This window comes from Acetomicrobium sp. (assembly GCF_059026225.1).
Genome location: NZ_JBWQOQ010000008.1, coordinates 282,844 through 340,514, shown reverse-complemented (window position 1 = coordinate 340,514; position 57,671 = coordinate 282,844). Strand labels below are relative to the sequence as shown.

Annotated in this window: 52 protein-coding genes, 1 tRNA gene and 1 riboswitch (2 of these 54 only partly in view); of the genes, 6 read left to right on the top strand and 47 right to left on the bottom strand. The window is 44.2% G+C overall.

The window, feature by feature from the left end; all coding sequences use genetic code 11:
- Positions 1-780 carry the 3' portion of an L-cysteine desulfidase family protein gene (locus AC5SXE_RS11380; protein ID WP_303883239.1) on the top strand. 522 nt of this gene lie to the left of the window's left edge, so only the last 780 of its 1,302 coding nucleotides appear in the window; the start codon falls outside the window, past its left edge; it ends in the stop codon at positions 778-780.
- A 95-nt stretch (positions 781-875) separates the two neighbouring features.
- On the opposite strand, the gene AC5SXE_RS11375 is transcribed toward AC5SXE_RS11380, so the two are convergent.
- From AC5SXE_RS11375 to AC5SXE_RS11225, 31 genes are all read right to left on the bottom strand, one after another.
- Positions 876-1,319, bottom strand: a complete 444-nt coding sequence (locus tag AC5SXE_RS11375) for a hypothetical protein (RefSeq protein ID WP_303883240.1) — start codon at positions 1,317-1,319, stop codon at positions 876-878.
- Between the two features lie 418 nt (positions 1,320-1,737).
- Positions 1,738-2,115 carry a Rid family detoxifying hydrolase gene (locus AC5SXE_RS11370; RefSeq protein WP_303883241.1) on the bottom strand — a complete coding sequence of 126 codons (378 nt, stop codon included), beginning with the start codon at positions 2,113-2,115 and terminating at the stop codon, positions 1,738-1,740.
- 163 nt (positions 2,116-2,278) lie between these two features.
- Positions 2,279-2,731: a hypothetical protein gene (locus tag AC5SXE_RS11365; protein WP_303883242.1), complete on the bottom strand. Its 453-nt coding sequence runs from the start codon at positions 2,729-2,731 to the stop codon at positions 2,279-2,281.
- 21 nt (positions 2,732-2,752) lie between these two features.
- Positions 2,753-4,264 (bottom strand): Na+/H+ antiporter NhaC, encoded by a 1,512-nt coding sequence (gene nhaC, locus AC5SXE_RS11360; protein ID WP_493917377.1) that lies wholly within the window; start codon positions 4,262-4,264, stop codon positions 2,753-2,755.
- A 347-nt stretch (positions 4,265-4,611) separates the two neighbouring features.
- Complete coding sequence (locus AC5SXE_RS11355) at positions 4,612-5,448, bottom strand: SDH family Clp fold serine proteinase (RefSeq protein ID WP_303883244.1); 837 nt, start codon at positions 5,446-5,448, stop codon at positions 4,612-4,614.
- 119 nt (positions 5,449-5,567) lie between these two features.
- Entirely contained in the window at positions 5,568-8,057 is a 2,490-nt protein-coding gene (locus tag AC5SXE_RS11350) for an ATP-dependent Clp protease ATP-binding subunit (protein ID WP_303883245.1), read from the bottom strand.
- A gap of 20 nt (positions 8,058-8,077) precedes the next feature.
- Entirely contained in the window at positions 8,078-9,136 is a 1,059-nt protein-coding gene (locus AC5SXE_RS11345) for a protein arginine kinase (RefSeq protein WP_493917376.1), read from the bottom strand.
- A complete protein-coding gene (locus AC5SXE_RS11340) occupies positions 9,123-9,662 on the bottom strand; it encodes a UvrB/UvrC motif-containing protein (protein WP_310846992.1) in 540 nt (179 codons plus the stop codon). Before AC5SXE_RS11340 ends, AC5SXE_RS11345 begins: the two co-directional genes overlap by 14 nt.
- A 21-nt stretch (positions 9,663-9,683) precedes the next feature.
- A complete protein-coding gene (locus tag AC5SXE_RS11335) occupies positions 9,684-10,163 on the bottom strand; it encodes a CtsR family transcriptional regulator (protein ID WP_303883248.1) in 480 nt (159 codons plus the stop codon).
- Positions 10,164-10,388: 225 nt separating this feature from the next.
- On the bottom strand, positions 10,389-10,934 hold the full coding sequence (locus tag AC5SXE_RS11330) for a manganese efflux pump MntP (protein ID WP_310846996.1): 546 nt from the start codon (positions 10,932-10,934) through the stop codon (positions 10,389-10,391).
- 138 nt (positions 10,935-11,072) lie between these two features.
- Positions 11,073-11,666 carry a glycerol-3-phosphate 1-O-acyltransferase PlsY gene (gene plsY, locus AC5SXE_RS11325; protein WP_303884581.1) on the bottom strand — a complete coding sequence of 198 codons (594 nt, stop codon included), beginning with the start codon at positions 11,664-11,666 and terminating at the stop codon, positions 11,073-11,075.
- Positions 11,667-11,672: 6 nt separating this feature from the next.
- Complete coding sequence (locus AC5SXE_RS11320) at positions 11,673-13,775, bottom strand: acetate--CoA ligase family protein (RefSeq protein WP_493917375.1); 2,103 nt, start codon at positions 13,773-13,775, stop codon at positions 11,673-11,675.
- A gap of 280 nt (positions 13,776-14,055) precedes the next feature.
- Positions 14,056-14,140 (bottom strand) — tRNA-Leu (locus tag AC5SXE_RS11315).
- 87 nt (positions 14,141-14,227) lie between these two features.
- Complete coding sequence (locus AC5SXE_RS11310; protein WP_493917374.1) at positions 14,228-15,853, bottom strand: HAD-IC family P-type ATPase; 1,626 nt, start codon at positions 15,851-15,853, stop codon at positions 14,228-14,230.
- Between the two features lie 62 nt (positions 15,854-15,915).
- Positions 15,916-16,779, bottom strand: coding sequence for a P-type ATPase actuator domain-containing protein (locus AC5SXE_RS11305; protein WP_493917373.1), 864 nt, complete (start codon positions 16,777-16,779; stop codon positions 15,916-15,918).
- A gap of 140 nt (positions 16,780-16,919) precedes the next feature.
- Positions 16,920-17,204 carry a hypothetical protein gene (locus AC5SXE_RS11300; RefSeq protein WP_310847008.1) on the bottom strand — a complete coding sequence of 95 codons (285 nt, stop codon included), beginning with the start codon at positions 17,202-17,204 and terminating at the stop codon, positions 16,920-16,922.
- Between the two features lie 22 nt (positions 17,205-17,226).
- Positions 17,227-17,775, bottom strand: a complete 549-nt coding sequence (locus AC5SXE_RS11295) for an L-2-amino-thiazoline-4-carboxylic acid hydrolase (protein WP_493917372.1) — start codon at positions 17,773-17,775, stop codon at positions 17,227-17,229.
- Positions 17,776-18,318: 543 nt separating this feature from the next.
- Complete coding sequence (locus AC5SXE_RS11290) at positions 18,319-19,281, bottom strand: L-threonine 3-dehydrogenase (RefSeq protein ID WP_303882165.1); 963 nt, start codon at positions 19,279-19,281, stop codon at positions 18,319-18,321.
- A gap of 314 nt (positions 19,282-19,595) precedes the next feature.
- Positions 19,596-19,943 (bottom strand): 50S ribosomal protein L19, encoded by a 348-nt coding sequence (gene rplS / locus AC5SXE_RS11285; RefSeq protein ID WP_303882166.1) that lies wholly within the window; start codon positions 19,941-19,943, stop codon positions 19,596-19,598.
- 27 nt (positions 19,944-19,970) lie between these two features.
- Entirely contained in the window at positions 19,971-21,230 is a 1,260-nt protein-coding gene (gene trmD / locus AC5SXE_RS11280) for a tRNA (guanosine(37)-N1)-methyltransferase TrmD (RefSeq protein ID WP_310847022.1), read from the bottom strand.
- Complete coding sequence (gene rimM, locus AC5SXE_RS11275; RefSeq protein WP_303882168.1) at positions 21,221-21,751, bottom strand: ribosome maturation factor RimM; 531 nt, start codon at positions 21,749-21,751, stop codon at positions 21,221-21,223. The genes trmD and rimM overlap by 10 nt, the downstream gene beginning before the upstream one ends.
- A 26-nt stretch (positions 21,752-21,777) precedes the next feature.
- Positions 21,778-22,023, bottom strand: a complete 246-nt coding sequence (locus AC5SXE_RS11270) for a KH domain-containing protein (protein WP_310847175.1) — start codon at positions 22,021-22,023, stop codon at positions 21,778-21,780.
- The gene (rpsP, locus tag AC5SXE_RS11265) at positions 22,023-22,292 is read right to left on the bottom strand and encodes a 30S ribosomal protein S16 (protein ID WP_303882169.1); all 270 of its coding nucleotides are present in this window, start codon (positions 22,290-22,292) and stop codon (positions 22,023-22,025) included. Before rpsP ends, AC5SXE_RS11270 begins: the two co-directional genes overlap by 1 nt.
- Before the next feature lie 14 nt (positions 22,293-22,306).
- Complete coding sequence (ffh, locus tag AC5SXE_RS11260) at positions 22,307-23,644, bottom strand: signal recognition particle protein (protein ID WP_310847029.1); 1,338 nt, start codon at positions 23,642-23,644, stop codon at positions 22,307-22,309.
- A complete protein-coding gene (locus AC5SXE_RS11255; RefSeq protein ID WP_303882172.1) occupies positions 23,637-24,017 on the bottom strand; it encodes a sigma factor-like helix-turn-helix DNA-binding protein in 381 nt (126 codons plus the stop codon). Before AC5SXE_RS11255 ends, ffh begins: the two co-directional genes overlap by 8 nt.
- 188 nt (positions 24,018-24,205) lie before the next feature.
- On the bottom strand, positions 24,206-25,198 hold the full coding sequence (gene gyaR / locus AC5SXE_RS11250) for a glyoxylate reductase (protein WP_310847035.1): 993 nt from the start codon (positions 25,196-25,198) through the stop codon (positions 24,206-24,208).
- A 3-nt stretch (positions 25,199-25,201) separates the two neighbouring features.
- Complete coding sequence (locus AC5SXE_RS11245) at positions 25,202-26,404, bottom strand: M20 metallopeptidase family protein (protein WP_493917371.1); 1,203 nt, start codon at positions 26,402-26,404, stop codon at positions 25,202-25,204.
- Between the two features lie 14 nt (positions 26,405-26,418).
- Positions 26,419-27,606 carry a hypothetical protein gene (locus AC5SXE_RS11240; RefSeq protein WP_310847043.1) on the bottom strand — a complete coding sequence of 396 codons (1,188 nt, stop codon included), beginning with the start codon at positions 27,604-27,606 and terminating at the stop codon, positions 26,419-26,421.
- A 340-nt stretch (positions 27,607-27,946) separates the two neighbouring features.
- The gene (locus AC5SXE_RS11235; RefSeq protein WP_310847045.1) at positions 27,947-29,044 is read right to left on the bottom strand and encodes a M24 family metallopeptidase; all 1,098 of its coding nucleotides are present in this window, start codon (positions 29,042-29,044) and stop codon (positions 27,947-27,949) included.
- A gap of 181 nt (positions 29,045-29,225) precedes the next feature.
- Positions 29,226-30,101: a GGDEF domain-containing protein gene (locus tag AC5SXE_RS11230; RefSeq protein WP_310847046.1), complete on the bottom strand. Its 876-nt coding sequence runs from the start codon at positions 30,099-30,101 to the stop codon at positions 29,226-29,228.
- On the bottom strand, positions 30,092-31,642 hold the full coding sequence (locus AC5SXE_RS11225) for a PAS domain S-box protein (RefSeq protein WP_332635596.1): 1,551 nt from the start codon (positions 31,640-31,642) through the stop codon (positions 30,092-30,094). The genes AC5SXE_RS11230 and AC5SXE_RS11225 overlap by 10 nt, the downstream gene beginning before the upstream one ends.
- Positions 31,643-32,081: 439 nt before the next feature.
- On the opposite strand from AC5SXE_RS11225, the gene AC5SXE_RS11220 reads away from it, so the two are divergent.
- Positions 32,082-34,130, top strand: a complete 2,049-nt coding sequence (locus tag AC5SXE_RS11220) for a methyl-accepting chemotaxis protein (RefSeq protein WP_310847053.1) — start codon at positions 32,082-32,084, stop codon at positions 34,128-34,130.
- A gap of 253 nt (positions 34,131-34,383) precedes the next feature.
- Here the strand turns inward: AC5SXE_RS11220 and AC5SXE_RS11215 are convergent, their stop codons facing one another.
- From AC5SXE_RS11215 to AC5SXE_RS11155, 13 genes are all read right to left on the bottom strand, one after another.
- A complete protein-coding gene (locus AC5SXE_RS11215) occupies positions 34,384-36,147 on the bottom strand; it encodes an ATP-binding protein (protein ID WP_310847056.1) in 1,764 nt (587 codons plus the stop codon).
- Positions 36,134-36,841 (bottom strand): response regulator transcription factor, encoded by a 708-nt coding sequence (locus AC5SXE_RS11210; RefSeq protein ID WP_303883707.1) that lies wholly within the window; start codon positions 36,839-36,841, stop codon positions 36,134-36,136. The genes AC5SXE_RS11215 and AC5SXE_RS11210 overlap by 14 nt, the downstream gene beginning before the upstream one ends.
- Positions 36,838-37,530 carry a phosphate signaling complex protein PhoU gene (phoU, locus tag AC5SXE_RS11205; RefSeq protein WP_310847058.1) on the bottom strand — a complete coding sequence of 231 codons (693 nt, stop codon included), beginning with the start codon at positions 37,528-37,530 and terminating at the stop codon, positions 36,838-36,840. The genes AC5SXE_RS11210 and phoU overlap by 4 nt, the downstream gene beginning before the upstream one ends.
- A 59-nt stretch (positions 37,531-37,589) precedes the next feature.
- Positions 37,590-38,363, bottom strand: a complete 774-nt coding sequence (gene pstB / locus AC5SXE_RS11200; protein WP_303883710.1) for a phosphate ABC transporter ATP-binding protein PstB — start codon at positions 38,361-38,363, stop codon at positions 37,590-37,592.
- Positions 38,364-38,390: 27 nt separating this feature from the next.
- Complete coding sequence (pstA, locus tag AC5SXE_RS11195; protein WP_310847062.1) at positions 38,391-39,254, bottom strand: phosphate ABC transporter permease PstA; 864 nt, start codon at positions 39,252-39,254, stop codon at positions 38,391-38,393.
- Positions 39,245-40,069, bottom strand: coding sequence for a phosphate ABC transporter permease subunit PstC (gene pstC, locus AC5SXE_RS11190; RefSeq protein WP_433913181.1), 825 nt, complete (start codon positions 40,067-40,069; stop codon positions 39,245-39,247). Before pstC ends, pstA begins: the two co-directional genes overlap by 10 nt.
- Positions 40,070-40,254: 185 nt before the next feature.
- Complete coding sequence (locus AC5SXE_RS11185) at positions 40,255-41,070, bottom strand: phosphate ABC transporter substrate-binding protein (RefSeq protein ID WP_416358717.1); 816 nt, start codon at positions 41,068-41,070, stop codon at positions 40,255-40,257.
- Positions 41,071-41,405: 335 nt separating this feature from the next.
- Positions 41,406-42,221, bottom strand: a complete 816-nt coding sequence (locus AC5SXE_RS11180; RefSeq protein WP_332635592.1) for a phosphate ABC transporter substrate-binding protein — start codon at positions 42,219-42,221, stop codon at positions 41,406-41,408.
- A gap of 197 nt (positions 42,222-42,418) precedes the next feature.
- Positions 42,419-43,774 (bottom strand): YjiH family protein, encoded by a 1,356-nt coding sequence (locus AC5SXE_RS11175; protein WP_303883715.1) that lies wholly within the window; start codon positions 43,772-43,774, stop codon positions 42,419-42,421.
- A 179-nt stretch (positions 43,775-43,953) separates the two neighbouring features.
- Positions 43,954-44,238 carry a hypothetical protein gene (locus tag AC5SXE_RS11170; protein ID WP_310847070.1) on the bottom strand — a complete coding sequence of 95 codons (285 nt, stop codon included), beginning with the start codon at positions 44,236-44,238 and terminating at the stop codon, positions 43,954-43,956.
- 79 nt (positions 44,239-44,317) lie between these two features.
- A complete protein-coding gene (locus AC5SXE_RS11165) occupies positions 44,318-46,162 on the bottom strand; it encodes a gamma-glutamyltransferase family protein (protein ID WP_303883717.1) in 1,845 nt (614 codons plus the stop codon).
- Positions 46,163-46,192: 30 nt separating this feature from the next.
- Positions 46,193-48,040: an aldehyde ferredoxin oxidoreductase family protein gene (locus tag AC5SXE_RS11160; RefSeq protein ID WP_310847072.1), complete on the bottom strand. Its 1,848-nt coding sequence runs from the start codon at positions 48,038-48,040 to the stop codon at positions 46,193-46,195.
- Between the two features lie 21 nt (positions 48,041-48,061).
- A riboswitch (molybdenum cofactor riboswitch) is annotated at positions 48,062-48,185 on the bottom strand.
- A gap of 223 nt (positions 48,186-48,408) precedes the next feature.
- The gene (locus tag AC5SXE_RS11155) at positions 48,409-49,980 is read right to left on the bottom strand and encodes an MBL fold metallo-hydrolase (protein ID WP_323721185.1); all 1,572 of its coding nucleotides are present in this window, start codon (positions 49,978-49,980) and stop codon (positions 48,409-48,411) included.
- A 221-nt stretch (positions 49,981-50,201) separates the two neighbouring features.
- Here AC5SXE_RS11155 and AC5SXE_RS11150 point away from each other — a divergent pair, with 221 nt between their 5' ends.
- Positions 50,202-50,921, top strand: a complete 720-nt coding sequence (locus tag AC5SXE_RS11150) for an SIR2 family NAD-dependent protein deacylase (protein WP_332635587.1) — start codon at positions 50,202-50,204, stop codon at positions 50,919-50,921.
- Between the two features lie 35 nt (positions 50,922-50,956).
- Here the strand turns inward: AC5SXE_RS11150 and AC5SXE_RS11145 are convergent, their stop codons facing one another.
- From AC5SXE_RS11145 to AC5SXE_RS11135, 3 genes are read right to left on the bottom strand one after another with little or no spacing between them, the layout of a single operon-like run.
- Positions 50,957-52,195: a glycosyltransferase gene (locus AC5SXE_RS11145; protein WP_303883723.1), complete on the bottom strand. Its 1,239-nt coding sequence runs from the start codon at positions 52,193-52,195 to the stop codon at positions 50,957-50,959.
- A 1-nt stretch (position 52,196) separates the two neighbouring features.
- The gene (locus AC5SXE_RS11140) at positions 52,197-52,835 is read right to left on the bottom strand and encodes a DUF5752 family protein (RefSeq protein WP_310847078.1); all 639 of its coding nucleotides are present in this window, start codon (positions 52,833-52,835) and stop codon (positions 52,197-52,199) included.
- Positions 52,835-55,066: a bifunctional alpha,alpha-trehalose-phosphate synthase (UDP-forming)/trehalose-phosphatase gene (locus AC5SXE_RS11135; RefSeq protein WP_493917370.1), complete on the bottom strand. Its 2,232-nt coding sequence runs from the start codon at positions 55,064-55,066 to the stop codon at positions 52,835-52,837. Before AC5SXE_RS11135 ends, AC5SXE_RS11140 begins: the two co-directional genes overlap by 1 nt.
- Positions 55,067-55,396: 330 nt before the next feature.
- Here AC5SXE_RS11135 and AC5SXE_RS11130 point away from each other — a divergent pair, with 330 nt between their 5' ends.
- From AC5SXE_RS11130 to AC5SXE_RS11120, 3 genes are all read left to right on the top strand, one after another.
- A complete protein-coding gene (locus tag AC5SXE_RS11130) occupies positions 55,397-56,572 on the top strand; it encodes a putative DNA modification/repair radical SAM protein (protein WP_323721180.1) in 1,176 nt (391 codons plus the stop codon).
- 38 nt (positions 56,573-56,610) lie between these two features.
- The gene (locus AC5SXE_RS11125; RefSeq protein WP_323721179.1) at positions 56,611-57,156 is read left to right on the top strand and encodes a nucleoside-triphosphatase; all 546 of its coding nucleotides are present in this window, start codon (positions 56,611-56,613) and stop codon (positions 57,154-57,156) included.
- Positions 57,157-57,319: 163 nt separating this feature from the next.
- Positions 57,320-57,671, top strand: partial view of an MBL fold metallo-hydrolase gene (locus AC5SXE_RS11120; RefSeq protein ID WP_323721178.1) — the start only. 527 nt of this gene lie beyond the right edge of the window; only the first 352 of its 879 coding nucleotides appear in the window; the start codon lies at positions 57,320-57,322; its stop codon lies beyond the right edge, outside the window.

The window sequence follows — 57,671 nt, the reverse complement described above, 5'->3', positions numbered from 1 at the left end:
CAAATAAAAAATATGACATTCAAGGAACTGACCTACCTGATAGACGAAATAGATGAAGCAGACACGAACTTTATCTTTGAAGGAGTAAAAATGAACATGGCTATGTCTCAAGCAGGTTTAGATCCTAAAAGCAAGTTTGGCTTAGGAGTCGGAAGAACTATCATGAAATTAGTAAATGCCAACACCCCCTCAACTTTACCCCAAAAAATAAAAGCCTACACTGCGGCTGCTGTAGATGCAAGGATGGCGGGGATTTCTATGCCCGTCATGAGCAGCGCAGGAAGTGGAAACCATGGCATAACAGCAATACTTCCCGTTTACCTGGTGGCAGAATTTTATAATAAAACGAGAGAAGAAACTGCCAAAGCTATAGTCTTAAGTCATTTAACCACTAGCTTTTTGAAAAGCAGAACAGGGCGATTAAGCCCAATTTGCGGATGTACCGTAGCAGCTGGCGCTGGAGCGGCTGCCGGCATCACTTATCTTTTTTCTGATGATATACATAAAATTGAGAAAGCCATTGAAATCCACGTTAGCAACCTAATCGGGATGATATGCGATGGTGCAAAAGATACTTGCGCTTTAAAGGTTGGTACAGGAGCCTGCGAGGCTTTTGTAGCCGCCATGATGGCATTAGAAGAAAACAGACCTGAAATACCACAGGGCATTTTGGGGATAACGCTGGAAGAAACGGCAGAAAATCTGGCATCATTGAGTAATAGAGGCATGAAAGATGTTGATTCTATCATAATAGAATTGCTTTCGAAAAATAATCCATAAAATTATTTTTTAAAAATTGCCAAGATCAAATACAAACACGAGTTCTTTTAGAACCAAACTAAAGGAACTCGTGTTTATTTTTGCCTTATCCAAGGCTACATGATCAATTTGCCACCCGACTTGCCGCCTTTAGTGATTTTGTCAAGCTCGGATAAAACCGCCGGTGAGGCAACATCAAGGCGTGGCTTTTTCATCTCCTGAGAAGCAAGCTCGCGAAGTCTTTGCTCATACTCTTCCATGCTCTTTGTTATAGTTGCAGCATCGCCTTTGAGCCATACAATAATATTATCTGCTATTGCCCTAACTTCTTCATCTGAAAGTTCGGCTTGCGTAACCCCGATGGCTTTCATCAGCTTTCCTTGCTCTCTTACCGATTCGACGATATCATCATCAGTTATTATCCCTTTTTTATAAAGGACACGTCCCAAAACGTCGAACTTTGTTTTCAGACTTTCTTCAGACATGGCGATGCTGTCTATGCGAGCCATCAAGAAAGAAAGCATATCCTCCAAAGTCATTTGCATCATCCTGGGTTGCATTATATATTCCCCCCCTTATGGTAAATTTCCCCTTAACCTTTTTAGCCTCCTATGAGCCGTGAAGCACGTGTATTTTAACAGAAAAGTAGCGAAATTTAAATAAAAGTTAATAAAAAAGGGACCCACGCGGGCCCCTTTTTTTGAGGAGGAGATAGGGTTTAGGTACGGATTACCGGATTTTGCCTTCATAACCGCACCCAGCAAAAAAGTTTAATCATTTAAGACGGCTCTGTCAATAAGGAAAATTATATTCTATATATTCGCAACATTTTTAACTTTCCAAAATGCTTTCGGTGGAAAACCAAATACAGAAACGTCAAGTAACAGCCAAAATTTTCTGCAATGATAAAGAGCAATGACGGTAAATTTGCTACACTAAAGCCAAATTGAAATGGCATTCCGAATTTCTTGCAATGACCTAGGCTACAGCTATTGCCTCTATTTCTAGCATCGCTTCCTTCTTCGGCAAAGCACTTACCTCTATTAGGGACCTGGCGGGTTTATGTTCTCCAAAAAATTGCGAGTATATCTTATTGATCGCTTGAAAGTTTGCCATATCTGTCACGAAAACTGTAGTTTTTACCACCTTAGAAATATCAGAACCCGCAGCTTCTAAAATAGCAGCGATATTTTCTAAAACTTTCAGAGTCTGATCTTCCACAGACCCGCTAACCACTTGGCCGCTTTCCAACTCCAAAGGCAGCTGCCCCGATAGAAAAATAAACCCGCTCGACTTAATCGCCTGTGAGTAAGGCCCTATGGCCTTAGGAACTTTATCGCTGGACACATAATGCATTACAGTCGCCTCCCATACGTTTTTAATAATAAGACTAAAGTATATTATCACATTCGCAGGGTATATAAAGTTGAAAGTTCTAAAACACCCCGCCATTGCTGGCGGGGTGTAAATCGTAAATCGTCAATCATTATAGATGGGAAACGATCGAGGACGTACCGCATCACCCGCCTTTATTCTTTTTTTCCCGTGAATTTGAACTAAAATCGCTCATCGAATCGATCCCAACCTCTGGAGCATATTTGCTTAGCAACTCTTTAAGCAACGCTTCTTCTTCCCGCTTAAATAGAATTTTCCAACCTGTAATTCCTCTTTCAAAAAAGACCATCATCGCATCGCCTTTAAATGAAAAAGTGACGGCTTTCACCTCTTGCCAGGGAAAAAATTCAACAGAAGTCCCTAATATCCCTTTTACTTCTTTAACCAGCCCCTCAGGGGAAACATAGACCCTTTTTTTGTAAATAATCCCATAAAAGGCAGCAATGGCCAATATCAATTTATGAAGCGCAAACTCGCAAAAGGCAGAATAAACACAATAAAGCCCAAAAAGAAGTAGAAATATTTTCATCCATTTGGAGGTTGAATAACTCGATCGCGATTCAATGATGGTCTCCATTTGTACACCTCTTCCTGGAAATTACACTTTTATGATATCTTCGTCAGTCTCCTTGCGCCAGTAAATGTATTTGCCCATTGCCGTTAGCACGATTGCCACAATAGGGTTAAGATAATTTAAGAATGCATAGGGCAAATATTGAACCGTCGGCACACCCAGGACGCCAGCATGATAGGCACCACAAGTATTCCACGGAATTAAAACCGACGTCATCGTACCGCTATCCTCCAAAGTCCTGGAAAGCATCCTGGGATGCAGTCCCCTTTCATCAAAAGCCGGCTTAAACATCCTCCCTGGCAAAACAATTGCGACATACTGGTCTGCCAAAAGCACATTGGTAACTATGCAGGCAACTATCACCGACGTGACTAAGCCGGTAACGCCTTTGACACGACGTAATATTGCAGCTAGCAGCACCTCTAAGAAACCGCAACACTCCATAACTCCACCGAAAGAAAGGGCGCAAAATATCAACGAAATGGTCCACATCATCGAGTCAAGTCCACCTCTTTCCAGCAAATCGCTAAGCAATGCACCTACCTCTTGCGCAAGCTCTGGCGCGATGTCTACCACGTTATGTGTGGCAAGGAGGTCTGCGACTACATTCAGGCTTTCAGCTCCAGCTATTTCGGCGCTGAACGCAGGAACGTAACCATAATGAATCGCTTCAACCATTGTGCCTAGGCCATGACCTTGAGAAAGGATCATAATGCTTCCTAAAACAACTCCTGCGAACAAGCTGGGTATGGCGGGAAATTTGAGAGCCGCCAAAAGTATGACTACTATTGGTGGAATAAATCCCAAAAAACTAATATTGAACTCGGCGGCTAACAACTTCTGGAAAGCTTCTATCCTAGAAACGTCCAAAATACCTCCAGCGAATCTAAATCCTAAAACTACGGTTATTACCGCAACTATGGCGTAAGTGATCATAGTAGTGGATATCATGGCGCGAATATGACTGAAAAGAGTTGTTCCAGCCACCGCGGGAGCAAGGTTCGTTGTGTCAGATAAAGGTGATATTTTATCTCCAAAATAAGCCCCCGAAATAACAACACCTGCCGCCAAAGGCACGGGAACCCCAAGGCCTGCTGCTATACCTATCAATGCTAAACCTACAGTCCCAGACGTACCCCAAGACGTTCCCGTCGCAAGCGATACAATGGAACATATAAGCAAGGTGGCAAGTAAAAAGATGTTTGGTGACAATATGCTCAATCCATAATAAATCAGAGTAGGAACTATGCCGCCCTGGATCCAGGAGCCAATGATCATCCCTACTATCGTTAAAATCAATATAGCCTGAAGCCCAGCGAGAATGCCACGAAAAATGCCATCCTCCATTTCCTTCCATTCAATATGTAGTAAATAACGACCCATCAAACAGGCAAAGGCAACGGAAAAAACTAACGGTACATGAACGTCCACTTCCAAAACTAAAACTCCCACCCCTATACATATAACCGCAACGACAATCACAATCACTGCCTCTAAAAGTGTAGGCTTTCTTGGAGAACCCCTTAATCCACCCATTTTTCCCTACCTCCTCTCACTCTTATAATAAAGTGTCATAGAATCACTTGAGCTTCTGCTGTTTGAGCCGCGAAGGTTTTACACTCATATTCTCATATTACTATTTTCTCATACTATCATCTCCTTCACCTGACGTCTTCATATATAAAATGTACATCACGATACTTATGTACCTTCATGTTTTTATCATGACGTGTTCTATTATAATGAGAAAGAATCACACGATGCAACATGCCCCTAACTCTTTGTAATTCTTTGGAGTTCTTCCAGTTTTTTAAGCAAGAAAAATTACTATCTAGCCTAAACGTCCCTCGATTTTAAAAGATTTTCCAACCTTTCGCTCATTTTCACTCTTTTCCGTTAGATGTGGGACGTTGATAAGGAAGAGGCACGTATTGAACGGATGGACGCCTTTGGGCTGCTTGTGGATATAGATGCATAAGTGCCGCTACCTCTTCGGGTATCCCAAAAGTCACATTAAGGCCTAACTGCTTTGCTTCATCGGGCATAATTGGGTAATCATGGGTCCATCTTCCATCAGTTAGAGTAACCGCAATTTCTTGGGCTTTATCCTCGGGAAATTCGTTTCTTACTAGTAAATCGTAAACACACCGTCGCGTCTGCGCAATTGCCTTCTTGGACATATCGGCTAAAATAACAGTGTTGTCGTCTATTTCGGATATGGGTTTCTGCTCCAAAACCTTTAAGATTGATACAGCTGGAAACTGGCCAATCTGAGGATCTACAGGACCTAATACTGCGTTTTCATCCATGACTATTTCATCCGCAGCAAGGGCAATAAGCGTACCCCCGGACATGGCATAGTGGGGAACGAAAACGCTTACCTTTGCTTCGTGTTTTGACAGGGCGCTTGCGATTTGTTCAGCAGCTAAAAGTAACCCTCCAGGAGTATGAACTATGAGGTCAATGGGCATATCCTTGGGCGTAAGTTTTATGGCTCTTAAGACTTCTTCGGAATCTTCGATGCTTATGAAATTCCTAGAAAACATTCCAAGAAAGCCAACAGATTCCTGCCTATGGATCAAAGTAACTACCCGACTCTTACGTTGTTGTTCAAGCTTTTTTATTAACCCATGCCTCGTACGTTGCAAATTCCACTGCTTAAGGGAAGGCTGGATCAGCAAAAAGAAAAACAACAACCAAAAAAATGGAAACCCGTACATATTTATAGCACCACCTTAACAAATGGATTTGATTAAAATATTATACATTATAATATAACAATAAAAGGTCACGGAAAAGAAACTTTTCCGTGACCTTTTATTGCCCTTAGATGTTAAGCCTATACAATTTGTTTACTACTGGCCTTTTCTAGGCCCTTGTCTTCGTCCCCTGACACTGGAATGAAGATTATGTCATCGTCTCTTACATCAACTTTGATGACACTATCAGGTTTAATTTTTCCTTCAAGCAGAATGTCCGCCAATCTATCTTCGAGGTACCGCTGTATCGCCCTTCTCAGTGGCCGTGCTCCAAACTTAGGTTCATATCCTTTTTTGAGCAAGAATTCTTTTGCAGCATCGGTGACCTCTACGAATAATCCTTTTTCCGCTAGTCGTTTCGCCACATCTTTGATCATGAGATCCACGATCTGCAATAGTTCCTTTTCACCTAATGGCTTAAAGACAACTATCTCGTCAATCCTGTTTATAAACTCCGGCCTGAATGTCCTCTTCACGGCATCCAAGATGCTCTTCTTGGCCTCCTCGAAGTCAATGCCATTTTCAGAGCTAGCGGCAAAGCCTATGGTCGGTCCCTTCATTAAATCTTGAGCACCTAGGTTGCTAGTCATTATGACCACAGTGTTTTTAAAGTCCACTACGCGACCTTGTCCGTCCGTTAGCCTTCCATCCTCTAAAATTTGCAAAAGTATGTTAAATACATCGGGATGAGCCTTTTCTATTTCGTCCAAAAGTATGACTGCGTAAGGACGCCTTCTGACGGCTTCAGTTAATTTGCCTCCTTCTTCATAACCGACATAACCTGGAGGTGCTCCAATGAGTTTTGATACTTCGTGGCGCTCCATGAATTCGCTCATGTCAAGTCTTACCATGGAATCTTCATCGCCGAACATAAATTCTGCCAAAGCCTTGCTTAGTTCAGTCTTTCCAACCCCAGTAGGCCCCAAAAAGAGGAAGCTTCCTATGGGACGCTTTGGATCCTTCAGGCCACTTCTTGCTCTTCTTATTGCCTTAGCCACTACAGTAACAGCCTCTTCTTGGTTAATTATACGCTTGTGAATTTCTTCCTCCATGCGGAGTAACCGCCGGCTTTCTTCTTCAGTCAGTTGCGTTAGGGGAATGCCAGTCCACTCTGAAACGATTAGTGCTATATCCTCTTCATCGACGATTGGCTCCTCTTGCGAGTTCTTGGCTTGCCAAGCTTTTCGCTTCTCCTCAAGCTCTTCAGACAGTTTTCGCTCCTCATCTCTCAAAGCAGCAGCCTTTTCGAACTCTTGAGAAGCAACAGCCGCTTCTTTCTCTTTCCTGACTGTTTCTAGCTTTTTTTCCAGCTCTTTTATGAACTCGGGAGGATTCATGGCGGAAAGACGTACTCTTGCCCCTGCTTCATCGATGAGATCTATAGCTTTATCGGGCAAATACCTATCGCTTATATAACGAGCAGACAATCTGGCTGCTGCCTCTAACGCTGCATCAGTAATCTTAACCCTATGATGCGCCTCGTATTTATCCCGCAAACCTTTTAGGATTTCTATAGTATCCTCAATCGTTGGTTCACCCACGTAAACTGGCTGGAACCTGCGCTCCAAAGCAGCGTCCTTTTCTATATATTTCCTATACTCGTCTAGCGTTGTAGCTCCTATGACCTGGAATTCTCCTTTGGCAAGGCTTGGTTTTAAAATATTTGCTGCATCCACAGCTCCTTCTGCTCCTCCGGCTCCAACTAAGGTGTGAATTTCATCGATGAAAACGATGACATCTTTTGAGTCACGAACTTCCTTCACCAACTTCCTCATTCTTTCCTCAAATTCGCCCCTGTACTTAGTGCCCGCAACGAGGTTGCCAATGTTAAGTTGCACAATTCGTTTGTTCTTGAGAACCTCGGGCACCTCGCCACTGGCAATCATTTGAGCTAACCCCTCAACTATAGCGGTCTTACCCACACCAGGATCGCCTATAAGGCACGGGTTGTTTTTGGTCCTTCGCGACAAAATTTGAATCACTCGTTGTATCTCGCGCTCTCTGCCTATGACAGGATCAAGCTCTCCTTGACGAGCCATTTCTACTAAATCAATGCCCAGTTGATCGAGTGTAGGAGTTTTGGTGCGAGTTCTTTTCTTCGACAACCCTGGTTGATTCATCTGATCCACATCTCCCCCGGAAAGATAGCGCACTACCTCTTGATACACTTTTTGCATATCCAGGCCCATGCTCATGAGCACTTGAGCTGCAATGCCCTCTCCTTCCGCAAGCAACCCTAGAAGTATATGCTCCGTCCCGACATAGTTAACGCCCATATTTCGGGCTTCTCTCATGGCTAAATCTAGCACTCGTTTGGCTCTAGGACTTAAGGGAAGATCCACCGGTTTTTCCTTGGGTTGCCCTTTACCGACAAGTTGCTCTACTCTCCTTCGAACCTCGTCCAGGTCGATGCCCAAAGATGTCAATACGTGAGCTGCCACCCCATCTCCCTCGACTAGTAAACCAAGTAATATATGTTCGGTCCCGATAATGTCGTGACCTAGTCTTAAAGCCTCACGATGGGCTAATTGAATCACTCTTCTTGCTCGTTCCGTAAAAAATTGCCACATACTTTTTCACCTCTTATGATCTATCTGTTTTCGATCGCTTTGATACGTTCTCGCAAAAACGTTGCCCTAAAAACGTCTCGCTCCTCTGGCGATAATTCTTTACCTGCATACATTTGCACGTGATTGGGCTGCACGCCCAGTACAAGGTTGTTCCATTCTTCAACTGAAATCTCGGGAGTTATCCCCATATCGCTGCCCATTTTAATTAACGAAATTAACTCAAGCGCCTCTCTGCTGGCAATGCTCCTGGAGTAACGCAATATCCCAAAAGCCCGCCATACTCTATCATCCAGCGATATGCCCAGCTTGCGCTTCATGACGGTCCTGGCGCGCTCTTCTTCCGCAACCACTTGACTTACCGCAGAAGATACCTTATCTACTAACTCTTCCTCGCTTAAGCCCAGGGTAATTTGATTTGAAATCTGATACAAAGACCCCAGCACATCACTTCCTTCGCCATAACTTCCCCTTACCGTAAGCCCAATGCGGTTGCTTTCATTCACAAGCTTGACTACCTGCTTTGACATTTCGAGTGCAGGGATGTGAACCATTACCGATGCGCGCATTCCAGTTCCTACATTTGTCGGACAAGCAGTGAGGTAGCCGAAATCAGGATCAAAAGCATATTCTAATTCCTCGAAGACCTTTTCGACCTTTTTTGCGATGCGCCATACTTCATTAAGTTCCAGGCCGGCCAAGATCACCTGAATCCGCAAGTGGTCTTCTTCGTTCACCATTATGGAAACCACACCCTTTGGATCTATGATCACAACTCGCCCAAGACCGCCATTAGCAAAAGGAGGACTAATCAAATGTCTTTCAACCAAAATCCACCTGGATAAGGGATCGAGCACATCCATTTCCACAACGTCGCTATTTTTTAAAATATCTGATTCAGATATAACGTGTTTTACTTCTTCGGCTATAGCCAATAACTTTTCTTTGCTACATCGATGTGTAAAGGGATATTTACTTAAATTTCTAGCCAATCTGATGCGACTAGAAACGGCAATGTTAGAGCTGCTGCCCCTTCCTTTGATCCATTCAATAGGATGCGCTAACAAGTCATGCCTTGCCATCACTACCATCACCTTTCGATGTCAATTCACGAATGCGATCGCGGATCTTGGCTGCGCGTTCATACTCCTCTCTTTCTACAGCCTCTTTTAGTTCTCCTTGCAATCGTTCAAGCTCACTCTTAACCGCTTCTCCTCTAAAAGCACTGACATCTGGTCTGTCTCCCCTATGTCGGTCAGATCCATGGATCTTGCGAAGTAGTGGTTTGATGTATTCCCTAAACGTTTTGTAACAGGTAGGGCAGCCAAATTTGCCGCTTTTTTGAAACGTCGTGAAATCCAATCCACAATCTTGACATTTGACCTCCGTCTGAGTTGTCCTGCGCGCACTCTTGGATGCTAAAGGCTCAAACAACGATCCCAACAAATTCTCCCAAGATAAATCGAAGCTTAAATGGGGAAACACGTCAATTTCAAGGCTCATAGCCTCAGCGCACTCCCTGCAAAGGTGATACTCCCTTACTTCCCCATTAATCATTTGTTTTATGTGTACCTCCGCCTCCCGATCTTGACAACGTTCGCACAACATAGCTATTCCCCCTAATAATGCCTATATAATAGCGAGGCTCTTCAGTATCCTCCTTACAAGTTCTGTGTTAAGTTCATCTCTTCGGTACACAGGAAGATCGAAGAGCGATGTCAGCATTTCGTCCATAAACCTCAACATCACCTCTAAAATGGCTCGTTCCCTTAGCGTTAGTATCTCTCGCTCTTCTAAATTCTTCAAAAGACGCCTCATGTCCTGCAGTGACATAACATCATCCAAAATATCCTCTAGGTGATTCAATCGATCTTCCACATCCGATAAGGACACTCTTATGATTCGAATGTAGCCGTGCCCCCCTCGTTGACTTTCAACGATAAAGCCTCTTTCAGGCGTAAACCTGCTTTGCAACACGTAGTTAATCTGACTGGGCACGCATCCAAAAAAGCTAGCTAGCTCCTTTCGCCGCAAGATAATTTCATCATCGGTATTCGCTTCAAGTTGATTACGAATATATTTTTCTATTTTCTCAGTAAGACTTCCCATACCACAGCACCCCTATCTTGCAACTATTACCATGACCAAAAAACATTATATGCATAATGGTCAAGATATGTCAAGGATTATGTTAGGAATGCCGAACATAATATTAAGGCCTCTGTGTCTTGGAAAAACAGGCCAAGGGCTGGTTGTATGTTGACACGAGCGATCCTCATCCTAACGTGAGTTAAAATCTTAGACATGCTTCATCAATAAAGAACATTTACAAATTCATATAAACAACATTTTCAAACCTATGGCACATATGACCAACCCGCCCAACATACAGGCAGATGGTCCTAAAAGAAACCCCAAAATTCGGCCAAAATATACGCCTAATAAACACATGCCTGAGGTAATAATACCCGCTACTGAAGATAAAAAAATTATAGAGACATTCGTAACGGCCATTCCAATACCAACGGACAAGGCATCTATCGAAGTGGCTATTGCGAGCATTAATAAAGTAATCCCGCTAGTGGGATCTTTCGCATTGCACTTTCGATCCTTTCGGGAGTCAATGATCATTTTTACGCCAACAAATATGAGGATTAAGGCGGCCATCCATTGATCATAGGGCGAAAACTTGCGCAACACACAACATCCCGAAAAATAGCCCAAAATAGGCATGGCGAACTGGAAAAAACCAAAAACACTGCCCATCCTTATGGCAGATGCAAAATAATTACCTCCTCGACAAGCCCCAACGCTCAAGCATACCGAAAAAGCATCCATAGATAGGGACAAGGCAATCAAAAGAACGTAAAGAATTGGCAAGCACAAAAACCCCCTTTAACAATGACACTAATACTTAAAATACAAGCATTTAAAAATTTCCTTGCTTTAAAAAGACTTGTCCTTCACATTCCCAAGGGTCCTATCGGATTCAACTTTTAATTTCGAATTAAGACGACTTTAAGCGACGCGCTCACCAACTTTGTGCTCGGTCCCAGTAAGAAGTCTTTTTATGTTGGCGTGGTGCCTTATTATGGTAAGAATCGCCAAGAAAGACGATGCCATAATATAAGCCCTGTTTGAACCAAGAAGCACTAGCCATAAAGGCGTGGAAACTAGGGAAACCATTGATGCTAAAGAAACGTAGCGACCTATCTTCATTATGCAATACCACAATATTCCCCCAATGATCGAAGCAAGAGGATGAAACATGAATATAACTCCAAAGGTAGTGGCCACTCCCTTTCCTCCTTTGAACTTTAACCATACTGGAAAGTTGTGTCCCAATACCGCCACCACGCCCATGATGGACAAAACTTGAGGAGAAGTTACCCCGAGCATTTTAGCGATCAATAGGGCCAATCCTCCCTTTACGATATCGAAGATCCCGACCACAATGGCCCACCTTTTTCCCATGACCCTTCCTACGTTTGTCGCACCAATGTTGCCGGATCCATAATTTCTGATGTCCTCGCCCCTTACAATTTTGACGACCAAATAACCCATTGGCGCTGAACCCAGAAGATAAGCCAAAATCACTAACAATACTACCATTGGCTATCACTCCTTCGCTTTGCGTAACACCAGGGCATCGGCAACGATGACTCCTTTATTTTCGTCCAACACAAAGATGGGATTTGCATCCAGCTCAAGAAGATCAGACTCGATACACGCAATTTTTGACACCAAGCTGACCACCCTGGCTAAGGCATCAATATCCTTTTTCTTCCTGCCCCTGGCCCCCACAAGAAGCGGGAATCCCTTTAGTTCTCTGATCATTTCATAAGCCGTTGTTTCATCAATAGGTGCATGGCGCAGGGACACATCCCCTAACACCTCGACATATATTCCTCCAAGCCCAACGACTACTATGGGACCAAATATCGGATCTCTTTTGATCCCAACCATACACTCTAATCCATCATCTACCAATTCCTGAACTAAAACTCCCTGTATTCGCGCGTCGTGACGATATTTATTGGCATTTTCCAATATTCTGCCGTAAGCATTTCGTATTTGCTCTTCACTGCTCAGCCCCAAAGCTATGACGCCTGCTTCCGTCTTATGCAAGATATCTGGGGACATTACCTTCAAAACGACAGGATACCCTATCTCCTCAGAGGCTGACAATACTTCTTCCAACGAGAGGCATAACCGTTCTCGAGTAACGGGAACCCCCCAATGCTCCAAAAGCCTTTTAGCATCATATTCAGTCATCATCAATGGAAGTTTCGGCAGGTAAGGCTCACCTTTTACGGTAATTTCCACCGTAGATTTGGATAATATTTCATTCCACTTTCCAAGGGCGCTCAAAGCAAAGGCACTTCTTCTAAGGCTCTGAAATAGGGGAACACCAGCTGCCTTAAGTTGCTGCAAGAACTCCTCTCCATGTTTTCGGTCGATCAACCAACTACAGTTTATAGGCTTATAAGTGCGATCATTTGCCGCTATGAGGTCTTTCGTCATCTGCCTTCCCGACTCCCCGGTTATCATAGATATTATGACCGTCACCATGTCTATATCCGAACATTCCAGTACGGCATCCAAGCAACCAGGAGACCCCTTAGGATCGTTGATGACTTGGGCAGTCATATCTACGGGGTTTAAAGACGAACCGAAGGAAGGAATATAGGGTTTTATCTTTTCTTGTGTTTCAGGCTTCAAAATGGGAACTTTCAAGCCATATTCGTCAAGCAAATCTGTCATGATTATGCCCGCTCCACCTGAAGTGGTCAGAATGGCGACGTTTTTACCCTTAGCCCTTTTGGGAGATGAAAAGACATGTCCGAGATCTATGATGTCTTCTACATCCGAAATGCCAATCACGCCGTACTGTTTAAATACAGCATCCCAAACGACCTTATCTCCAGTCAAAGCAGCGGTATGACTTTTTGCCGCTTCCTTTGCAACATCGCTTTTACCTACTTTTAAAACTGCCACAGGAATTTCTTTCTCACGAGCCCTTTTGACGAGCTCGAGAAACCTGGGTCCGTCCTGCAAGCCCTCTAAGTAAAGTATGAGTAGCTTTACTTCTTCATCTTGGATGATATACTGCCCAAAATCTACCGCATCAAGATCTACTTGATTTCCTGTCGTCACAACATATCGAAATTTAACGCCGCTGTCTACACTCAAGGCAAAAGATGCAAACCCGAAGGCACCGCTTTGAGAAATGTAGGCAATATTTCCCGGTTCTAACGGTTCGTCATCGAGGGAAGCGGTAAAACTTAAAGGGATTCCATCCACGAAGTTAACAAGGCCTTGACAATTCGGTCCTACTAGGCGTATGCCTCCTTCTTTAGCTATTGAAACGATCCTCTCCTGCAAGTAGGGATCATCCGCTTCTGCAAATCCTGAGGAGAATATAACCGCAAAGGGAACCTTCTTTTCAGCACATTGCTCTAAAATTCCAGGGACCAAACTTGCCCTTACTCCTACAATCACCACGTCAGGAGACACTGGGAGCGAACGTACGTCGGGGTAACAAGTAAAACCGTGAAGGGAATCATATTTAGGATTGACCGGGAAAATGCCACCTTTGTATTTATATCGCATTAACAACTTTAAAGGCCTGCCCGATATGCTATCCAGGTTAGACGAGGCGCCAACTATTGCGATGTTTCGTGGCTTAAAAAGACGATCTAAACCCACATTAAGCGACACATAAACCTCCCCCCCTCTGCTCACTCAAAAACTCCGTCGATCATGACTGATAATATAGTATCACATGCTATAAACTCGGTGGAGGCCACGAGAGTTTTTAAGACAGAGAAAATGCTTGACCCGGTGACTTGCCTCATTCTGATGAGTAAAAAGGTAGGAGTAAAGGAGAGTAATGACAGGGATGTCTTATCAAACATTCCATCAATATGCAATTATAAGTAATCTACAATACAAAGAGGAGCTTGCTCAAGCTCCTCTTTGTTGCTTTATTTTCAATTCATGGTGCCGAGGGGGGGATTTGAACCCCCACGGGAAACCCCACACGCCCCTCAAACGTGCGTGTCTACCTATTCCACCACCTCGGCGTTGCAATCGCATTATACGCAACATATTTTTATTCGTCAAGACGGGTTACCTCACTTAAAACCAAAGGGAAACTTCTATCTCTCTACTCAATCCTTCCTATGGCTATAGAAAATACGTTTCATAAGCTCAGCGGAAGAGAAATAAGCCATCACTATAACGCAAATGGCCACAATGAGATAAAGCGGAAGAGGGCCAAAACCCATAATTGGCCCCACAGATGAATAGGGGAGCCAAAGGACAAAAACCATAACGCAAATAGAGACCAACAGTAGGGATTTTGCCGGGGAATTACGATAGAAGGGTAAACGAGTACGAAGGGCAAATATCACTGTCGCAGCAGAAAGTACAGACTCCACGAACCAACCTGTTCGAAATAAAACCTGATTAGCTTTAGTTAAAAGGAGCAAGCCAAATGTAGCAAAATCGAAGATCGAGCTCAACGGGCCAAAGGTAACCATGAAGCGACGAATGAAACCTATATCCCAACGGTGAGGAGCTTTGATATATGTTTGGTCTACCCGGTCATAAGCGATGGTCATCTCCGGAAGGTCGGTCAGCAAATTGATAAGCAAAATTTGTTTGGGCAATAGGGGAAGGAAGGGGAGAAAAATGGACGCTACAGCCATACTGAACATGTTGCCAAAGTTTGCACTGGTAGCCATGAAGACGTATTTCAGCGTGTTGGCAAAAATATGTCTTCCCTGGATTACCCCATCTTTGAGCACCTTAAGGTCTTTCTCAAGGAGGACGAAATCGGCAGCATCCTTGGCGACATCGGCCGCACTGTCCACAGAGATCCCAACATCTGCGCTGTGAAGTGCAAGGGCATCATTTACACCATCGCCCATAAAACCCACTACGTTGCCCATTCTTTTCAGGGTAATGACGATACGCTGTTTTTGGCGAGGATCTACCTCAGCAAATATTTCAGCCGCTTCAGCCATCCGAAGAAGAGCTTCATCGCTCAAGGCATCCAAATCTTTTCCGCTCAAGATCTTCGTCACCTTTAAACCAACGGAAGAGGCGACATGGGCAGCGACGAATCTGTTGTCCCCAGTAATGATCTTGAGGTTTACACCTAATTCTTTAAGTTCCAATAAGACGTCTTCTATGCCCTCCTTTGGCGGATCAAAAAAACGCAGAAAACCGATGAAGATCATATCTTTTTCGCATTCCTTCGAACATGTGATATCGGGGGCCAAATCTTTTCGTGCCACTCCGATAACTCGGAAGCCTTGCTCGCTCCAGGTGCGATACAAGGCAAGAATGCCATCAAGCTTAGCCTGATCAAGGGGAAGAATTTTTCCGTCTTTATGAATGGAAGATGAGATTTCGAGGACATTTTCGAGTGCACCTTTCGTGATTATATATGAAGTTTTTGTAGTAGCAGAGTTTTCCTGAACAGCTATCGTGAGGCGCTTGCGCTCAAAATCATATGGAACCTCGCCGATCTTCTGAAAATCACTTATATCTAGCTGTCGTGCTGAGGCAATGGCCTCATCCAGGGGATTGACAAAGCCAGCCTGCAACTTCGCATTGGTATAGGCTTCCTTGAAAACCAAATCAGAAGGTTTTCCGTCAGCGTCGTAGGCACCTTCTAACTCCACAGTCCCCTTGGTAATTGTCCCCGTCTTATCCATACAAAGGACATTCATGCTTCCGAAATTCTCTATGGCCGCAAGGCGACGTACAACAACCCCCGCCTTACCCATGAGCTTTGAACCCTTGGACAAGTTCGTGACAATTATCGCGGGTAGAAGTTGAGGTGTGAGTCCTACGGCCAATGCGACCGAAAAAGGAGCGAATCCAAAACAGATCTCTTGAAAACCACGTTTAGGATAAAAATTCCGAGGACTAAAATGAGCATTATTTCCGAGAGAAAATACCCTAAATGCTGAATACCGCGTTCAAACTCCGTAGTCAAAGGGCGAATCCTGAGCCGATGTGCAATTTGCCCAAGAATAGTGTCCCGCCCTGTCGCAATGACTAACATCTTACCACTGCCGTTTGCAACGCTCGTTCCCATGAACACCGTGTTCTTGCGTTCGGAAAGGCTGCTCTGGGCATTAGTCGTTTCCGGTTTTTTCTCTGCAGGGAAGTCTTCACCCGTTATTATAGCCTGGTTGACAAAAAGGCCGTTTGATTCAATGACTATGCCATCTCCAGGAATAAGGCTGCCCACAGAAAGGAGAACGACATCTCCTGGAACGATTTCTTCCATAGGGATGGATTGTTCCCGTCCTTCCCGTATCACTTTACATTGCACGGAAACCCTTCTTTGCAACTTTTCAACGGCGTTATTAGCACTATATTCCTCGAAAAAACCCAAAACTGCGCTAAGGAAGACGATGGTCAATATTATCGCAGAATCCGCAAAACTCTGCACCACGGCGGAAACAACGGTTGCAAAGAGGAGGATTATGATAATTGGGCTTTTAAACTGAGAAAGAAAAATGGAAAAGGCCGAAAAACGTTTTTTAGCATCCAGCCGGTTAAGGCCAACCAATTTCAGACGTTCAAGGGCCTCGGATTCAGACAGTCCTCTCGCTATATTGGCACCTAATACATTTGCCAGTGCTTCGACAGGCATTGTCCAATACTCAGCAAGCTCTTCTTTCCAAGATCCTTCAGTCTTCATTTACGTCAACCTTCCCAGCTTTGGAATCGTCTAATGCCTCAAAAATTCATCCACACATTATTGCAGTAAACTTACATTGTCAAGCCGTAGAACCACTTCATTTAAAATTAAAGTAAAATGGTATCTATGTCTTGCGATCCTCAAAATATCCTTGACAAGAATCTAAAGAGAAAGAACATGTATAGTAGTGGACAAGCTGGACACAAAACCTTATATGGGCCAAGACTGCAACTAAAAGTATAGAAAACATCTTTCCAGGAGGAACTTACCGAAAACTCCTTGAAGCACAGGGCATAGAGTAAAGGCGCCTTGTTCCTTTTATTGTAGACACCTGCAGCAATACACTTAAATGCGGCTGCAGTTCCAACAATTTTTTTGCCCTCTTCTCTTTTTGCAAAAGAGGTCCTTTCGTATGCAACATTCAATTCCTTCTTAATTGCTTATCATTCATCTATCTATGTATCTCCAATCTTTATCTTCATCGAAGAAGTCCTTTTTTTCCTGTTCGGTAGTAAGCCTAATGGCAAATTCGCAATATTCATCACCATCAGGCAGTGCTTTTAAGTGTACCAATTTATAATCCGGATTAAAGGCCATGTATTTTGCAACATCGACGAAGCAGTATAGCCTTCCAAGCTCACCCATGCCCATTTCATTCCAATACTTCCCCATGACACAACCACGGGCTATGATCCTTGGTTCACCGTCGATCTCTAGTTTTTCCATGCTCTCGTGCATTCCATAATGTGGGAGATCCTCAACGTAATTTTCGGGTTCTAAGCTTAATCCCAAAGCATTCGCCTTTGCTTTAACTTCCTTGCCAATGCTAATTCCATATTGCTTTATGGCTTTAAGGACTATTTGTTTGCCTTTTTCCTCGCCAAATTCCGCTACCAATGTCTTGGCAAAGGCAAGATGAAGCATTGCCAATCTTCTGCAAACTCTTGCAACCTGCTCTGCAGCTTCTTTCAAAGGCACCTTTTCTTCTTTAAGCATTTGCCATATCCCTCCTAAAAATAAAGCAATATTTTTGCGAACTCAATGAAAAGGTTTCCTCAAAAAGCATTTTTCATTATGTTCATTTTTGCATGTGCCTTTAAAAACTGCGATCAAAAGATATGCAAGCTCAAGGACATACGCCACAAGGCTACTCCCTAGGGTTGTGGTGGAGATACTTATTTTCTTGCGACTGGCATTTTTTAAGTCATCTTCAGAAGTTTAGCTGACTGGCACCAGTATTCCAATGGTATCACATTTTTTAAAACCCGGATGCACCTCATTCTTTCTTTCCCTTTAAACAAAATTTCATTAACCTTCTTCTGGTCTTTGTGTGTAGTTTGTTATAAAATATGTTTCAGGAAAAGCCCTTCCTCGAAAAGACGCACACACATAAGCGCCACTTTCCCTCCTGCTTATGTGGGTGCGTCTTTATTTATGACATCAATGTAACCGCCTTTCGAACGTAAAGTTGCCTGGAAAACATTGCCCGCAGCTTTGTAATACTTTAATAGTACGGGTTTACTTAATAAATGCACATTGTCACTTGTAGCTTACGCCAAGTTTTTCCGATAGCTTCTCTAACATGTCCTCTACCATTATGGGTAAATCGTACTCGGGATTCCAACTCCATTCTTGCCTGGCGCAACTATCATCGAGCATATCGGGCCAAGAATCTGCTATCTTTTGTTTTACGGGGTCTATGTGATAAGTCATTTTAAAATCCGGAATGTGTTTTTTGATTTCCTCTGCCAGTTCCTTAGGCGTGAAAGCCATGGCTGTAATGTTAAAGGCATTTCGATGAACCAAATGGTTTGGGTCAGCTTCCATTAGCTCCATGGCAGCCTTTAAGGCATCGGGCATATACATCATATCCAGTCGAGTATCTTCCTTCAAGTAACAGGTATATCTTTTATTTTTCAATGCCTCGTAGAATATTTCGACTGCGTAGTCAGTCGTACCTCCTCCGGGCAGGGTTTTGTAAGAAATTAAACCCGGATATCTTACGCCACGAGTATCAACCCCATACTTGAAATGATAGTAGTCGCACAAAAGCTCACCCGTTACCTTTGTGACACCATACATCGTCCTGGGGCGCTGTATGGTGTCCTGTGGGGTCTTCCATTTTGGGGAATTAGGACCGAAGGCAGCTATAGAGCTTGGGACAAATAATGCGCACTCAAACTCCCTCGCTATTTCAAGGGCATTTCTCAAGCCTCCAATGTTGACCTCCCATGCTCGCATCGGGTTTTCTTCTGCCCTTGCAGACAGGATGGCAGGAAGGTGGTATATAGTATTTATTTTATACTTCTTAACGACTTCGACAAATACATTAGCATCAACCACGTCAATAACTTCATAAGGTCCGCTTTCAAGCAAGTCTTGTCCGGGGTTTCGCCTGTGACCTCCACATACCACGTTTTCATTTCCGTATCTTTGCCTCAGTGCAGGCACCAACTCAGAACCAATCTGACCCGTTCCGCCAGTGACAAGAATCCTTTTCAATGAAAATCCCCCTTTCTATTTCTAGGCACCAAGTAATTCTCCTAGCAAAAAATTAACCCTTCTAGACACTTTTCAAAAACAAGCCATTGCCTGCAAAAAACAGAAGTTAAAACTATTATATCAATGCATATTACATATATATCATATGCGAACATTCACCTAGTAGGCTTAGTGCTTTAGGCACAAAAAAGGCTTGCAAGTTTGATTTAACAGCTGCAAGCCTCTTTTGCTAGATACACAATACATTATTTAATGCTACCGCAACATCAAGGATAGTACACAATCCACGTCCTCTTTTGTATAATTTGAATCGTTTATCTGCGACGTTCTTTGATGCGCGCAGCTTTTCCTGACAATTTCCTCAAATAATACAGCTTCGCCCTTCTAACCCTTCCGTGGCGCACGATCTCTACTTTTTCCACGTTAGGGCAATAGACAGGAAATATCCTCTCGACACCAATTCCGCCGGAAACTTTTCTAACCGTAAAGGTTTCCCTCAAGCCGCCTTTTTTCCTTGCTATAACGACTCCCTCAAATACCTGAATCCTCTCTTTGCCAGCTTCTCTTACTTTTACATGAACCTTAACGGTATCTCCGGGCCTAAAATCTGGCAATTCTCGCTTTTGATATTTTTTTTCAATTAAATCAATCCTTGGGTCCATCCCGTTTTCCTCCCTTACTTTAAAACTTTACCTCGATCCGAAGAAGCGATCTAGCGCAACCGCCACTGCGCTTCGAACGGATAAATGATTGTACTCTCCATATCCGCCTAATATAGGATCTAAGACTGCATCAACTTGATTAAAAATTTCATCTGCAAGACCCCAACTTGTGCCAAAAACTAGGCACAAAGGGGCGTCTTGTTCCAAGATGGTCCTTTTTAGTTCGAGCCATGGTATTGCGCCCTTTCTTTTTTTCGCTGTAGTCGCAACTATAAAGGGCTTTTCCTTCTCCCGCCGCTTTATCCACATTATGGCAAATTCAATAGAATTAAAGGTTTTAACTAAATTCAAGGCTTCGGACCTCATGGGATTAAGTCCTTCTTTAGAAGCCCTTTCCCAATGAGCTGTAATTTTATGTATCATATCACGCTGCGATTTAAGCGGGGTAATTACCAAAAATTTGTCTACACCATAAGTCATACAACTCCTGCTTATATCGTGAAGGTCAAGACCGGTTACTGCCGAAGTTACTACTTCATCATTTTTATTCAGCACTGGATGATGAACCAACATAACGTAAATACCCTGACTCAAGTATGGCCTTATGCCTGCTCTGGACAAAAGGTCCGGACGACGACTTAGCGTCCTTAAAGCAGCTTGTCTCATGCGCCACCTTGCCGTCCTTTCATGGTCTCCCGAAGTTAGTTCTTCGGGAACTTGAATGCCATTCCACTCCGCAGGCCTGGTGTAGTGCGGATAGTCCAACATGCCTTTATAAAAAGAATCCTCCAGGACTGCTTCCTTTTTCCCAACAACACCGGGTATTAACCTTGAAACGGCATCGATGATGACCATTGCGGGAAGTTCTCCACCGGTTAGCACGTAATCCCCTATTGATATTTCAAGGTCCACACACTTTTCTACGAAGCGTTCATCAATTCCTTCGTAGTGACCGCATATTAGAATGACATGATCTTTAGCAGCCAATGCTTCTACCACATCTTGCGTAAGAATGACGCCTTGCGGCGAAGGATATACTACGTAAGCCTTGTCCGACTTAATGCTTTCTAAGGCTTTATATAAAGGTTCGGGCATAATGACCATTCCGCCGCCACCATAAGAATAATCGTCTATTTGACCATAGCTGTTTTGTGCGAAATCTCTCAAATTTACGATCTCTACTTCTATCTTGCCCTCTTTAATGGCCTTCCCAACTATGCTCGTATTTAAGAAAGCATGAAAATACTCTGGAAAGGCAGTCACTACGGAAAAGCGCACTACTCCCACAATCCTTCCATCAAGTGCACTTTTACTAAACCTTCTTCCAGATTTATTTCCTTGATAACTTCCGATATGGCTGGGAGCATGCGTTTTTTACCGTCTTGCGCCTCCACTACATAAACATCGTTGCTGCCCGTTGGCATAATTTCAACGAGCGTGCCCAAAGGGTCTCCACTCTCAACATCAACAACTACGAGCCCGAGCAAATCATCCAGCCAATAACATCCCTCAGGGAGTTCAACTCTTTCCTCTCGGGTTATCATTATAAGGCCGCCACGCAGGCTTTCAGCCCCCTCTCTGTCGACAATTTCGTCGACACCGACAATAAACTGCTTTTTACCTACGTGCTCCCTTAAAGAATTGATCGTGAGTCGGCACCAAAAGGAACCGTTAGGGCGATAAACATCAAGGTGATCCATACCGTTAAAACGATCCGGAAAATCGGTCAATGGCAGAAGGCGGAACTCTCCTTTAATTCCGTGAGCGCCTACAATCCGCCCTATGGTGACCAACTCTTTTACACTCATTAAATCACCCACCTCTTTGGGCTTTTTCATTCTTCAACTATTACATCTATTTTTTCTTTAGACTTAATTGAAGCTGCCTTGGCAATCACTCGTATAGATCTAATGGTCGATCCTGCCTTGCCTATGACACGGCCCATATCCTCAGGATTAACTTTGATAGATACTTTGATCTTGCCATCCTCTGAATCTTGCCTTACTTCTACGTCTTCAGGTTTAGTTACCAACTGCATCACTATAGTTTTAACTAAGTCCGCATAGTCCACCATGCGCATCAAGCCTTCTTGCTCTCCACAAACTTATCCCACACACCAGCCTTTCTCAACAATGACCTGGCTGTATCCGAAGGTTGAGCCCCAACTTTTAACCAATAAATGGCCCTTTCTTCGTTGACTTTCACCTCTGCCGGATCCGTTAGCGGGTTGTAAGTGCCTATCATCTCAATGAACTTCCCGTCCCGAGGAGAACGAGAGTCAGCAACCACCAAACGATAAAAGGGCCTCTTTTTGCGTCCATGACGTGCTAATCTGATCCTAACCACCATACACACTGCACCTCCTAAAATAATCCTTTGGGAATCTTTAGGCCTCTTAATTTGCCCTTACCCTTACCAAAGCGTTTAAATATTTCTTTCATTTGTTGATATTGCCTCAATACCTGATTGACCATTTGGACATTTGTGCCAGAACCACTGGCAATTCGGCGCTTTCTGCTGCCTTTTATTATCTCCGGCCTTTTTCTCTCTTCCGGCGTCATCGAAAGAATAATAGCCTCAACGTGTTTAATGCGCCTGAAATCTACATCAGAGACTTGAGATTTAACCTTTCCGGGAAGGGGAAGCATGTCCATTACTTTGTCAAGTGGACCGAGTTTTTGAATTTGTCTTAGTTGTACTAGTAAATCCTCAAGGGTAAACTTATCATCCTTGAGGCTTTTTTGAACCCGCTCAATTTCTTCGACGTCACTAGATTTTTGTATTTTCTCGAGCAACCCTTCCATGTCGCCCATGCCAAGTATGCGTTGCGCCATCCTTGCAGCGTCAAACTCTTCTAAGTCTTCGAGGTGCTCGCCAACTCCCACGAGCTTGATAGGAACTCCAGTCGCAGCTTTAACGGCAAGAGCCGCACCTCCCCGGGCATCTCCATCCAGCTTAGTTAATATCACTCCCGTAATACCCGCCTTTTCTTGAAAGGCTTGTGCCACATTGACGCCTTCTTGTCCAGTCATGGCGTCTACAACGAGCAAGACCTCTTGTGGGTTTAATAACTTATGCATCCGTTCTAGTTCCGACATGAGATCGTCATCGACATGCAAACGCCCCGCCGTGTCGAAGATAATTACGTCAATGAGGCGAGAATCTGCATATGTCAAGGCTCTTTTAGCAACATCCAATACGTTATTGGAGCCGGCTTCTTCGGGACCAAAAAATGGAACACCCGCCTTTTCGGCTAAGACTTTAAGCTGTTTTACCGCAGCAGGACGACGTAAATCGCAGGCAACGACCATGGGTTTATGGCTATCCGATATCCTTAAGGCAAGCTTTACTGCAGTAGTCGTCTTACCAGAACCCTGCAATCCCACGAGCGTAAATATTGATGGTGGTTTGGGAGCAAAGTTCAATCTTTCCCTCTTACCTCCCATGAGGTTGCAAAGCTCCTCGTATACGACGGCATAAACTTGCTGAGCAGGCATGATAGAAGATAGAACTTCTTGACCAAGACAACGATCTTTAATTCGCTCAACTAGGTCCTTTGCTATCTTATAGTTAACATCGGCCTCCAGCAACGCTCTTCTTACCTCACGCAAAGCGTCACTGATATCTTCTTCTGTGAGCCTGCCCTTGCTTCTAAGTTTAGAAAAAATTCCTTCTAATCGCTCTTTTAAGGAATCAAACATCCTGATCACCCATCTTTCCTAAATCCGAAAGCAACTCTGACATTTTGGATTTGAATTCTTCGGAAAGTTCATTATCACGTTGATTCAATAGTTTTTCTACATTTCTTTTATATTCCCCAAGTGCCTCTAAGGTACGCTTATAGCCTACCACCTCTTCTATTTCAATAAGCCGCTTCCTGGCTCGTTGAAGGAGTTCAAAAACTCCTTGGCGACTTATCTGTAAGACACCGGCAACTTCGGACAAAGACCAATCGGCCATATCATAAAGCTCGATGGCCTTTCTTTGTTTTTCCGTCAAAAGTCCTCCGTAAAGGTCAAAAAGTACATTCCAATCTACTCGCGATTTCAGTAAATCCTCGTATTCCTTGGACATAAAAATCTCCCCGTTTTTCAAGTCCTTTTCAGTCAAATCCAAGCGAAGAGATTATATATCCGGTACAGCTTGGTGTCAATGCCAAAACGTTTACATTGCAATAATTACTGTCGGAGTGCAGTGTCATTAACTTTTTGACCAACTTCAGGAAGTACGCTCTTTTTTGTCTTTTGAGACCTAGGTTTCTTTCACCTACCCATCATCACTTCGGGGTTGACCAGGTTAGGAGGCACTTCTCCTTTCAGCGCTTTGAGGGCGTTTTCTGCCACCATGGTGGCCATTTTGGCGCGCGTGGCGTATGAAGCCGAGCCAAGATGAGGCAGCAAGACCGCGTTATCAAGTTCAAGAAGCTCGGGCTCTACCTCGGGTTCACGTTCAAAGACATCAAGGCCGGCTCCCCTGATCCAGCCTTCTTTCAGGGCCTTCGCCAAAGCCTTTTCGTCAACGATAGGTCCCCTCGCAGTGTTTATGAGGTAGGCTTCCTTTTTCATCATCTTTAGCTCTCGCTCGCCGATCAGATGTCTGGTTTCCTTTGTAAGCGGTACGTGGATCGATACGAAGTCCGCCTCTTTAAGCAGATCATCGAGCGGCCTGTATTCGGCGTTTAACTTCTTTTCCAATTCTGCGGTGGCTTTATGAGAGCTATAGTAGATGACTTTCATGTCAAACCCCATTGCCCTGCGCGCTACCGCTCTGCCAATGTTTCCAAAGCCAATGATGCCAAGCGTTGCGTGATAGACGTCCGTGCCCAAAAGAAGCATAGGCTTCCATCCCTTAAACTTTCCCTGGCGCAAGAATTTATCGCCCTCCACGACTCTGCGGGCTGTCGCCAAAAGCAGAGCCCACGCCAGATCGGCCGTCGTATCCGTGAGCACACCGGGCGTGTTAGTCACCATGATACCGCGCTTTGTGGCTGCAACAACGTCGATATTGTCAAATCCGACGGCATAATTGGCAATGATCTTAAGCTGCGGGCCTGCCGCGTCCATCACTTCGCCATCGATTTTATCGGCAAGCAGGCAGACGATGGCATTCACTCCATTGACTTCCTTTAAAAGCACATCCCTCGGGAAAACCCCTTCGTAGTCGAACACCTTGACATCACAATGCTCCTCCAACATGCGCATCCCCTCTTCCGGGATGCGACTTGTCACCAAAACCTTTGGCATTTTTCTCATCATTAACTATTCCTCTCCTTTGGACTCCATCACAAGGGCCGTTAAAAGCGCCACACCTTTTTTTAGCACCCCATCGTTGGTCTTAAACGTTGGGTTATGGTGTTCGGCATCGGTGCCTTTTTGAGAATCTGCCATCCCTAAGAAAAAAATGACTCCCGGTACTTTCTGTTGATAGAAGCTAAAATCCTCTGAACCCATCACTATGGGCATTTCTGTCAGGGATTGATCGCCAAACATGGCTGATGCAACTTTTTTCAAGGTCTCAACCATGTCAGGGTCGTTTACGGTGACAGGATAGACGGGAATAAAGTTGGTTTTAACTTCACACCTCAAAGCGCTACCTATTCCCTTTGCGATTCGTTCTATACTTCCGGGCAATTCGTCACGCACAATTGAATTAGTCGTGCGAATGTTGCCTTGAATTAGCGCTTTTTCGGGAATGACGTTGGGGGCGCTTCCGCTCTCCAGCCTGCCGATGCTTAAGACCGCCGTTTCTTGCGGGTCCAGCTCTCGGCTTATTATAGTCTGTAGCGACAATACTATACTTGCCGCCGCTATGGTAGGATCTATCGCTTCGTGGGGCCTTGAACCGTGACCTCCTTTACCCTTTATCTCTACCCCCCATATGTCTGCGGAGGCCATAGTTGGACCGGATCTGTAGCCAATTTTACCCGCCGGAAGCGAACTCCACACGTGAAGGCCCCAAATGGCTTCCACACCGTCCAAAGCGCCTTCCTCGATAAGCTGGCGAGCGCCAGACCGAACGCCTGACTCTTCTGCCGGTTGGAAGATCAAGCGCACTTTACAGGGAAGTTTATCTTTTAACAAAGCAAGCATGTGGGCAACCCCTAAAAGTATCGCCGCGTGAGCGTCGTGTCCGCAAGCGTGCATGACGCCTTTATTTATGGACCTCCAAGGCACGTCTGCCTCCTCTTCGATTGGCAAAGCATCGATGTCCGCCCTTAATGCTATCAGGGGAACTTCTTTTCTTCCAGCTATATCTCCAACAACGCCAGACTCCGTCCCACCGAAACCGCGACGCACGTTTTCAAACCCCAACTCTTTCAAGACCTGCTCTATGACTTTAGACGTCCTCTCCTCTTTCCAGGAAAGCTCGGGGTGGGCGTGGAAATCACGGCGAAATTTTATGACTTTCTCCTCAAGCTCTTCAGCAAGCTCAACGATTTCTTCAAGTTTCAAAAAAATCACGCTCCTTGAAAAAATTACAACAATTTCACTAGGAATCCAGCCAGGAAAACTGAAGCGATAGTAACTGTCGTAAAACCGGAAACCAACATCTTGGGCAGTATCTTAGTGAGCACAAACTCCTTTTCTTCAGGGGTCTCGCCCACAGCATTTGCCACTTCCTGAGACACTATAAACGTCCCAGGGAAACCGAACAAGCAACAGACACCTATGGCGAGGCTCATCTCCCATGAATACTTGAAAATTCTGGACAAAATTACCGATGAGATGGCAATTCCCACCACGGCTATGGCAAAGGATAAAACGATGGGAACTATGAGAGAGATTACCATGCCCGGCGTTGCCTTATTTAAGTTCATGAAAATGGGCACCAACAAAGCAAAAAGGGTAAAGCCCTCCGAATTTGCCCTAGTCAAGATCTTTGGTTCAAGAAATCCTATCTCGTAAAATATGATACCGAATATCAATGCCATCACAAATTTATCGATGACACCGCCCAAAAGGGTAGTCGCTACCACAGCAAGCCACCCCACAAGCATGGTCTTCATTATCAGGATAAATGGCGTTTGCAACTCCTTTGGGGTTTCCGGAATAAATTTCCATTTTCGCTCATTTTTTCCGAGATTAGCCTCTAATTTCGAGGATTGGTCATCTTTAAGAACACCTCCGCTTCGATAAGCATCGCGAAGGCGGTGTCCCTCCCGCGATAAACAAATCGAAGCTATCGGCAAACCAACGAAGTTCTGAAGCACCAAAAGAAGCGTAAGAAAAACCAAGACCGTCTCCAAGCCCTTAGCCTTAGCTGCCTCACTCATGATGAGGGTCGCTACAACCCCGCCCGAGATGGGACCCGCAGCTGGCACTGCAAATTCTTTGCCAATGAGGGGTGAACCTATCAGGAAAAGGACAATCCCCGCAGCGATAATAGCGCTTAAGGCTATAATCACTGTCTTCCACTCTTCCTGCAAATCTTTAAGCCTCATCAATGTGCCCATATGCACCATAAGCGTGGGGATTAACGCCAAAGAGAGTTTAACAATAGCGGCATCCTCAAATAAGGTCTTGGGAACACCAAACCAAAAACCAACCATAAAAATGATTCCTGAAACAAATAACATGGAAAAAATCGCCTTTGTCTTCTGAGAGACATAATCGCCAATCGCATACACAATAGCAATAACCAGTAGAGCTGTGATGGTCTCCATTGATATTCCTCCTTTTAACTCATAAAATTCTTGTCCCCACCCTCTTGCTATGCCAAGCCGCTCTAACCCAACCATGTTTATGCATTCAATATTAAAATCACCTTTCATATTAATCAAATTCTTAAAAATTTTGGCATACACACCAGAGTTTACCACGAAATTCAACAATAACCATCGCGATCGAGAAGATGTTGGGGCACACAGCGAGCCATTATCGTCAGAAAATGATCACCGAAATCTTATGGAGGGATAGCGCTTGCGCCGTCCCTCCATAAGATCGTCATATAAATACCCCAACTGTCATCTTCTGCACATTATATAAAGTTTGGTTAAACAGGTGTCAAAGGACGATGATCCCTTTAGGCAACTTCGAAAGAGGCCAACAGCCGTCCTTTGTTACAACCACAACATTTTCGATGCGAATGCCTATCTTGCCGGGGATATAAATTCCTGGCTCTATGCTGAAAGTCATGCCTGGTTCCAGAGGCATTTTGTTGCCTTCCATGATGTAAGGGGCCTCGTGAATTGCTACGCCTATCCCGTGACCTAGCCTGGTGTTGAAATATTCTCCGTAACCGGCTTCTTCTATGACCCTCCTTGCCGCCCTATCGACCTCTTCCGCCGTGACTCCCGGTCTTACCGCAGATTCACCGGCTTCTTGGGCACGCAGGACTACGTCGTAAAGCTCTTTCTCTTCTTCTGTCGGCTCACCCACGAAAACCGTACGGGTGGTATCAGAACAATAGCTTTCATACCTGCACCCAAAGTCGACGAGCACCAGATCGCGTTCTCTTATGACCCCTTTGGCGCCATTATAATGGGGCTTTGAGGCGTTTTCCTTTTGCGCAACGATGACGTCAAAGGCCGGTTCGTCAGCTCCGTGTTTCTCAAAAAGCTCAAGAAGTTTTTTCCTGATTTCCCCCTCCGTCATACCCGGTTTTATAAAGCCCAGAAGTTCCTTAAAAGCCTCGTCAGAAATTTGTGTTGCCTTTTCCAGCTTTTCTATCTCCGAAGGGCTCTTGATTATCCTCATCTTATCCAGCAAATGCCATCCGTTCAACAACTTTACCCCGTGTCGATCGGCTATCTCAATGGCGTCCACGGCCCTCACGCCGTAATTAACGGCAAGCTTCTTGCCGTTAAGGCCATAATCATCCATCGCTTGAGCTAACGCTGGATAAAACCAATTCTTGTCCTCCCACATGTATGCAGGCGTCTCTTTGCCCAATGCTGCCTCAAACTCTTCTGCATACAGATAGGGCGTGACGTAGAAATACCTGCCATCTCCCAGGACGAAAAGCCCCTTGAATCGTTCGCACTCCCCCGTTTTCAATCCGCTGAGGTACTCTAAATCATCTCCAGGGCCTAAAAGAAAAGCGTCAATTCCCCTGCTTTGTAGATTCTTCGAAATTTCCTGCACCTTATTTTTGTCCAACATGCTAATATGCCTCCTTCGTCTAGTGCCTTTTATTCTTCATACAAAACAATTGGTGTAAATCTCTACACACAGTATACCCCACTGAGAAGTACATAAAAATTCACTGTAGAAATGCCAGTTGTGGGTTAAAAACACCGGAGGGTTTGAATAATATGACCTTTGAGGCTGTTTGTTTCTGTCATCATTCGTCTTCCACAGCAACAGAATTTTTGCCCTTAGCCTTTGCGTTGTATAGGGCTCTGTCAGCCCTTTTTATTCCTTCTTCCAAAGGTTCGTCTGTCAAAAGCCTGGATATTCCTACACTAACTGTCACGTTAAATCCTGAAAATCGTCGACCTTCTATGTTGCGTCTCAACCGATCAGCAATGCAAAGGGCTTCATCAACCGTAATCATCGACACAATTAAAAATTCATCTCCACCCCATCTTACGAAAAGATCATCTTTCCTAATCGTCTCTCTTACCGCTTCGCTTAATTCCCTTAACACCGAGTCTCCTGCCAAATGACCATAAGTGTCATTTATCTTTTTGAAATCATCGATATCTAATAAAATGAGGCTCAAACTCTTTCCCATTTTCTTACACTGAGCAATCACATCGGGAAGTTTATCTCGCAATCCTTTCCTGTTCAAAATTCCGGTTAAGGGATCCAGCATCGAACTCGTATAAAGCCCTTCTATCAATTGTGCGGTTTCTGCCTCTTTGAGTTTTTCTTCAGTAATGTCCCAGAATACTCCGGCGAATATCGACGGATTGCCCTCGAGGTCTCGTTCAACCACAAGGGCAGTAGCTTCAATCCATATATATTCGCCATTTTTCCTCCTAATCCGATAATTCGTTCTGTAATTATCGTTTATGTTTTCAAAAACCCTTTGCAATGACAGATTATATTGTTCCAGGTCTTCGGGATGCACAAGCTCCTTAAATTGAGAAAAACTTTTAATTTCCCCATCATCATATCCTAGAAGTTCATATCCGAGGGAATTCATCCATAATTCGTCCGTTTTAACGTTGCGTTCGAAGTAGGCTACATTGCTTCCCATCAAGGTCAATTCCAACCGCTTTTTTGCCCTCTCAATGATTCTTGCATTTGTACCAACGCAGTGACATCTATCATAATGATAAGTGTCCCTATGAGTTTCTCGCCATTCTTAATCGGTCTTTTGTGGACGTTTAAATAATGAATCTCGCCGGATTTATCCCTAAAAAGAATCGGGGTGGTTTGAAACTCCTCCTCATTCACGACGTAATTTGAACTATTCAACTCTATATTTCCCGCAAGGGATATATCGGAAATACAATCGCTGATCTTGCATCCCTTGATCCGCCCGCAGGTGGGCGAAAGGTAATTTTCAAAGGCTTTATTCCACAGTACAATGCGTCCGCTGCCATCGATATAACACATGGCATCAGGGATCGTTTCTACTAGTTGTTTTAAAAAGGCCACCTCCCGGTGTAATGCCTCTTCAGCTCTTCTACGTCTGTTGAAGTTAATTAGCAAAAGCAATGCCAGGACGGACAAAATTGAAACGACACATATAGCAGGCAAAAGAACATTTTTATATCTTCTATAAAAAGTCTCAGGAACATTTAACAGAATATGGTTCTTTGGGAGTGAAGAACGAGTTATATCAAACTTTTTGAGCATGGGGTAATTTACTAAGTAGTTTTTCGGAAGATCCATAACGATGGGTATATATCTGACTTCCCTTCCTGCCAGAACGGAATTCAAAATCCTTACGACGGCTTCTATTTGTGTTTTAGGCGTCGGAGCACAAGATGCTAGAGCTCCGCCAAGATTTACAAGGGGAGTTAATAACGTTACAACAGGCAGGGATACGCCCCGTAGCAACTCGCTCACTCTTTCTATCGAATACACATTGTTTTGCTCATCTCTCAAGTAAGAAAGAAGAAAAATTGCGGATCCTTCGGGAGCATTTTCAAACCTTTCCTTCATTTCGTTCCATGGCAATCCTATGAGATATTCCACAGAAAGATGCTTCAGTCTTTTAAATACGAGCCTTGCCTTTTCGTATAGGTCGACACCTAAAGTCGTTTTGTCTGACACGACAAATACATGTTTTGCGGGCAATATTTGAAGCATTAAATTCACATTCGCCGATACATCCAGATCCTCGAAAACGCCAGTCATGTTTCTTTCCAAAGCGGCAAAATATATCAACACCTTACTGGCAATGCTTCCAAAGATAATGGGGAGAGTAGATAAATTTTCCAGGTCGTTTTTTTCCGCTAATAAAAATTGCAGGGCATCGTCGTCGAAGCAGAGAATACAATCGATTTTGCGATTTCGATACTTGGATATAATGTACTCTTCAAACAGTCCATAATAATCGGCAGGATCAAATCTCTTCGCATCGAGATATTCATAAAAAAGGTTAACCGAATTACCGCTTTTATCCAACTCTTCTTTGAGGGTGTTATTAAATACTCTCGTGTAAATATATTCCGGATCATATGAATGTAACACCAGGATATTTCGTTCATTGCACAAAGCGGTAGGAGTGAATGATAACAATACAATGATGCACAATAATAACATCTTGCCATTTACGTATTGTTTCGCCAATTTTCTTCTCATAAATCTTCCTCCGCAAGAAATCTAACCTTATAGGCTTAATGAAAAGTTCATCCCATATTCTCCAACTTAATCCCCGCCTTCCCTTTGTACGGTGAAAATAGGAACAAACCTTAGTCTGTATAAATTATCATATTAAAGATTAGGTGCAGAGGGTGTTTCTCGTAAGACTCATTATGATTTACCCTACTATTATAATACAATTAAATATCGCTATAAAGCTCCTCTAGTTTACATGAACTTTCGGTTTTACAAGTTTCAAATTTTGTGTGACAATAAACCCGTGAACTTTTAAATCAAAACCATTAACATCTTCTGCTGGAAAGCAAGTTACTCTTGATTAAATCCCAATTCTATAATGATATCTTAATGAAATTTAACATATTTTTCAAATTGAGTTAGTTGATTTTTTAAATATCAAAATGTAAGGAGGGAGCAGCAATTGACCGTTAGACGGAGACTCGTTTTGTTGTCGGCAGGAATTTTGATAACTTTATGCATGGTAGGCTTTTTCTCATATCGAGGAAGCAGAACAATCATAATCGATCAGATCAATCAAGGCGGAAGGCTGGCCACTGATACGGCTACCGCATCGTTATCCAACTGGATTAACATTCGTACCAATGTAGTCAAGCTTATGGCTGAGAATATCATTTACATGTGGGAAAACTATGGAATATCAGGTTATCTTGTTAAAGATTACTTGGCAAAGACATTCGATAGACACAAAGACCTAGGATTTATTGAAATTTACATGTGTACTCCAAAAAACGAGTTCATGAGCGCCACGGGGTGGGAACCTCCGGCCGATATGGATATGCGCAAACGCCCCTGGTATGTAGAGGCAGAAAAATACAGCGACGTGATATTTACAGATCCCTATGAAGCGGTAAACGTAGAAGGCTTTGTGATTACTGCAGCAATTGCCGCAATGGACAAAAAGGGGAAGCTGCTGGGCGTGGTTGCAGCCGATGTCTTGATAAAAGACGTTATCGAATTTGTTACGTCGCAAAAGCTCCTCGGTTACGGCTATGGCATATTAGTCGATCAGAAGGGTAACATCATAGCTCACCCAAACAAAGATTACATCATGAAACTCAACCTAACTCAACCATCTGCCTTGGTTTCGCAAGACCTTGCATCCCTTGCCCAAAAGATGGTGAATGGCGAAAAATCTGATGGCATATACACCATGGATGGCGAGAAAAGGAAGATCTTCTTTGCCCCTCTCGATAACGGCTGGAGCATTGGCATCACGGCCGCCACCAACGAAATATTTTCCCCCCTGGTCAATGTAGGAATAAGACTCTTTGTGATAGGGATCATATGTTTAGCGATATTAGGATTGTTTATCTTCTTCACAGCAAAGGCCATCACAAATCCCATAGGCAAGCTCCTTAACGTTGCTCAAAGCGTCATCAAGGGAGAACTTACCGCTAGGACTTCTTTACAGGGAAGCGATGAACTAGCCCAGGTAGGAAAGGCCTTGGATCAATTAATAGAACACCAGCAACAAATACTCCTCGGCCTTAGGAGCCGCAGCGATAAACTCTCACAGGAAGCTACAGCTTTGGACGAGATCTCCGACGCAACATCAGCATTCGTCAACATTATAACAAAGGAAGCTGATGAATTAAAGGTGATTGCCGAGGACAATGCCGATGCCATATCTTCGGCAAATGCTGGCATAGAAGAAGTAGCCTCCGCCGCCCAGGGCGCTGCAAAAGCAGCTGCCGAAGCCTCGAACCAAGCGGAAATTTTGAGAGGAAATGCCCAGGAAACTGGCGATTTGATAACCTACGCCGCAAAACGGGTAACAGAAATGGCCGAATCATTCCGTCAGATTGCCAAGGTAATTTCGCAATTGAACGAAAGGGCCGGACAAATCGGAAGCATTGTCTCAACCATCTCAAGGGTAGCCGATCAGACGAATTTACTGGCTTTAAACGCAGCCATAGAAGCTGCAAGAGCCGGCGAACATGGCCGCGGTTTTGCGGTCGTCGCCGATGAAGTGAGGAAGCTTGCCGAAGAAAGCAACGAAGCAGCCATGCAAATAGGTTTGTTAGCAAAATCCATCATAGAGGAAACTTCACAAGCCGTAGAAGTCACAAATAAGGGCGTAGAACTGGCAGCGGCAGGAGAAAAGGAAGCTTTATTGATGGAAAAACACATAGGAGACGTTTTGAAGGCCATCGAGCTGATAGTAGATCAGATCCAAAACGTCGCTGCCACTGCAGAGGAACAATCGGCGAGCACGCAAGAAATGGCTGCCTCCATAGACAGAGTTGCACAAGGGGTAGAATCAACTCGGGAAAAAGCAGAGAGCATGACAAAATCGGTAAAAGAATTGGAAGAGCGCGTCGCTGCCCTTAAGCGGGCCTCCCAAGACCTGGAAACTTTGGCCAAGGAACTGCACCAAGAAATCAAACTTTACAAATTGGATTCCGCCGCACTTCAAGAAGAACCTGCAGGGCTAGTGCCGTTAGAATAACTGCTGAATAACTAGGGCTGCCGGTTATTTATCTATCGGCAGCCCTTGATAGACTTGCTACATTCAACTAGAACACAAACCTTAAAGTTAATTTAATCCGCCAACGCTCTCCTAAAGAGGGTTAAATAATCCTCTTTAATCATTTCATGGGAGGGTTGCTCTTCGTGGAAATATTTTTAGCGGCCATATCGGCCAACTTTTCCAAGTATTCCTCTTTTACGCCAAGGCTTGAAAAGATCCATTAAAAACATCATTACTCTTTCATCTTCGGTAGGTTAATCGTAAATATAGTCGGTTCCCTTGCTGATGTCACTTCAATCAAACCATTATGAGCTTCAATGATGTTTTTCGCAATGGCTAATCCGAGCCCAAAACCGGTCATTTCTCCTTTTCGTCGGATCTTATCTGTAGAGCTTCTCTTAAACCTGTCAAAAATATTTAATACGATATCGGGAGATATGCCAACTCCATTGTCGGAAACAGATATACGCCACCAACGACCTCCGTCCGATAATGAAACAGATATTATGCCTCCCTCTTTTTCTCCATATTTTCTGCGAGTATATTTTATTGCGTTGTCAATCACGTTTCCTATAGCCCTCTTTAACTCCTCCGGCGATCCCATGGTAAAGGCATCCTTCAGCTGTATATTTACGTTCCATTTTATGTTTCGTCCTTGGGGGTAGCTTTTGTATTCATTTACTAGATCTTCTATTAGTTGATCAAGCCTTATTTTGTGTCTATTCTGAGCCATCGTTTCTATCGATTGCCCTTCCAGCCTTGCAAGGTAGAGCAAATTATCGACCAGATTGGATACACGGTCCTGCTGTTCTATAATCTTTTTAAGTAATTCCTCTCGTTCCTCTTTGGAAAGATCCGGGCTATCTAGCATTATTTCAGCCGCTGCCTTTATGACCGTCATAGGAGTCTGGAACTCATGACTTGCCTCGGCAATAAAATTTCTCATGGCGATTTCTAGTTGCCTTTGTTCTGTGACATCTGTTATTAAAAATAAAAATCCGCTCCCAATGCTTTTGCCCTTACAACATAAGTATTTCTTTTCCGGCTTAGAAATATCGAAATATGTCTCCGATTCGGGGGTTTCTTTCAGGCGATCATAAAGTTCTATTAACTTGGGTATTCCAATAACTCCGACAAAGGGTTTCTCAACGTAGCTTCCTTCGTGCATGGCCAACAAACTTATGGTACTTTCGTTGAGATAATGTATTTTTCCGTGGTTGTCGGCAAGAACCACACCTGCAGGCAGGGAATCCAGTAATTGTTTTAGATTATCTTTTTGTTGGCTGAGGAGTGCTAGGGTTTGTTGCAGATTTTCGGACATTTCCTTTAAAGAAGCCGCTAAATTTGAAACTTCTGGGGGACCGACAAGTGAGAATTTTGCAGCGTGCCCCGAAGCTAAATTTGCTGCCACCGAGCTAAGTTCACTGAGAGGGTGTAAAATCCTTCGAACTATTAAATGACCTAGTAAAATTGCAAACGCAAATAACGATAATAAGGCTAGGAAAAAGTACGTGTTTAACTTTTGACTGATCCTTGAAACTTGAACTAATGGTTTTGATAGCATTACTATAACGTTGCCATCTATCAAATCGATCTTTTTAAAAACATTAACAGTATGTAGTCGCAACGTTTTATTATACGTGCAACTCACGTTGTAAGGCTCCTTGAGCGCCCTTTGAAACTCAGGCTTTACATAAAGGTATTCTATTTTTGCTTCTTCGGGTTGACTATCCCATAAATTTTTTCCATTGGCATCGTACAATAATATTCTTGCGTTCGTTAAACCTTTGTTGATAGTTAAAAATTGGACGGCTCCCTGGCGATTCATTGGTTGTATCGATATTGATATCTCATCTGCTACGTTTGATAGCTCAGCAATAGAATACTCCACCAACGAACGTTCACAAGTTTTCAATGCAATGTACCATGACAACCCAAGAGACAGCAACACCAAGATGCATGTAAAAAAGATGATCTGGATCTTAATGCTTCTCATCGCTCACACAGCTATCGGCTATTTTGTAGCCTCGATATCGAATGGTCCTAATTAGATTAGGATCAATCCCTGCTTCTTTGAACTTTGTCCTCAATCTGCAAATGTGGGCATCAATGGCACGAGACTCTCCCAACAATGTTCCCCATACTTTTACCAGCAATTCCTCTCTTGATGTAATTTTTGGTGCATTCTTCAATAAAACCTTCATGATCCTGGTTTCAATAGGTGTTAAATCGATCGTTACATGGTCATATTGCAATTCATTTGCATCCGCATTTAGCTTAAATCGTCCATGATTTATTATCCCATTGGATTGAGGTGTAACTCTTCTTAAAACCGATCTGATTCTGGCGTGTAATTCAGCGAGGGAGAAGGGCTTTTTCACGTAGTCATCTGCACCCAGCTCAAAACCTTCAATTACGTCTCTTTCATCTCGTCTGGCTGTAAGAATTATTATAGGTATATCCCTGGTAAGAGGATCTTTTTTTAATCTACGACAAACTTCCCAGCCGTCCATCGATGGCAACATTAAGTCTAAGACGACCAGCTTAGGCAACAGTTCGTAGCACAATTCCAGTGCTTTATCCCCATCTTGTGCTATGGTAACATCAAATCCCTTCGTTATTAAATAGCGACTGATAAGAGACGCTATATCTTCTTCATCTTCAACGACGAGAATTCGCTCTCCTTTCAATCCTTATCCTCCTTTGGCCTCCTGATTTGAGAGGCGCTCACTTTCTTTCCGGTAACCAAGTATATAACCCTTTCGGCTAAATTTGTGGCGTGATCGCCAGCCCTTTCTAAGGTACGGGAAATTAACAGAAGCTCCGTTGCCTGCTCTATAACACGTGGCCTTTCCATCATTATTAATAGAAGTTCGTGAAAAATTTGCCGATCCAGATCATCGACCTCATCGTCAAGGCGACAAACCTCTTCTGCCTTCTTTATATCTTTTTCCATTAACGCTTCCAATGCTAGGTTGACCATTTTTCTTATGTCAGCTTCCATGCGTGGGATATCTAAAAGAGGTTTAATGTGTGGACGGTCTGAAAGTTTAGTGGCACGTTTTGCTATACTTGTCCCGTAATCGCCGATGCGTTCTAAATCAACCGCCATGTGCATGATTGCCGAAACAATTCTTAAGTCTTGTCCTAAAGGTTGAAATCTAGCCATAAACTTTAAACAACTCATGTCAATATCTTCTGCGAGCTCATCGAGTATGGCATCACCCTCGATAACTTCTCTTGCTTTCAATACATCTTGCTCTTTTAGAGCAACCACTGAACGCGATAAGGCATCCACGGCTAATCTACCAAGTTTTAATAATTTTTCTTCTAAATTTCTTAATTCGATGTCAATGTGTTCTCTCGCATCTAGCTCCATCTCTCCCGTCAACTCCTTCGTATTTTCTGTTATTGAAGATTAGAGGAGAATTTGATAATTTATCCGAAACGTCCTGTAATATAATCTGCTGTACGTTGATCCTCCGGTGCAGTAAATATCTTTTCGGTAGGTTCCACTTCGATTAATTCGCCCATCAGGAAGAAAGCTGTTACATCCGATATTCTAGCAGCTTGTTGCATATTGTGTGTCACAATAACGATTGTGAAATATTTTTTTAAGTTTCGTATTAATTGCTCAATACGCGCAGTTGCCAGAGGATCAAGAGCAGAAGTTGGTTCATCCATCAAAAGTACTTCGGGTTTTACTGCTATTGCCCTTGCCACGCATAGACGTTGTTGTTGACCTCCCGATAAAGATAAAGCTGATCTCGTCAAAATGCCTTTTACCTCATCCCACAAAGCCGCTGACCTTAGACTGCTTTCAACAATTTCGTCCAATTTCTCCCTGTCTTTAATGCCGTGAAGCCTGGGTCCAAAGGCCACGTTATCGTAAATTGACATGGGAAAGGGGTTGGGGCGTTGAAATACCATCCCTACTTTTTTCCTTAGCTCAATCAATTCGACATTAGAAGAATAAATATTTAGGCCGTCTAAATAAACGTTTCCTTCAACTCTAGTATTTGGTATGAAATCGTTCATTCGATTGAGACATCTTAAAAAACTGCTCTTTCCACAACCAGAAGGCCCTATGAGTGCAGTGACACTTTGGTTGTATATATGCATATTTATGTTTTTTAATGCCGGACTATCGCCATAATATAGACTTAAGTTTTCCACTTTAATTTTTACGTTATTCATAGAATCAATAACCATTTTTCCTGCCCTTCCTTCGTTACATTGTTACATCAGATAGTCTCTACGACTTAGTTTTGCACGCATTATTACACCAATTAAGGTAATCCCGAGGACTAGGGCCATTAAGACTAAAATAGCTCCGTATTGTAAGGGGCGTGTTTTATCGATAAAGGTGCCAGCAGTTGCCAAGACGTATACATGGAACGGCAGTGCCATTACTTCATCGAATAAGCTTTTGGCAATTCCCGGAGTGAAAAAGGCAGCGCCGGTAAACATGATGGGCGCCGTTTCGCCGGCTACTCTTCCCACGGATAAAATTGCCCCGGTAAGCACTGATGGCAAAGCTGCGGGTATAACCACCTTGCTGATGGTTTGCCATTTAGTAGCTCCGAGAGCGTAAGCTGCATCCCTTAGGCTTTGTGGTACGGCTTGCAAGGCTGTCTCTGCTGCCCCGACTATAAGCGGGAGAGCCAAACAACCCAAGGTTAATCCTGCCGACAAAAGGGATGGTTTAAATCTCAATAATATGCAAAAAAATGACAGGCCAAATAAGCCGTAAACTACCGATGGGATGCCGGCTAAGCTCCTTATGGCCAATCTAAGAGTTGTAGTATAGATGTCTTCCTTTGCATACTCAACCAAATAAATTGCAGTACACACGCCAACAGGAAGGGAGAACATCATGGACACGATAATAAGCTGCAACGTACCTATGAGTGGAGTCAAAATCCCTCCCTCAGTCATGGAATTGCGGGGTGGCTGCGTTAAAAATTCTATTGATATAGCACCAATCCCTTGGGTCACTATAAAAGCCAAAATGCTTAATAAAACTATAATGACCAATATCATTGAGCTCCATAAAACGTATGTTAATAACCTATCCTTGAACTTTCTAGCGTTCAACGCCATTGCCACCTCCAGCGTTTTTCGATCCAAATAGCTGTTAAGTTAAGGATTAACGTCATTAATAAAAGAAGTAAACCGGCAAAAAATAGAGCATGATAATGGGGTGAACCAACGGGTGTTTCGCCCATCTCAGCTGCTATGGTGGAAGTTAGAGGCCTTACTGGATCAAAGAGGCTCTCGGGAATAATGGCAGCGCCGCCAGCCGCCATTAAAACGACCATTGTTTCGCCAACTCCCCTCATCATCCCTAGTAGACATGCTTGAAGAATTCCCGGGAGTGCAGCCGGCAAGACAACTTTTGAGATTGTTTCTTCCCTGGTAGCCCCAAGGGCAAAGGCAGCCGCTCTAATATCTGTGGGAACAGAGGAAATTGCATCATCAGCGAGCGAGCCGGTGATAGGAATTATAAGAAGGCCTAACAGAATGGATGCGTTGAACAAATTGAGCCCCGTCAGCAAATCAAAAGAGTTTTGAAGCCATGGAGCTATGATGACCATTCCTAAAAAACCAAGAACTACAGAGGGTAGAAATCCTAAGATTTCAAGGGTTGGTTTTAATATGTTTCTCAATGTTTTAGGACATACCTCTGATAAAAATAAGGACACCAAGATGCTGATCGGAAGGGCAATGAGGGAAGACAAAAGAGTTACCGCCAAAGAACCTGCTATTAAGGGCAGCATGCCAAACTCGGGAGGCGAATAGGTTGGATACCAATAAAGACCGAACAATAAGTCCTTTAGTGTAGTAGATTTTAATATGGGTATGCCCTCTTTCGCAAGAAAAAATAATATAAAGATGAGAATAAATATACCGATCATGGCTATTGTGCTAATGGTTATTTTAGCTATGAAATCTGTCGCCTTAAGATCTTTCAACCTCACGGTCCTCCTTGATTAAACTGGATAAAAAAATTTTTATAGCTTTTTCCTCGGAAAGACAATTGATGACTGTGATATGGATTTAAACGAGATTAAATTGGTTTTTCAATGATTTACATTGTTTTTTATCGAATCGTAACAAATCCGGTTCTTTCAACAATCTTTTGGCCTTCGTCGCTCAAGATAAAGTTGATAAAACGCAACGTTTCACCCTGAGGCCACCCTCTGGTGAACATGAACAAATATCGGGATATGGGAAATTCGCCTGTACGAACGGTCTCGGGAGTTGCTTCAACGTCTTCCACTTTCAGGCCTTTCACATATTTATTCATATACCCGATTCCTATGTAGCTAATCGCTAACCTATTTTGAGAGACTGCTTGGACGATTGCTCCACTCGAGGCCATAATTTGTGCTCTGGGAGTTACTTTGGCGCCTTTCATGACCTTTTCATCCCAAATTTCAAATGTACCTGAACTGGTGTCCCTCGTTATTACGGCTATTCCTTTGTCCGGACCACCAACTTCCTTCCAGTTCGTTATTTTCCCGATGTATATATCCCTTAATTGTTCTAAAGTTAAATTATCGACCGGATTTTCAGGGTGAACGATAGGGATTATTGCATCTATTGCCACTCCAAATGGGACGGGGTAGGCGCCTTTTTTAAAGGCCATTTCAGCTTCTTCCACTTCTATAAACCTGGATGAATTGGCTATATCGCATGTCCCGTCTATTAGAGCTTTGATTCCGTTTCCGCTTCCTTCACCTGAGAGCGAACATTTAATATCGGGATAAAGAGCTACGTAACTTTCTATGACCGCCTGCGCTATTGGTAGCACTGTAGTCGAACCTTTTATTATAAGACTTGAAGCTTCAGCGATATTGTTCAACAGGCTTAGCATTAGAATTACCGTTGTAAGTAAAGTTATCGATTTTTTCACCAGGCCATTCCTCCCATCTTGCTTAAGATGGCTTCATGGATTTCCGCATAAATTTTAGCATAACTATGTAGCGTATTTTTTACAGTTATGTAACGATTATGTAACCCTTCCAGGTTTGAAAAAGTATGAATATATTCCTGCTGTGTGAAGTTTAAAATTATTAGATAGATTGTTTTTCTGATGCCGGCGTCGCAGTTTTGGTTGTACCAAATTCCATTAGAGCTTTCGGTTTGAGAAATTAGAGAGCTTAACTGTCGGGAATTTACCCAAACTGTGGCTTAACTATGAAGCTATATGATAACGGCTTAGGTAAATTCCCGACCTCTTGTCTTTAACTACCGAATCGGGACAAACCCTGTATCTGCCACGATTTTCTGCCCCTCATCGCTTAAGACGAAATTGATGAACCTCATCGTCTCTCCCGTCGGCCATCCTCGCGTAAACATGAAAAGATATCTTGAAATCGGGTACTCTCCGGTACGGGCCGTCTCTACACTTGCCTCTATGTTTTCAACATTTAAGCCCTTTAGGCTCTCGTTTAGATACCCTATCCCGATGTAACCGATGGCCGATTGATTTGTCGCAACTACCTGTACGATTGCACCATTTGAGGCCATGACCTGTGCTTTAGGTGTTACTTTGTCACCCTTCATGACCTTTTCTTCCCAGACTTCGTATGTGCCAGAGCTGGTATCCCGCGTCAGCACGGCGATCGGTTTGTCGGGCCCCCCAACTTCTTTCCAGTTAGTTATTTTGCCGTTATAAATATCCCTCAGTTGCTGCAACGTGAGGTTGTTCGCTGAATTATCGGGATGAACTACGGGAACTATTGCATCTATTGCCACCCCAAAGGGCACAGGATAAGCGCCCTTTTCGAAAGCTAATTTTACTTCCTCCAATTTAATGAACCTGGAGGAATTGGCTATCTCACACGTTCCGTCTATTAACGCCTTGATTCCATTTCCGCTTCCTTCCCCGGAGATAGAAAATTCTGTATCGGGGTAAAGCGCTTTGTATTTTTCCATAGCTGCCTGAGCTATGGGCAACACCGTGGTAGATCCCTTTAAGGTAAGGCTTGCTGCCAAAGCTCCGTTACCAAACGCACCAAGTATCAAAATTGCTGCAAGTAACGACATCACCAATTTTTTCATGATTTACCCCTCCAATTTTTATTTTTAACTTTCAGATGAATGATAACAAAAGGAAGTAACGCATTTATCGCTATGACGTAACAAAATCGTGACATTGACTTAAACCTATATTAATGAGGGGTTTGGCAACAAAAAAGGCAGAGACGAAATCTCTGCCTTTTTATGTGCAATTTGAGCAGAAAAAGAAAATAACAATATCAACAGAACAACCACACAAAGGGGGCTAATAAAAACACTGAAAGCACAGCCCTTATAAAATATATGGCCGTGAGTTCCCAAAAATTTAAAGGTATAGAGGAATTTAATATCAAAACTCCGATCTCGGTCATATAAATTATTCCGGTTGCAGATATGCAGGCACACATAAATTTGCCAGCAACAGTGGTACAGGTCGCTCCAATAACTGCAGCCAAAAATTGATCGGCAAAGGCAAGCACAAAGGCAGGCGCCACTTTGAAAGCTTCGGGAATTCTGACCAACTCCAACAACCACTCAAAGGGCAAAGAAATCCACTGAAATACGGGAGTATAAGTTGCAATGATGAGCACAATGGTACCCCAAGACACGACAAGCGGCATGGTGCTAACGACAAGAAAAGAAAAGGTTTGATAGCAAGTTTTGATTATTGTATTGATACCTTCCTTTTTAGCCCTCTCAACGGCGGAGGCCAAAGCCCATTCGCTCAATGAATACCCCGCAGGAATTTCCCTTTCAGGTATTTGTTGTCCTGACCTCCCCGAGTACGTATCAGGTATGTTTTTAAGGGGCCATATGCGTGGTGCCAATATGGCAAGGATTAGAGACACGATGTAAATGGCAATAAGAATTTGAAAATACATGTGGGGCAAACCAACGAAATCGGCCATCACATAAATATAGGCAACACTTATGACGGAAAAAGATGTAGCGATAATAGACGCTTCACGATCGCTATAATACCCTGCGTCATGTAATCTTGTGGTAATTACGACCCCTACGGAGTTACTTCCAAGCCACGACGCTAAACAATCAATGGCTGACCTTCCGGGAAGCTTAAACAGAGGCTGCATCAGTGGCCGAGCCAAAGTTCCGACGTATTCCATTAATCCGAAGTCCGTTAAAAGCGAAACCGCAGCAGCCAAAACGCTAAAAATCACCAACAAAGAAGGAGCCAGCACCAATGCAGGCGTTCCTCCGGTATCCATGCTCCATATAGCCTCAGGTCCTATCTTGTAAAAAATCATTATGAAAAATATTGCCCCCGCAAGTCTAGAAACAAACCAAAGGGGACCCACCACAAAGAGGTCCTTAAAAAATTGGTTTTTCATGATGGAACTCGGCTTTAAAAGCGTTGCATACACCGTGATAATAGCACTTAACACGACTAAAATCATTGCCGTAACCGTTAAAAACGGTTTAAAGGCATCTTTAGCCCAATCGATGATGATTCCTAATACAGTGTTGAGAGTTCCATCTTGGGGAACGGGGACCAAGAAAAGGAAAATTCCCAATAATGAAGGGATCAAAAAACGCATAATTTCAGCAGTACTGTACTTTCGATTTGACGCATTCATATACCTGCACCCCTAACTATATTAAATGCAATTCCTCGCAAACTATGATCCATATAATTCGTTCCAGGTCAAGTGGTTAAACAAAGATTAATCTTTATTTCAGGATAACAGACATCTCACTGCGTAATTTCTCGTCGATAAATGTCCTTAGGGCAATTCGACCCAACACCCAGCCACCTTTAAGCAGGGCAGCGGTGGCTCACGTTGCCAATATCGGACGATCCCTCAGGATCTGAACACCTTTCAAGTTGTATCCCAAGGTCTCGATATATATTCTCTACATTGATGAATGCGGGGACCAAGGTAATATATAAAACGATGTAAGAGATCGTTATTCCAATGGTAAACCATAGCTGTGATATCCCCCTTATGTAATACCAGCCTGTGTAACCTACAACCGATGCGGCACCTACTATCGTCGTTAATAACGTAAAAAATAACGTTATACCGCCCATTCTTAGCATAGCTGGGAAATGCTACTCCGCCTTTCCCAGCTATGCTGTACAAGTGTCACGTTACTAACCTGGCAGAATACTTTTGCTCTTACAACACCCCGATCACAGTACCTTCTCGGCGGGAATCAGCTCCGCCGTAAATTTTGCCACTTTCTAGGTCTATGACGATGCTCTGAACGCTACCTTGAACGGTGGGCTCCTCCTTGAATTTATGCCCGCGGGCCTCTAGCTCAATTCGTACTGATTTGGGTATTCCCCTCTCCCAGCTTACCTCGGGATATTTTGAGCTCATGAAACGCGGGGCATCGATGGCCCTTTGTATGCTCATACCGTGATCCAGCAGGTTTGTGATCACTTCCAGCACCGTTACGATGATGGTTGATCCGCCCGGCGAACCTACGCTAAAGGCTGGTTTTCCACCTTTAAACACTATCGTCGGAGTCATGCTGCTTCGAGGACGTTTGTGAGGCTCTACTTGGTTGATACCGCCTGGGGTAAAATCGAAATCGGTCATTTCGTTGTTGAGCATGAAGCCATATCCGGGCACCATCATTCCGCTGCCGAAAGCTTCTTCTATTGTAGTAGTGTAAGATACCATGTTGCCCCATTTATCCAACACAGTAAAATGGGTTGTCTCCCCCCTTTCGTCCAAGGCAGAAACAGTTTGAAAGGCTTTAGCCTGTTTACGATCCTCATACTTCCAGGGATCCCCAGGTTGAACGTCTTTATTTGCAGCTTTCATGTCTATCAAGGCACGGCGTTCTTCAATATATTTGGGATTTAAATACCCTTTATACGGGATATCCACGAAGTCACTGTCCGCCAAATATTCGCCACGATCCGCATAGGCCAAATGCATGGTCTCTATCATGAGATGCATGGTATCAGCTCTGTATGGACCCATTGACTTTAAATCGAAGCCTTCCAATATTTTGAGCATCTGCAGGAGCGTAAGCCCTCCAGAGCTGGGTGGGCACATGGTCACGATCTCATAACCGCGATAAGTGCCTCGCACGGGCTCCCGCAAAGCTACCTCGTAGCCAGCCAGATCTTCCATCGTCATTCGCCCATGACGTGACCGCACTGTTTCGACGACTGCTTTCCCGATTTCACCGGCATGCTCTGCTATCTTTTTTTCATCGAATTTTGCCTTGATCGCCCCTTTAATTTCGTCTGTATCTTTGAGGCCCTTTAACGCCAATAGATCACCAGATCCGTCCGGGATCTTGCCGTAGAAAACCGCCGGACCGTAATCCCTTATGAGCTTAAATGTCTTCGCCAGGTCAGGCTGGAGTAAAAAAGTCCCCTCAGGCAAAGGTTCTCCCTTGGGCGCGAACACTTTTTTGGCTGCATCGTTAAACTTTTTCATTTCCTCTTTTATGCTTTCTGCCAAAGGACGATTGATCTTGTGACCATTTTCAGCTAGCTCGATTGCAGGTTCGATCAGATCTGCCCAAGGCAACGTGCCGTAAAGTTCGTACGCTTTATAAAGGCCCATCAAAGTGCCCGGCACACCCACGGAATTACCGGAACGTACGGCATCCGCAAATTCCATGGGGGTGCCATCTTCTTTTAGGAACATATCTGGCGTTGCAGCGGAAGGCGCCTTTTCCCTTGAGTCGATGATGAGGACTTTATTCTCATCGGCAAGGTAGATCATCATAAAACCTCCGCCCCCAATGCCGCTCATCATAGGTTCCACTACGTTTAGGGCAAATTGAACCGCTATAGCAGCATCCACGGCATTGCCGCCCTTTGCCAATATTTGAGCTCCCACTTGAGAAGACAGGGGATGGGCCGTTGAGACCATCGCGCTATAGGGTGATGGCGCTCCTACCGGAACCCCCGGCGATGCTGCCAAAGCAAAGGTAGAAATAGACATGCAAAACAACAACACTAAACATACCCCAAACCCAATTTTCCAACTCTTCATTTTCCTCTCCTCCTTTGCCTTACATCTCTTTCAAAGCCCAAGTTCGTCAAGTTTTTGTCGTGTAGGTATCCCTTGCGAATCCCACCCCTTGGCCTCGTAAATGAGGTCGAGCAACCTATCCTGGTTTACAACACACCCCTTGGCAGGACCGTCCGGTGCAGGCTCTTTGCTGAATCGTTCAGGTAAATAATCGTCTTTTCTGGTGAAGCCCTCTCTCACATTAAATAACCGTTCCTGGTTAAGGACTCGTTCGCTGATCTTAAAAAGATCTTTATATGAGCATTCCATTCCCGTAGCACTGCTAAAAAGCTCTGCCCAAGTCTCTGCTTTTATAGCAAGAGTTATGCTCGTAAACAAACATACACCCAGCAAGTTGGTCGCCATGAAATATTCTTCTAAAGGCTTGACCCATGCCTTATTCTCCTCGCTAAGGGGATCAACGTGCTCAAATACACCCACCTCTTCTTCCAAATAGCCAAAGGCATCGATTATTGCGCCGTAGGGCCTTAAGTGATCCGCTCCACGGGGCGAAATCATGTGCGATAAGGCTTCGCCCTTGCTGGCCCTGACTCCGTCAGCAGCCATTTCAAGGCCCTTCACGTGCATGACGTATTTCTCTGCATCCCCTCCGATTTCTTTCGCTGCTCGGAGAGACCCTTCCCCCAAAAGTGTTGCAAATGCCCCTTTTCGCAATGCAATACGTTCCACGAGCTCCACTATGGCGTCTCCGTTTCCCCAGGTAAGCTCTAAGCCTTCGGTGGTCGTAGCGTCAATTATGCCCTTTTCGTACCATTCCATCGCTGTAGCGATCACTTGGCCAGCAGATATGACGTCAAGCCCAGCGTCGTTAGAAATGTAATTCGCAACAGTGATGGAATAAAGATCAGTGTTGCCCAATTTTTGCCCGAAAGCCGCAACGGTTTCATATTCCGGGCCTGTACCAGAAAGTCCTTTGTACTTCCCTTCAGGAATCCTCGTCCTGCGCACGCAACCTATGGGACAGTTGTAACAACGGTCCTGTTTTACCTCTAACTTTCTGTGATAAGCTTCATATCCGATCTCTTTGTCGAAATCTGTTGTAGTGCGTTGCCAATTATATGCTGGCACCAGGCCAAGCGCGTTCATTGAATCGAAAAAAGATGGAGTCCCGTATTTCATTAATTCATCTCTTACAAAGGCTTCGGCAAAAAGTTCTTGGATGGCCTTCTTGACTGCTGCATCGAACCTTTCGGGGTCATGAACAGGAAGGCGATCGGCTGAACCGTAAACGGCAACGGCCTTTAGGTTTTTGGACCCCATCACGGCGCCACCGCCTCCACGACCTGCAGCATGATCATTCCCCATCATAACTGCAGCGTATCGGACAAGCCTTTCGCCGCTAGCTCCGATACAGGCAACCTCCGCTTTGGGATTTCCGGTCTCCTTTCTTATGGCCTCCTCGGTATGACCGGTGCTTTTACCCCAGAGTTTTTCCGCGCAGTGAAAGGTCACTTCGTCATCATTGATGAAAATGTAGGTTGGCGATTCGGCGCGCCCGTGTATCACGAGCATATCGTAACCTGCCCTTTTAAGCTGCGGCGCCCATGCTCCGCCCGCATTGGCTGCCCCGATCGTCCCAGTCAAAGGCGACTTGAACATCACTACCGTTCTCCCGCAAGAAGGCGCCTTGGTATCGGTAAGAGGACCACAAATAAACAGAAGCTTGTTATCTTCACTTAAAGGATCTACGTTTTCTGGAAGGTTCAAGGAAAGGTATTTAGCTCCAAATCCCTCTCCGCCTATGTAGTTTAAAACCCATTCATCCGGAATTTGCTCGACCCAGTACTTCTTTTCGGTAAGATTCACATTTAAGATCTTCCCATTGTAGCAGTTATACACTTTACTCCCCCTCCTCGGATAGGCACACTCATTTGTTTTCCTTTCCAAAGATGGGAGGCATAACCGTTTCCCGCTATGCCCTATCGGCTGGCAGCCATCTCCTTGACTTGCGAGGAAGGCCGACAACTCGGAAAACATGGTACATAACGTACCGTCTTAGACTACCGCACCAACTCCTTCAATAAGTCATAGTCTGGATCTTCTGTCTGCTTTCCAGGTAACGTCCTCTCAGTCTTTTGACTCACCTCCTAACCCACAAAAACTTGCCTTATGTTTTTATAGTTAATTTACGTATTAATTATAACTCTGAACAGCACTTCAATCACATTTTTTCGTAAAGGCTATTTTAAGCATTGTAAGAACATTAGTTAGTCTAACTCCAGGGAAAGTCCTTGGTGTGGCACAATCACCCTGGTCAGCCCATCAAAGCGACGGAAAAACTCAGTATTTTCTGTATGCACAGGAACAAGAACCTCGGGTTGCAGCGTTTCCACCAATTCTTCTATCCCTGGGCCGTGGATGTGGCCACTGGCATGAAACCCCGACTTCTCTCTGTCCTTGCCCAAAGCGCCGTACAGTTTGAAACCAAAGAATTTTATCCAGTTACATACCTTTTCGTGATCAAGTAGCATCTCTTCATTGAAAGCCTCACTAGAGGAGTAGATGTAAGTCCCGCATTTTGGTTCGATATCCAGCAAGGCGTGGAAGTCGTAGTAGGAGAAACACAGAATTAAGCTTCCCTGCTCAGCTTTAACCCTTCCTGCATCCATCAACCTTTCGGGGGCGCGCTCCCTAAACATGGCAAGCAACTCTTCCTCCCACTTTTGGCGCACAGCCTTGGGACGAGCATATAGGGCTATTCTGTCATCTTTGTAGGGGTCAGGAACAGAGAGTTCATCCGCCGCACGCAGGGCTTCGAGCAAATATACATCCTTTGGGGTGAGAACCAGCAATCTGTCAGTCTCCCTGGCTATTTCCAGAAACGACAGCAGCCGCTCGACATTCCTGGGGCCGAAGTCAGCCACCACCAGGCCGTTGGTCTCCTTTACAACCTGAAAACAGTTGGCGGCCACTTGTTCCTCCGTTACTGGTCTCTCAACCATGGGGTGCGTTCCCTCGCAGATGAGCGCCCTGGGTTTGAGCTTGGCAGCTTCATTAATAAAGCGCTCGCTCAGACACCCTCGTTTACCATGGAGCCTGATATCTCCAGTATATACCACCCAACCCGCCGAAGTTTTCACAGCAAAAGCCCCTGCGCCAGGTATGGAGTGATCGACGGGCCAGAAGCGCACCTCAAGGTTTGCTATCTCAGCAACGTCCCCGCATCCCTCTAACTGCCGGCAGTCCAACTCCCGAGAAGTTCTGCAACGTTCCCAAAATTTATGCGCAGCGGGGGGTATGATATCCTTACCGAAGACATGATAGGGACGCTGATAGTACGGTACCTTCTTGTAGTGGGTCGTTTTCAGCAAGTCATCCTTTAATTCCCGCGGAGCCGTATAACATATTTCCTGTAATCTGGCTCCCCCACCTGTATCCTGCAGGGCCTTGCAAACAACTGCACTAGTGATGCTAGTAAATATCGGAATGTCCTCCCTGAGATAGGAAAGATACCCGCAGTGATCAAAATGGGCATGGGAAAGGAGAACTCCCTGTGCTTCTATCTCTTTGAACAGCGGATGGCCGGAGAATCTTTCCCATACGCCGGGATACTCTAGGTCGGAACGATAAATGCCCATAAGCGGGGGCAGCATGCCAAAGACCAGTAGATCCATGAATCCAAAGGTGCTTCGGGGCTGGAGGAATTCGTCAAAGTACATTCCTTCGGCCTTAAAGTTGGTGCCAAAATCCATGAAAAGGCCCACTCCGCTGTCTTCCAGCAGTATCTTATTGCCACCAATGCAATTCGTCCCATCGTAAAAGGTCATTTTAAGTGACAAAATCATCAACCCTCCTGTTTATTTTCACAAATACTTTGAGAAAACCTTAGGGTAGTCCTTTTTGTTGCAGAGTAACCTTTCCTATTGCTTGCTTAGTCCCTTTTTACATACTATACTGTACATTGCAGTAAACCAAGTGAAACAAAGCAAAAGTATGACTGGTTTTCAGCTATATTTTTCGCAAATTGTCTACAAATATTTTCTTCAAGGGTGAAGTACAAATGGATGTATTAGAACGCATTGCGGATCACCTAAGGAAAAAAGAGGTGGTAGTCTTAACTGGCGCAGGGATGAGCACGGCTTCGGGGTTGCCCGACTTTCGCGGTGACCAAGGGCTATGGAAAAACCGTGATCCTAGACAATTGGCTTCGATAGAAGCGATGAGACACAATCCTGAGGAATTTTATGAATTTTACCGCTACAGAATCCAAGCGCTGCTTGGGGTCAAACCGAACAAAGGACATGAAATTCTTGCCAAATGGGAACGTGAGGGATTGCTTTTAGGCATCATAACCCAAAATGTAGATCGCCTGCACCAACAGGCAGGGTCAGCGAAAGTGTACGAGCTTCACGGGAACCTTCGAGAGGTTCTTTGCTCGCTCTGCGGAAGGACATTCGACAGCGTCACGCTTCTAGATCAAATCGAGTGCCCTGAGTGCAACGGTGCCCTGAGACCAAAAGTCGTGTTGTTCGGAGAACTCCTTCCCCAGGAGGCATTGGCAAAAGCTCATGAACTTTCTATGACATGCAGCTGTTTTCTCGTATTAGGATCATCCCTGGAAGTCTCACCTGCCAATCAATACCCTGTCATGGCCAAACGAAAAGGTGCCAAACTTTTCATCGTAAACAGAACCCCTACCCCCTTTGACGACTTAGCTGACGGCGTAATACACGACGACATCACGAAGACGCTTCAAATCATCGATCAAAACCTAATGTGAACACCCTCGTCACGCGTCACTTTAAAACTCAAACATTAAAGACCCATTTCATTCAAACCAACTATATCGTCTTCGTGATATAACGACAAAAAGAGGAGTAAATAGTCGCGAATATGCCTTGTTATGAGAAAGTTGTTTTTAATGTGTTCTTTGCCATTCAAGGCTAATCTTTGAGCATAGCCGGGTTCATATAAAAGTTGTTTTAGATAATGTACCGTTCCGTCAATAGAGTGGGTGAGGATCCCGGAATATTTATGTGCGATTTGAAGGGGGATTCCGCCAACCGCCGAGGCGATCACCGGTTTTGCCTTCCACAGACCTTCCGCAACTGTGAGGCCGAATCCTTCTTTGAGCGACTTTTGTAAAATCACGCTTGAAGCCCTTTGAAGCGCATTGATCTCGATATCGCTGGCAGGCGGAAGGAGCAGCACATGTATGTCAGGATCATCTGCAGCGGCATTCTTAACATCTTCTAGGACTTTGGCTCCTTCCGGGTCATCGGTGGCGCCTCCGCCTGCAAGAACGAGCTGGCAATCGATATGCTTTTTGACCCTCTTATACACCTCGATAACGCCTATGGGGTCCTTTAAATAATCAAAACGAGAGATTTGCGTCACTATGGGGCGAGTTCTGTCGATACCGAAGCGATCCAACACGGAATTTATCACTTCCTGAGGCAATTCCCTATTTTTATCGCTTAAGGGATCTATGGAGGGAGAGATCAAAACTTGAGGTATGCTCAACTTCCTCGCAAAGGCCGGCGCTGAAAACACTGCGCTATCATATTTTTCGATATATAACTTTAGAAAAGCCATAACTTCTTCCTTGGGAGTAGTAAAATCAATGTGACATCTCCACACCCACTTTTTGCCCAGGGTCTCTTTCTGTTCAACCAGGGCAATTGGCTGAGGGTCGTGGATGAACAAGATATCACCGCAAAGATCCATTTCTTTGGCATTTTGTCGGTTAACTTCCTGAAAGTACATGAGCTCTTTGAGCGACACCTCTACGTCAACGCCGTGCAAGGCGTTGTGCATCTTTTTCGTAATGTTAAAAAACTTCTCGTCACCCTTAATTACGTCCCAACGAGCATCCACTCCGAGTTGTCTTAAAAGATTTATCATCCGAGACAGAATCTCTGCTACTCCTCCGCCTACGGCAGTGGAATTTACATTCTGAATGACCTTGCCCTTGAGTTTATCGGCAAGTAAAAATAGCTCATCGATAACAGCTTGTCCCACTATTGAAGAATAATCTTTAATGTTTGCCATCATTTCAATCATCTCTCCCCAATATTCTGATGATTTTCTGCCTCAAGCCCTCGAGAGTAAAGGCGTAAGGGTCCAACCTCGATATTTGATCAGCCAATTTTTCCTCTCCGATATTCCTCAGCCAGGCAGAAAAATCGTTCTCTCTTCTTTGGTAGCGCAATTTAGGCTCAAAAATATGAAAGCAAAGTGAATTAATATGCACCTTCTCCAGATCTTCCCTTAACTCGTCCACGTCTTTTGCGATGAACGGCGTGGGATACACAAAAGTCTTGCAGTCAAAAAAGTGAAATTCATGTCCCTCAATGCAATCGCTAATGTATTCCCCGCTTAATATATGATTTTCAAGTCTTGTGACATATTCCTTTCTGAGATCTTCCAGGGAGTCTATGTTAATGATATCTACGCTTGTAATGCTTTCTCCCAGCTCTCTTAGTCCCAGAATATTAGTTATCCAGTAAGCAAAATCGTTAGGAGGCTCGGGAGAAACTCGATAATGCTGTTGGAGAAATCTGTGGGTGTGATAATATATCGAAGATGAGGGCACCTTTTTAATACCTTCAAGTAGCTGAATTGGATTCCTTGATTTTATGCCAAGCAACATGACGCAATGAGCCTCGGAAAAAAAGCGAAATGCTTTCTCCATTACCCTTCACTCCTCGCGCAGTTATTTATTTCCTTTAATAACTTCCTAACATCTTTATAACTCATCACATTAGATCTTGCACTAGAAGGCACCATTCCCACTCTTATCGTCCAAGCTGAAGGCGGCAAACTTCGGAAAAAGTCCTCGTCTGTCCTGTCATCTCCTATGGCCAGGACGAAATCGTAATCCGCCTTCGAAAGGAAATAAAGAGCAGCTTTTCCCTTATCAATTCCAGCATTTCTAATTTCTATCACTTTACTGCCTTGCATTACCTGAACATTCGTATTAGCAGTAAATCGCAACAAAATATCCGTCAACTCCCTTGCTACATCTGCGGCGTGTTCGGGATCGGCCTTACGATAATGCCAGCTTAGAGAATATTCCTTCTCTTCGACGAAAGAACCAGGAACTTTATCAGCATATTGCATTAACAGAGGAAGTAGCTCTCTTTTCCAATCAGAGCTTACAGGCCTGAGCAACTCCCAATCCTTTCCCTTTTCTTTAATCCAAACGCCATGCTCAGCCACGAAGCCGGCGTCAAGATCTTCTAACCACGACTGAAGGACAGCCCTTTCCCTGCCACTTATAATCACAATGTCCACCCCATCAATTTCAGACAACTCTTGCAGAAGCTTCAAAAGCTCGGCTGGTGGAGCTGCCTTCGCGGGATCCCCTACAAAAGGCACCAAGGTTCCATCGTAATCGAGCAATAATATGCGCCGTTTAGCCCTTTCGAAGGTGTCTAATAATTCTTTTTTTGCATTTGCATTAAGCATCCTGGTTTGAAACCTTTTTTGCTCACTTTTAATGCCCTCTAATTCGTCTATAAAACTGGTTGCCCACTTGACTACGTCGTAATTTTTTAACCTATTTTGCATGACGCCAATTCGTTTTTTTTGTTCCTTTAAGGGCATTTCAAGCGCTTCCCGGATGGCAGAAGCAATCTCTTCCCTGTCGTTCGGGTTGATCAAAATAGCTTCACCCAGCTCCTTTGAAGCGCCTGCAAACTCGCTTAGAATCAACACGCCCGGCATATCCTTCCTTGAGGCCACGTACTCTTTTGATACTAGGTTCATTCCGTCTCTCAAGGGCGTAATTAAAGCGACATCGCTCATGCTGTAGAGGGCAACCAGTTGATGAAACGGAACGTGGCCGTATTTATATATGATGGGCATCCAGTTGATCGTTCCAAACCTGCCGTTAATGCTGCCAACCATCTCGTCAATTTTGGTCTTGATGGCCTGATACCGATCAACGCCGATCCTGGAAGGAACAACGACGAGCAGTAAGACCATCTTCTCGTGCCATTGCGGGTTTTCCTTTAGGAAAAGTTCAAAGCCCTCGAGCCGGTTTAAAAGCCCTTTTGAATAATCGAGCCTATCGACCGAAATTATCGTTTTCAGGCCCGAAAGAGTATCTTCAAGCTTTTTCCTTTCTGTTTCGGTTTCTTTGGAGCTCACGGCGTTATGAAATCTGAAGAAATCTATGCCCATGGGAAATGTGTCGGCCTTAACCAACCTATCGCCCACGAACATTTTGCCCATGCTGGCTTCAATTCCCAATATGCGCAGCACCGATCTCAAAAAATATTGAGTGTAGTCGTGAGTATGGAATCCTATCAGGTCTGCACCCAAAAGCCCCTCCAATATCCCCGATGCCCATTTTTTGTGCAAAAGGCGAAAGAGCTCATAAGACGGAAAGGGAATGTGAAGGAAAAACCCGATGGAAGCTCCCGGCATCTTACGCCTGATCATGCTGGGAAGCAGCATTAGATGGTAGTCATGGATCCACAGTATATCATTTGGGCGCAACACTTCCATGATGGCATCGCAAAAATATTCATTGACCACCTTATAAGATTCCCAACTTTCCTTTTCGTAGACGACGTAACTTGGGAAATAATGAAACAAGGGCCATATCGTTTTGTTGCAGAAACCGTGATAAAAGGCCTCCATGGCCTCCTCTCGCACGAACACAGGATGGGCATTGAAATTACTGGCTGCAATTTCTCTTATGTAATCTTTATGCTCGTCTTTTATGGATGCCCCGGGCCATCCAAGCCATACATACTCAACCAGCTCCGTAAAAGCTGAGTGCTGCAGCGAGTCAAGATAGGCGCTCAAGCCCGTCACTAATCCTCCTGCACTCGCCTTTAACTCCAATTTTCCCTCATCCTCCACCACAGTAAAGGGTAACCTGTTGGAAGCAATTATCAGCCTGGCATCGGCCACTCAACCTCGCCTCCTTTTGTGCTACTTTCTATCACATTCTTATCGTTCTTGTCAAGGAAGCGCAGTTTAATTATTTAATTTGTAATGCTATATTTCAATGATGCTCAAAAGATAGATATTTACCCGTTTAATTATAATCGATAGCAAAGCAGTCAGAATATCTGCTCGTTCCAATAAACTGACCCCTGTCGTGAAATACCATGAACTGCTTCGCTGCCACGATCATTTCAAACAGCCACAACAAGCAAAATATTTTTTAGTTAGACGCAAAACAGGTTAAGGAGTAAGATAAAAATGAAAGGGAGTTGTAAAAGGAGATCTTCAAGGGCCATGAAAATCGAAAGGAAGTTGGCGATACTTGCCCAGGCCGCCAAATACGACAGGGTGTGCGGAAAGGGCAAAGAAGAAATTCAAAGAAAAGCACTGCACAACGATATGAGGGACTTTATTTTCTACAGCCCTTGTGCCAGCGGGAGATATATGCCCCTTTTAAAGGTACTTTTTACGAATTATTGCATCAATGACTGCCTGTATTGTTACAACAGGCGCTCTAACGATATAGAAAGAGCGGCTTTTGAACCTCAAGAACTGGCACACGCGACTTACGAACTCTACAGAAAAAACTACATAGAAGGTCTGTTTTTAAGCTCAGGTATCTTTAAAAATTCGGATTACACTATGGAACTAATGATTTTGACTGTCCAAATCCTCAGAAAGGTGTACGGTTTTAAAGGATACATCCATTTAAAGATCATCCCCGGCGCTTCTTTCGACTTAGTAAAAAAAGCTATTAGATTTGCAGACAGGGTAAGCTGTAACATCGAGCTTCCCACGGAAGGCAGCTTAAGACTTTTAGCTCCGGAAAAATCGAAAAATGACATCCTTGGAGCTTTAAGATCTGCTAGAAATTACACACTGGAGCTGGAAAAACACATCTCCGCTTCGACGCAGTTGATAATCGGGGCGACGCCAGAAACGGATAAAACGATCCTTCAGCTTTCCCACGAACTTTACGCGAATAAGCTGGTAAAGCGAGTTTACTACTCTGCCTATATCCCAATCAACTCAAACGACATCTTGCCCCAGATAGAACAACCTCCACTCTTGAGGGAACACAGGTTATATCAGGCAGATTGGCTCATGAGGTTTTACGGCTTCAAGGCGGAAGACATATTCGAAGGCTCTGAGGATCTCTCGCAAGACATGGATCCCAAGATGTGCTGGGCTTTGAGGAACATGCATCTGTTTCCCGTTGACATCAAGAAGGCCCCCTACGAAAAGCTCATACTGGTGCCGGGCATAGGCCCGAAAACGGCCAAAAAGATAATAAAAGCCAGGCGCGAAGGCTACCTGGACGAACAGGGATTAAAGGTGCTTGGCACGTCCCTTAAACGGGCCAGAAACTTCATAACGATCGGCGGAAAACCGTTGCCAAAGGAGCCTCCTTCACAAAAACGGCCCAAAAAGGCTCCGCGTCCTTCTTCAAAACAGCTCGTCTTATTTTAGGCGGAAATATTAATAAAGGAGGGCAAACGATTAGCGCAATGCCCGCGAAGAACATACTCATCACCGGCCGCCCCGGAGTGGGAAAAACCACCCTGATATTTAGACTGATCGAGCAGATCAATTTGCCCTGCGTGGGCTTTTACACGGCAGAAATAAGGGAAAGCGGAAGGAGAATGGGCTTTGAAGCGATAGCCCTACACGGTCCTAAACTCATCATGTCCCACGTCGACATTAAAAGCCCCTATAGAGTAAGCAAATACGGTGTGGACGTAGCGAACTTTGAACGATTCTTAAAAGAAATTCCTTTCTTCGACCCCAAATATGCTTTTATCGTAATAGACGAGATAGGAAAGATGGAATGTTTCTCGCCCTTGTTTAAAAAATTGATCTTAAAGCTACTGGATCACGATACACCTTTAATAGCCACGATCGCTTTAAGGGGAGACGCCTTCATCGAATCCATAAAGACAAGGCATGACGTTCATGTTTACACCGTTACGTATGACAATAGGAATAAACTTGCCATGGAATTATATCCAGTTCTCAAAGAACTTGCGAAAGGCCGCAATAAAGAGGCAAATTAACTCCTTTGACATCTTTCAAACTTTTATGGAAAGGCTGTGCTTTGAGGCTACGTAAAGCATTTATTTCTGTCTGAATTTATTTTGACCATTACGCTTCATCTGAGACTAAAATAGATACATGATAACACAAAGGAAGACAACGAAATAAACAGGGGTGAATTACATGAAAGGTGTGAACTCACTAAAGATAACCGTTTTGATGGATGATGCCGTTCCGGGAAATACAGACCTCGTTGCTCAACATGGCGCTTCGTTCTTCTTGGAGATAGAGGCTGAGAAAGATAAAATGTGCGTGCTTGTGGACGTAGGTCAGTCTTCAAAAGCTCTTTTTCATAACATGAGCAGGTTGGACATTGACCCCGAGAGTATCGACATTTTAGTTTTAACACATTGCCACTACGATCACACTGGGGCGCTCGTCGATCTGCTTCGAGCTTCGAAGAAAAAAGACCTGCCAGTCATAGCGCATCCTACGCTTTTTCGGCCTCACTTTGCTTGCAAACCCGTCATCAGCT

Coding starts and splice junctions, on each gene's coding strand:
- AC5SXE_RS11165 (WP_303883717.1), bottom strand. CDS start 46,162: ATGAAGAGTTGGAAAATTGGGTTTGGGGTATGTTTAGTGTTGTTGTTT.
- AC5SXE_RS11170 (WP_310847070.1), bottom strand. CDS start 44,238: ATGCTAAGAATGGGCGGTATAACGTTATTTTTTACGTTATTAACGACG.
- AC5SXE_RS11345 (WP_493917376.1), bottom strand. CDS start 9,136: ATGGCAAGGCATGACTTGTTAGCGCATCCTATTGAATGGATCAAAGGA.
- AC5SXE_RS11295 (WP_493917372.1), bottom strand. CDS start 17,775: ATGCTTAAAGAAGAAAAGGTGCCTTTGAAAGAAGCTGCAGAGCAGGTT.
- phoU (WP_310847058.1), bottom strand. CDS start 37,530: ATGGAGCTAGATGCGAGAGAACACATTGACATCGAATTAAGAAATTTA.
- gyaR (WP_310847035.1), bottom strand. CDS start 25,198: ATGATGAGAAAAATGCCAAAGGTTTTGGTGACAAGTCGCATCCCGGAA.
- rimM (WP_303882168.1), bottom strand. CDS start 21,751: ATGAGTGTAAAAGAGTTGGTCACCATAGGGCGGATTGTAGGCGCTCAC.
- pstB (WP_303883710.1), bottom strand. CDS start 38,363: ATGGTTATTGATTCTATGAATAACGTAAAAATTAAAGTGGAAAACTTA.
- AC5SXE_RS11150 (WP_332635587.1), top strand. CDS start 50,202: ATGGATGTATTAGAACGCATTGCGGATCACCTAAGGAAAAAAGAGGTG.
- AC5SXE_RS11175 (WP_303883715.1), bottom strand. CDS start 43,774: ATGAATGCGTCAAATCGAAAGTACAGTACTGCTGAAATTATGCGTTTT.
- AC5SXE_RS11125 (WP_323721179.1), top strand. CDS start 56,611: ATGCCCGCGAAGAACATACTCATCACCGGCCGCCCCGGAGTGGGAAAA.
- AC5SXE_RS11140 (WP_310847078.1), bottom strand. CDS start 52,835: ATGGAGAAAGCATTTCGCTTTTTTTCCGAGGCTCATTGCGTCATGTTG.
- ffh (WP_310847029.1), bottom strand. CDS start 23,644: ATGTTTGATTCCTTAAAAGAGCGATTAGAAGGAATTTTTTCTAAACTT.
- AC5SXE_RS11365 (WP_303883242.1), bottom strand. CDS start 2,731: ATGGAGACCATCATTGAATCGCGATCGAGTTATTCAACCTCCAAATGG.
- pstA (WP_310847062.1), bottom strand. CDS start 39,254: ATGGCGTTGAACGCTAGAAAGTTCAAGGATAGGTTATTAACATACGTT.
- AC5SXE_RS11215 (WP_310847056.1), bottom strand. CDS start 36,147: ATGAGAAGCATTAAGATCCAGATCATCTTTTTTACATGCATCTTGGTG.
- AC5SXE_RS11235 (WP_310847045.1), bottom strand. CDS start 29,044: ATGTTGGACAAAAATAAGGTGCAGGAAATTTCGAAGAATCTACAAAGC.
- AC5SXE_RS11240 (WP_310847043.1), bottom strand. CDS start 27,606: ATGGAGACCATCACAGCTCTACTGGTTATTGCTATTGTGTATGCGATT.
- AC5SXE_RS11335 (WP_303883248.1), bottom strand. CDS start 10,163: ATGGGAAGTCTTACTGAGAAAATAGAAAAATATATTCGTAATCAACTT.
- AC5SXE_RS11350 (WP_303883245.1), bottom strand. CDS start 8,057: ATGTGGCAATTTTTTACGGAACGAGCAAGAAGAGTGATTCAATTAGCC.
- rpsP (WP_303882169.1), bottom strand. CDS start 22,292: ATGGTGGTTAGGATCAGATTAGCACGTCATGGACGCAAAAAGAGGCCC.
- AC5SXE_RS11225 (WP_332635596.1), bottom strand. CDS start 31,642: ATGAGAAGAAAATTGGCGAAACAATACGTAAATGGCAAGATGTTATTA.
- AC5SXE_RS11255 (WP_303882172.1), bottom strand. CDS start 24,017: ATGTCCAAGGAATACGAGGATTTACTGAAATCGCGAGTAGATTGGAAT.
- AC5SXE_RS11340 (WP_310846992.1), bottom strand. CDS start 9,662: ATGTTGTGCGAACGTTGTCAAGATCGGGAGGCGGAGGTACACATAAAA.
- AC5SXE_RS11375 (WP_303883240.1), bottom strand. CDS start 1,319: ATGCAACCCAGGATGATGCAAATGACTTTGGAGGATATGCTTTCTTTC.
- nhaC (WP_493917377.1), bottom strand. CDS start 4,264: ATGGGTGGATTAAGGGGTTCTCCAAGAAAGCCTACACTTTTAGAGGCA.
- AC5SXE_RS11355 (WP_303883244.1), bottom strand. CDS start 5,448: ATGTACGGGTTTCCATTTTTTTGGTTGTTGTTTTTCTTTTTGCTGATC.
- plsY (WP_303884581.1), bottom strand. CDS start 11,666: ATGGTAGTATTGTTAGTGATTTTGGCTTATCTTCTGGGTTCAGCGCCA.
- AC5SXE_RS11270 (WP_310847175.1), bottom strand. CDS start 22,023: ATGCGCATGGTGGACTATGCGGACTTAGTTAAAACTATAGTGATGCAG.
- AC5SXE_RS11145 (WP_303883723.1), bottom strand. CDS start 52,195: ATGATGGCAAACATTAAAGATTATTCTTCAATAGTGGGACAAGCTGTT.
- rplS (WP_303882166.1), bottom strand. CDS start 19,943: ATGGACCCAAGGATTGATTTAATTGAAAAAAAATATCAAAAGCGAGAA.
- AC5SXE_RS11130 (WP_323721180.1), top strand. CDS start 55,397: ATGAAAATCGAAAGGAAGTTGGCGATACTTGCCCAGGCCGCCAAATAC.
- pstC (WP_433913181.1), bottom strand. CDS start 40,069: ATGATCGGTATATTTATTCTCATCTTTATATTATTTTTTCTTGCGAAA.
- AC5SXE_RS11310 (WP_493917374.1), bottom strand. CDS start 15,853: ATGGGTAAGGCGGGGGTTGTTGTACGTCGCCTTGCGGCCATAGAGAAT.
- AC5SXE_RS11370 (WP_303883241.1), bottom strand. CDS start 2,115: ATGCATTATGTGTCCAGCGATAAAGTTCCTAAGGCCATAGGGCCTTAC.
- AC5SXE_RS11305 (WP_493917373.1), bottom strand. CDS start 16,779: ATGAAGACTGAAGGATCTTGGAAAGAAGAGCTTGCTGAGTATTGGACA.
- AC5SXE_RS11180 (WP_332635592.1), bottom strand. CDS start 42,221: ATGAAAAAATTGGTGATGTCGTTACTTGCAGCAATTTTGATACTTGGT.